The organism is Nonomuraea monospora, assembly GCF_039531895.1.
Taxonomy (GTDB): domain Bacteria; phylum Actinomycetota; class Actinomycetes; order Streptosporangiales; family Streptosporangiaceae; genus Nonomuraea; species Nonomuraea monospora.
This window is the reverse complement of record NZ_BAAAQX010000002.1, coordinates 513,456-568,394: the sequence shown is the minus strand read 5'-3', so window position 1 is coordinate 568,394 and position 54,939 is coordinate 513,456. Positions and strand designations below refer to the sequence as shown.

Annotated in this window: 59 protein-coding genes (2 of these 59 running past the window's edge); 31 read left to right on the top strand and 28 right to left on the bottom strand. The window is 70.2% G+C overall.

Translation table 11 applies throughout. The annotated features are described in order from the left end of the window. The 3 genes from ABD331_RS05915 to ABD331_RS05905 all read right to left on the bottom strand — a co-directional run. Positions 1-1,146, bottom strand: partial view of an FtsX-like permease family protein gene (locus ABD331_RS05915; protein WP_344471287.1) — the start only. 1,908 nt of this gene lie to the left of the window's left edge; only the first 1,146 of its 3,054 coding nucleotides appear in the window; the start codon lies at positions 1,144-1,146; its stop codon lies beyond the left edge, outside the window. A gap of 183 nt (positions 1,147-1,329) precedes the next feature. Then, entirely contained in the window at positions 1,330-1,602 is a 273-nt protein-coding gene (gene rpsT, locus ABD331_RS05910) for a 30S ribosomal protein S20 (protein ID WP_148439269.1), read from the bottom strand. A 108-nt stretch (positions 1,603-1,710) separates the two neighbouring features. Next, positions 1,711-2,697 carry a glycoside hydrolase family 18 protein gene (locus ABD331_RS05905; RefSeq protein WP_344471283.1) on the bottom strand — a complete coding sequence of 329 codons (987 nt, stop codon included), beginning with the start codon at positions 2,695-2,697 and terminating at the stop codon, positions 1,711-1,713. A gap of 14 nt (positions 2,698-2,711) precedes the next feature. Between ABD331_RS05905 and lepA the strand changes: the two genes are divergently transcribed. Both lepA and ABD331_RS05895 read left to right on the top strand, forming a co-directional pair. Beyond that, on the top strand, positions 2,712-4,583 hold the full coding sequence (gene lepA, locus ABD331_RS05900; RefSeq protein WP_425565946.1) for a translation elongation factor 4: 1,872 nt from the start codon (positions 2,712-2,714) through the stop codon (positions 4,581-4,583). Positions 4,584-4,623: 40 nt separating this feature from the next. Next, a complete protein-coding gene (locus ABD331_RS05895) occupies positions 4,624-5,115 on the top strand; it encodes a GNAT family N-acetyltransferase (protein ID WP_344471277.1) in 492 nt (163 codons plus the stop codon). A 6-nt stretch (positions 5,116-5,121) separates the two neighbouring features. On the opposite strand, the gene ABD331_RS05890 is transcribed toward ABD331_RS05895, so the two are convergent. Further along, positions 5,122-6,621 (bottom strand): DUF6297 family protein, encoded by a 1,500-nt coding sequence (locus tag ABD331_RS05890; RefSeq protein WP_344471274.1) that lies wholly within the window; start codon positions 6,619-6,621, stop codon positions 5,122-5,124. 244 nt (positions 6,622-6,865) lie between these two features. Next, a complete protein-coding gene (gene ccmA / locus ABD331_RS05885) occupies positions 6,866-7,489 on the bottom strand; it encodes a heme ABC exporter ATP-binding protein CcmA (protein ID WP_344471271.1) in 624 nt (207 codons plus the stop codon). 144 nt (positions 7,490-7,633) lie between these two features. Here ccmA and ABD331_RS05880 point away from each other — a divergent pair, with 144 nt between their 5' ends. Together ABD331_RS05880 and ABD331_RS05875 are read left to right on the top strand one after the other, a co-directional pair. Further along, positions 7,634-7,951, top strand: a complete 318-nt coding sequence (locus ABD331_RS05880; RefSeq protein ID WP_344471269.1) for a hypothetical protein — start codon at positions 7,634-7,636, stop codon at positions 7,949-7,951. A gap of 463 nt (positions 7,952-8,414) precedes the next feature. Continuing rightward, the gene (locus tag ABD331_RS05875) at positions 8,415-9,038 is read left to right on the top strand and encodes an MOSC domain-containing protein (RefSeq protein ID WP_344471266.1); all 624 of its coding nucleotides are present in this window, start codon (positions 8,415-8,417) and stop codon (positions 9,036-9,038) included. A 248-nt stretch (positions 9,039-9,286) separates the two neighbouring features. On the opposite strand, the gene ABD331_RS05870 is transcribed toward ABD331_RS05875, so the two are convergent. Both ABD331_RS05870 and ABD331_RS05865 read right to left on the bottom strand, forming a co-directional pair. Then, positions 9,287-10,534 (bottom strand): glycoside hydrolase family 18 protein, encoded by a 1,248-nt coding sequence (locus ABD331_RS05870; protein WP_344471263.1) that lies wholly within the window; start codon positions 10,532-10,534, stop codon positions 9,287-9,289. 46 nt (positions 10,535-10,580) lie between these two features. Then, the gene (locus ABD331_RS05865) at positions 10,581-11,813 is read right to left on the bottom strand and encodes a styrene monooxygenase/indole monooxygenase family protein (RefSeq protein WP_344471260.1); all 1,233 of its coding nucleotides are present in this window, start codon (positions 11,811-11,813) and stop codon (positions 10,581-10,583) included. 52 nt (positions 11,814-11,865) lie between these two features. Between ABD331_RS05865 and hemW the strand changes: the two genes are divergently transcribed. Continuing rightward, on the top strand, positions 11,866-13,086 hold the full coding sequence (gene hemW, locus ABD331_RS05860) for a radical SAM family heme chaperone HemW (RefSeq protein ID WP_344471258.1): 1,221 nt from the start codon (positions 11,866-11,868) through the stop codon (positions 13,084-13,086). Here the strand turns inward: hemW and ABD331_RS05855 are convergent. From ABD331_RS05855 to ABD331_RS05845, 3 genes are read right to left on the bottom strand one after another with little or no spacing between them, the layout of a single operon-like run. After that, positions 13,083-13,928 (bottom strand): DUF4870 domain-containing protein, encoded by an 846-nt coding sequence (locus ABD331_RS05855; RefSeq protein ID WP_344471255.1) that lies wholly within the window; start codon positions 13,926-13,928, stop codon positions 13,083-13,085. The two genes, hemW and ABD331_RS05855, sit on opposite strands and share 4 nt — an antisense overlap. Beyond that, on the bottom strand, positions 13,925-14,734 hold the full coding sequence (locus tag ABD331_RS05850) for a DUF3097 domain-containing protein (RefSeq protein WP_344471252.1): 810 nt from the start codon (positions 14,732-14,734) through the stop codon (positions 13,925-13,927). Before ABD331_RS05850 ends, ABD331_RS05855 begins: the two co-directional genes overlap by 4 nt. Positions 14,735-14,751: 17 nt before the next feature. Next, entirely contained in the window at positions 14,752-15,222 is a 471-nt protein-coding gene (locus ABD331_RS05845) for a hypothetical protein (RefSeq protein WP_344471249.1), read from the bottom strand. 447 nt (positions 15,223-15,669) lie between these two features. Between ABD331_RS05845 and hrcA the strand changes: the two genes are divergently transcribed. Genes hrcA through ABD331_RS05830 form a run of 3 tightly spaced genes read left to right on the top strand, consistent with a single transcriptional unit; the run spans position 15,670 to position 18,553 of the window. Continuing rightward, positions 15,670-16,680 carry a heat-inducible transcriptional repressor HrcA gene (gene hrcA, locus ABD331_RS05840; protein WP_344471247.1) on the top strand — a complete coding sequence of 337 codons (1,011 nt, stop codon included), beginning with the start codon at positions 15,670-15,672 and terminating at the stop codon, positions 16,678-16,680. An 11-nt stretch (positions 16,681-16,691) separates the two neighbouring features. After that, entirely contained in the window at positions 16,692-17,831 is a 1,140-nt protein-coding gene (gene dnaJ, locus ABD331_RS05835; protein WP_148439257.1) for a molecular chaperone DnaJ, read from the top strand. Next, positions 17,828-18,553 carry a 16S rRNA (uracil(1498)-N(3))-methyltransferase gene (locus ABD331_RS05830; protein ID WP_344471245.1) on the top strand — a complete coding sequence of 242 codons (726 nt, stop codon included), beginning with the start codon at positions 17,828-17,830 and terminating at the stop codon, positions 18,551-18,553. Before dnaJ ends, ABD331_RS05830 begins: the two co-directional genes overlap by 4 nt. Positions 18,554-18,646: 93 nt before the next feature. Here ABD331_RS05830 and ABD331_RS05825 read toward each other — a convergent pair whose 3' ends face one another. Beyond that, on the bottom strand, positions 18,647-19,297 hold the full coding sequence (locus ABD331_RS05825; RefSeq protein ID WP_344471243.1) for a hypothetical protein: 651 nt from the start codon (positions 19,295-19,297) through the stop codon (positions 18,647-18,649). Further along, positions 19,294-19,806: a SigE family RNA polymerase sigma factor gene (locus ABD331_RS05820; protein ID WP_080047132.1), complete on the bottom strand. Its 513-nt coding sequence runs from the start codon at positions 19,804-19,806 to the stop codon at positions 19,294-19,296. The genes ABD331_RS05825 and ABD331_RS05820 overlap by 4 nt, the downstream gene beginning before the upstream one ends. 277 nt (positions 19,807-20,083) lie before the next feature. On the opposite strand from ABD331_RS05820, the gene ABD331_RS05815 reads away from it, so the two are divergent. From ABD331_RS05815 to ABD331_RS05775, 9 genes are all read left to right on the top strand, one after another. After that, on the top strand, positions 20,084-20,428 hold the full coding sequence (locus ABD331_RS05815; protein WP_344471241.1) for a histidine triad nucleotide-binding protein: 345 nt from the start codon (positions 20,084-20,086) through the stop codon (positions 20,426-20,428). A 106-nt stretch (positions 20,429-20,534) separates the two neighbouring features. Next, complete coding sequence (locus ABD331_RS05810; RefSeq protein ID WP_344471239.1) at positions 20,535-21,581, top strand: PhoH family protein; 1,047 nt, start codon at positions 20,535-20,537, stop codon at positions 21,579-21,581. Further along, the gene (gene ybeY, locus ABD331_RS05805; protein WP_080041940.1) at positions 21,578-22,054 is read left to right on the top strand and encodes an rRNA maturation RNase YbeY; all 477 of its coding nucleotides are present in this window, start codon (positions 21,578-21,580) and stop codon (positions 22,052-22,054) included. Before ABD331_RS05810 ends, ybeY begins: the two co-directional genes overlap by 4 nt. Further along, positions 22,051-23,346 carry a hemolysin family protein gene (locus ABD331_RS05800; RefSeq protein WP_344471233.1) on the top strand — a complete coding sequence of 432 codons (1,296 nt, stop codon included), beginning with the start codon at positions 22,051-22,053 and terminating at the stop codon, positions 23,344-23,346. Before ybeY ends, ABD331_RS05800 begins: the two co-directional genes overlap by 4 nt. Before the next feature lie 327 nt (positions 23,347-23,673). Continuing rightward, positions 23,674-24,306 carry a hypothetical protein gene (locus tag ABD331_RS05795; protein ID WP_344471231.1) on the top strand — a complete coding sequence of 211 codons (633 nt, stop codon included), beginning with the start codon at positions 23,674-23,676 and terminating at the stop codon, positions 24,304-24,306. Between the two features lie 9 nt (positions 24,307-24,315). Then, a complete protein-coding gene (locus tag ABD331_RS05790) occupies positions 24,316-24,627 on the top strand; it encodes a cytidine/deoxycytidylate deaminase family protein (protein ID WP_148439250.1) in 312 nt (103 codons plus the stop codon). 2 nt (positions 24,628-24,629) lie between these two features. After that, a complete protein-coding gene (locus ABD331_RS05785) occupies positions 24,630-25,112 on the top strand; it encodes an NUDIX domain-containing protein (RefSeq protein ID WP_344471228.1) in 483 nt (160 codons plus the stop codon). Positions 25,113-25,129: 17 nt separating this feature from the next. Then, on the top strand, positions 25,130-26,038 hold the full coding sequence (gene era, locus ABD331_RS05780) for a GTPase Era (RefSeq protein WP_262380062.1): 909 nt from the start codon (positions 25,130-25,132) through the stop codon (positions 26,036-26,038). A 75-nt stretch (positions 26,039-26,113) separates the two neighbouring features. After that, positions 26,114-27,775: a protein kinase domain-containing protein gene (locus ABD331_RS05775; protein ID WP_344471224.1), complete on the top strand. Its 1,662-nt coding sequence runs from the start codon at positions 26,114-26,116 to the stop codon at positions 27,773-27,775. 6 nt (positions 27,776-27,781) lie between these two features. Here the strand turns inward: ABD331_RS05775 and ABD331_RS05770 are convergent, their stop codons facing one another. The 7 genes from ABD331_RS05770 to ABD331_RS05740 form a co-directional block, all read right to left on the bottom strand. Further along, complete coding sequence (locus ABD331_RS05770; protein ID WP_344471222.1) at positions 27,782-28,258, bottom strand: hypothetical protein; 477 nt, start codon at positions 28,256-28,258, stop codon at positions 27,782-27,784. Between the two features lie 53 nt (positions 28,259-28,311). Continuing rightward, complete coding sequence (locus tag ABD331_RS05765; RefSeq protein ID WP_344471220.1) at positions 28,312-29,034, bottom strand: urease accessory protein UreD; 723 nt, start codon at positions 29,032-29,034, stop codon at positions 28,312-28,314. A gap of 299 nt (positions 29,035-29,333) precedes the next feature. After that, positions 29,334-30,008, bottom strand: coding sequence for an urease accessory protein UreG (gene ureG, locus ABD331_RS05760; RefSeq protein WP_344471218.1), 675 nt, complete (start codon positions 30,006-30,008; stop codon positions 29,334-29,336). Between the two features lie 20 nt (positions 30,009-30,028). Continuing rightward, positions 30,029-30,823, bottom strand: coding sequence for an urease accessory protein UreF (locus ABD331_RS05755; RefSeq protein WP_344471216.1), 795 nt, complete (start codon positions 30,821-30,823; stop codon positions 30,029-30,031). Next, the gene (locus tag ABD331_RS05750; protein WP_344471214.1) at positions 30,823-32,532 is read right to left on the bottom strand and encodes an urease subunit alpha; all 1,710 of its coding nucleotides are present in this window, start codon (positions 32,530-32,532) and stop codon (positions 30,823-30,825) included. The genes ABD331_RS05755 and ABD331_RS05750 overlap by 1 nt, the downstream gene beginning before the upstream one ends. Beyond that, positions 32,525-32,836, bottom strand: coding sequence for an urease subunit beta (locus ABD331_RS05745; protein WP_344471212.1), 312 nt, complete (start codon positions 32,834-32,836; stop codon positions 32,525-32,527). The genes ABD331_RS05750 and ABD331_RS05745 overlap by 8 nt, the downstream gene beginning before the upstream one ends. After that, entirely contained in the window at positions 32,833-33,135 is a 303-nt protein-coding gene (locus tag ABD331_RS05740) for an urease subunit gamma (RefSeq protein WP_148439241.1), read from the bottom strand. The genes ABD331_RS05745 and ABD331_RS05740 overlap by 4 nt, the downstream gene beginning before the upstream one ends. A 218-nt stretch (positions 33,136-33,353) precedes the next feature. On the opposite strand from ABD331_RS05740, the gene urtA reads away from it, so the two are divergent. Genes urtA through urtE form a run of 5 tightly spaced genes read left to right on the top strand, consistent with a single transcriptional unit; the run spans position 33,354 to position 37,802 of the window. Next, positions 33,354-34,532: an urea ABC transporter substrate-binding protein gene (gene urtA, locus ABD331_RS05735; RefSeq protein WP_425565954.1), complete on the top strand. Its 1,179-nt coding sequence runs from the start codon at positions 33,354-33,356 to the stop codon at positions 34,530-34,532. Further along, the gene (urtB, locus tag ABD331_RS05730) at positions 34,532-35,380 is read left to right on the top strand and encodes an urea ABC transporter permease subunit UrtB (protein WP_344471207.1); all 849 of its coding nucleotides are present in this window, start codon (positions 34,532-34,534) and stop codon (positions 35,378-35,380) included. The genes urtA and urtB overlap by 1 nt, the downstream gene beginning before the upstream one ends. Continuing rightward, on the top strand, positions 35,377-36,399 hold the full coding sequence (gene urtC, locus ABD331_RS05725; RefSeq protein WP_344471206.1) for an urea ABC transporter permease subunit UrtC: 1,023 nt from the start codon (positions 35,377-35,379) through the stop codon (positions 36,397-36,399). Before urtB ends, urtC begins: the two co-directional genes overlap by 4 nt. Then, the gene (gene urtD, locus ABD331_RS05720; protein ID WP_344471204.1) at positions 36,383-37,135 is read left to right on the top strand and encodes an urea ABC transporter ATP-binding protein UrtD; all 753 of its coding nucleotides are present in this window, start codon (positions 36,383-36,385) and stop codon (positions 37,133-37,135) included. Before urtC ends, urtD begins: the two co-directional genes overlap by 17 nt. Continuing rightward, complete coding sequence (gene urtE, locus ABD331_RS05715) at positions 37,113-37,802, top strand: urea ABC transporter ATP-binding subunit UrtE (RefSeq protein ID WP_344471202.1); 690 nt, start codon at positions 37,113-37,115, stop codon at positions 37,800-37,802. Before urtD ends, urtE begins: the two co-directional genes overlap by 23 nt. A 579-nt stretch (positions 37,803-38,381) precedes the next feature. Here the strand turns inward: urtE and ABD331_RS05710 are convergent. Continuing rightward, positions 38,382-38,726 carry an ATP-binding protein gene (locus ABD331_RS05710; protein WP_344471200.1) on the bottom strand — a complete coding sequence of 115 codons (345 nt, stop codon included), beginning with the start codon at positions 38,724-38,726 and terminating at the stop codon, positions 38,382-38,384. Positions 38,727-38,851: 125 nt separating this feature from the next. Here ABD331_RS05710 and ABD331_RS05705 point away from each other — a divergent pair, with 125 nt between their 5' ends. Next, the gene (locus ABD331_RS05705) at positions 38,852-39,631 is read left to right on the top strand and encodes a helix-turn-helix domain-containing protein (RefSeq protein ID WP_344471198.1); all 780 of its coding nucleotides are present in this window, start codon (positions 38,852-38,854) and stop codon (positions 39,629-39,631) included. Further along, positions 39,622-39,888 carry a DUF397 domain-containing protein gene (locus tag ABD331_RS05700; RefSeq protein ID WP_344471196.1) on the top strand — a complete coding sequence of 89 codons (267 nt, stop codon included), beginning with the start codon at positions 39,622-39,624 and terminating at the stop codon, positions 39,886-39,888. Before ABD331_RS05705 ends, ABD331_RS05700 begins: the two co-directional genes overlap by 10 nt. Positions 39,889-40,039: 151 nt before the next feature. Here ABD331_RS05700 and ABD331_RS05695 read toward each other — a convergent pair whose 3' ends face one another. Both ABD331_RS05695 and ABD331_RS05690 read right to left on the bottom strand, forming a co-directional pair. Beyond that, positions 40,040-40,606, bottom strand: a complete 567-nt coding sequence (locus ABD331_RS05695) for a hypothetical protein (protein WP_344471195.1) — start codon at positions 40,604-40,606, stop codon at positions 40,040-40,042. Positions 40,607-40,784: 178 nt separating this feature from the next. Continuing rightward, the gene (locus tag ABD331_RS05690) at positions 40,785-41,510 is read right to left on the bottom strand and encodes a Mut7-C RNAse domain-containing protein (RefSeq protein ID WP_344471194.1); all 726 of its coding nucleotides are present in this window, start codon (positions 41,508-41,510) and stop codon (positions 40,785-40,787) included. A gap of 183 nt (positions 41,511-41,693) precedes the next feature. On the opposite strand from ABD331_RS05690, the gene ABD331_RS05685 reads away from it, so the two are divergent. The 3 genes from ABD331_RS05685 (at position 41,694) to ABD331_RS05675 (ending at position 43,440) form a co-directional block, all read left to right on the top strand. Further along, positions 41,694-42,077: a type II toxin-antitoxin system RelE/ParE family toxin gene (locus ABD331_RS05685; RefSeq protein ID WP_344471192.1), complete on the top strand. Its 384-nt coding sequence runs from the start codon at positions 41,694-41,696 to the stop codon at positions 42,075-42,077. Further along, on the top strand, positions 42,074-42,415 hold the full coding sequence (locus tag ABD331_RS05680) for a helix-turn-helix domain-containing protein (RefSeq protein WP_344471191.1): 342 nt from the start codon (positions 42,074-42,076) through the stop codon (positions 42,413-42,415). The genes ABD331_RS05685 and ABD331_RS05680 overlap by 4 nt, the downstream gene beginning before the upstream one ends. 116 nt (positions 42,416-42,531) lie before the next feature. Further along, complete coding sequence (locus tag ABD331_RS05675; protein WP_344471190.1) at positions 42,532-43,440, top strand: TAXI family TRAP transporter solute-binding subunit; 909 nt, start codon at positions 42,532-42,534, stop codon at positions 43,438-43,440. Between the two features lie 71 nt (positions 43,441-43,511). Here ABD331_RS05675 and ABD331_RS05670 read toward each other — a convergent pair whose 3' ends face one another. The 6 genes from ABD331_RS05670 to ABD331_RS05645 all read right to left on the bottom strand — a co-directional run bounded on the left by ABD331_RS05670 (position 43,512) and on the right by ABD331_RS05645 (position 50,369). Then, positions 43,512-44,834: a sensor histidine kinase gene (locus tag ABD331_RS05670; RefSeq protein WP_344471189.1), complete on the bottom strand. Its 1,323-nt coding sequence runs from the start codon at positions 44,832-44,834 to the stop codon at positions 43,512-43,514. Then, positions 44,831-45,496, bottom strand: a complete 666-nt coding sequence (locus ABD331_RS05665) for a response regulator transcription factor (protein WP_344471188.1) — start codon at positions 45,494-45,496, stop codon at positions 44,831-44,833. Before ABD331_RS05665 ends, ABD331_RS05670 begins: the two co-directional genes overlap by 4 nt. Positions 45,497-45,505: 9 nt before the next feature. Then, complete coding sequence (locus ABD331_RS05660; protein ID WP_344471187.1) at positions 45,506-46,816, bottom strand: MFS transporter; 1,311 nt, start codon at positions 46,814-46,816, stop codon at positions 45,506-45,508. A gap of 164 nt (positions 46,817-46,980) precedes the next feature. Next, positions 46,981-49,053, bottom strand: coding sequence for a glycoside hydrolase family 6 protein (locus ABD331_RS05655; RefSeq protein WP_344471186.1), 2,073 nt, complete (start codon positions 49,051-49,053; stop codon positions 46,981-46,983). Between the two features lie 35 nt (positions 49,054-49,088). Next, entirely contained in the window at positions 49,089-50,081 is a 993-nt protein-coding gene (locus ABD331_RS05650) for a GNAT family N-acetyltransferase (RefSeq protein ID WP_344471185.1), read from the bottom strand. A 42-nt stretch (positions 50,082-50,123) separates the two neighbouring features. Next, positions 50,124-50,369 carry a DUF2630 family protein gene (locus ABD331_RS05645; RefSeq protein ID WP_344471184.1) on the bottom strand — a complete coding sequence of 82 codons (246 nt, stop codon included), beginning with the start codon at positions 50,367-50,369 and terminating at the stop codon, positions 50,124-50,126. A gap of 38 nt (positions 50,370-50,407) precedes the next feature. Here ABD331_RS05645 and ddaH point away from each other — a divergent pair, with 38 nt between their 5' ends. The 4 genes from ddaH to ABD331_RS05625 all read left to right on the top strand — a co-directional run. After that, complete coding sequence (ddaH, locus tag ABD331_RS05640; RefSeq protein ID WP_344471183.1) at positions 50,408-51,154, top strand: dimethylargininase; 747 nt, start codon at positions 50,408-50,410, stop codon at positions 51,152-51,154. A 182-nt stretch (positions 51,155-51,336) separates the two neighbouring features. Then, positions 51,337-53,043, top strand: coding sequence for a 2-isopropylmalate synthase (gene leuA / locus ABD331_RS05635; RefSeq protein WP_425565943.1), 1,707 nt, complete (start codon positions 51,337-51,339; stop codon positions 53,041-53,043). A gap of 137 nt (positions 53,044-53,180) precedes the next feature. Beyond that, complete coding sequence (locus tag ABD331_RS05630) at positions 53,181-54,557, top strand: MFS transporter (RefSeq protein ID WP_344471182.1); 1,377 nt, start codon at positions 53,181-53,183, stop codon at positions 54,555-54,557. Continuing rightward, on the top strand, positions 54,554-54,939 hold the start of the coding sequence (locus ABD331_RS05625) for a PEP/pyruvate-binding domain-containing protein (protein ID WP_344471181.1). Its footprint extends 2,083 nt past the window's final position; 386 of the gene's 2,469 nt are visible here — the first part of the coding sequence; it begins with the start codon at positions 54,554-54,556; its stop codon lies off the right edge, out of view. The genes ABD331_RS05630 and ABD331_RS05625 overlap by 4 nt, the downstream gene beginning before the upstream one ends.

The window sequence follows — 54,939 nt, the reverse complement described above, 5'->3', positions numbered from 1 at the left end:
GTCCGCCACCGGCGCCAGCCGCACCCCCGAGGCCCTGATCCACGGGAGCCGGTTGACCAGCTCGAGCAGCGGCGGCCCGAGGAACGGCGCCACGACCGCGCACGGGAGCGCCACCAGCAGCGCCTCGCCGCCTGCCAGCGCCGCCAGCCGCATCGTGCCCGCGCCGCGCGAGCGCAGCAGCGCCACCTCCATGCGGCGGTGGTCGGCCAGCAGCCGCGCGGTCAGCATCAGCGCGTACGCGGCCAGCAGCAGCAACTGCAGCACCGGGATCAGCATGGTCGAGCGCGCCACCAGGGACGCGGTGTCGAGCTGGGTGAGCATCTCGGGCAGGTGACTGGTGGCCACGCAGCTCGCGCAGCCGTTCGCCTTCAGCCGCTCCTCCACCTGGGCGATCGCGCCGGCCAGCGGGCGGAGCTGCTCGGGGGTGAGCGTGCGCAGGTCGGGGACGGCGGTCCAGGTGGCGTTGACATTCGTGGCGAAGCGGGACAGGAAGGTCTCGCGGGTCACCATGAGCGGCCCGTACGTGGTGAAGTCGCCGCGCTCGACGCCCCTGCTGAGGAGCTGCTCGCCGGCCCAGCGCTCGCCGAACGGGTCGGTGAGCTGGAAGACGCCGGCCACGCGCACCCTGATCGGGCGGGGGTCGAGGCGGCCTCGCGTGGTGAACTCCTGCCCCGCCTCGAAGCCGCTCGCGGACGCCGCCGACAGCGAGATCGCCACCTCGACCGGATCGTCACCGGGTTTCGGCCAGGCCCCTGAGACCAGTTTGGCGTGCCGGTCGAGGCCGTCGTAGCTGCCGAACCTGAGCAGTTCGGGCCGCTGCTGCGCCTCCTGGCCGGGCATGGCGTAGGAGTCGGAGCGGAAGCTGGTGGTGAGGGCGGGCGTGGTGGCGTAGGCGCGGGCCAGCTCGGCGCGTACCGCCTGGTCGAACTTCGGGAACGTCTCGGCCGTCACGGGGGCGCTGATGGTGGCCGCGGTCTGCGCGTACGAGGCCGTCTCCATCGTCCGGCGGACCCCGGCCTCGGCGATGGAGGAGGCGTACATGGTCAGCGCCACCAGCGTGGTGGTCGCCAGCAGGATCGAGCCCAGGGCGGCCAGGAGGAGCAGCGGCTCGCTGAACGCCCTCTTGACGACCAACGGCCCCCGCATGTGTCCCCCTTCACCCGTTTAGTGCACCTTCAGGCAGGTGGACGAGCGGGAGCAAGGGATCTTTGGAACGGTGACGGAGCCGATACGGGCGTGTGATATCGAAACCGTGACAAACCCCGGCAAAAAAACAACGCCGCACCCCATGAGGAGGTGCGGCGTTTCGGAACGCCGAAATAGCCAGGCTTACTTGGCGCCGGCCAGCGCCGCGGCCTGCTTGGCGATCGCGGACTTGCGGTTGGCGGCCTGGTTCTTGTGAATGACGCCCTTGCTGACGGCCTTGTCGAGCTGACGGGCGGCGACACGCTGCAGAGCCGCAGCCTGCTCGACGTCGCCCTGCTCCGCAGCCTCGCGGAACTTGCGGACAGCCGTCTTCAGCGAGGACTTGACGGCCTTGTTGCGCAGACGAGCCTTCTCGTTCTGCTTGTTGCGCTTGATCTGGGACTTGATGTTCGCCACGAAGAAGCCTCGGTGAAGTCTGAAGTGATGGACGGGGCGCGCGGGCTCGAGAGAGGGCGCGCCACACGCAGTTGCCCAGGTTACCAATAACTCAGGCGGCTGCTCAAATCAACGCCACCGCAACATGTACTCGCGCCAATCCTCCTCGGTGGCGGCGAAGTCGACGTAGAGCGCCAGCCCGAACCGCTCGCGGCGGCCGTGGTCCGACAGCGCCAGCCTGGCGCCCTCGGCGGCCATCGCGACACTCTCCGCCTGGTCCAGCCATGGTACGCCGTGATCGTGGTAGGCCGGTGCGCCGATGTACAGGGCCTTGGAGTCCGGGACCAGGTCCAGGGCGAGGCGGGCCTGGCGGGCCACGTAACCGCCGTAGAGGGACTGTGAGGGGGTGAAGGAGTCGTACGTCATGATCGCCACCTGGTCCACACGGTCGACGACCTGGCGGAAGTAGCCCTCGGACCAGTACTTGTCGTGGCCCAGGACGGCCCTGGCGGTCAGGCGCATCCCGAGGAAGGGCTCGATCTGCGGGGTGGAGGTGGACAGCAGCCTGGTGTGCTGCCGCGTCCTGTCCAGGAGGTCGAGGAACTCGGCGTCGTCGTCGCCGATGGGCTCGAAGTTGTAGTGGATGCCGTCGTAGCCCTGCTTCATGATGGCGGCGACGCCGGCCAGGACGTTCGCGCGGGACGCGGCGTCGTCCAGGTCGAGGCCGTTCTTGACGGCCTGGCCGAGCCAGGCGGAGACGCGGATCCCGGGAAGATGTTTACGCATCCATTGGATGAAATTTCCGGCGTTGGGGTATTTGGCGGGATCTAGGCGGCCGTCCCACTCGAAGGGGCCGGAGTGGACGTACACGTCCTTGATGCCTGTGGTGCGCAGCCGTACGGCGAGCTTCCGCACGTCCTGCTCCGTACGGCGGCCGTCCACCCAGGCGTGGCCCAGCCATAAGGCGTCGTTGCCGGTGCTCTTCGCCCAGGCCGCCGGGGCACCGGTAAACTGGATACGGAGCGCCGCGGCGAGGAGGCCGCCCAGCGCGACCACGACGGCCAAGGCAAGCGCGAGCAGGCGCAGGCCGCGGCGGATGACGGTTCGGGCAATCACCCGGGCATGTCACCATGGAAGACTGCTTGTCCTCAACCCTGTCGAAACGGACTTCGGTGCGCACTCAGCCTGGCCAGACCGACCCCGCGTTGATCCGCAACTTCTGCATCATCGCGCACATCGACCATGGCAAGTCGACCCTTGCCGACCGGATGCTGCAGATCACCGGCGTGGTCGACGACCGCTCCATGCGCGCTCAGTACCTCGACAGGATGGACATCGAGCGCGAGCGGGGCATCACGATCAAGTCCCAGGCCGTGCGGCTGCCGTGGGACGGCCACGTGCTCAACATGATCGACACCCCCGGGCACGTCGACTTCACCTACGAGGTGTCCCGGTCGCTGCAGGCGTGTGAGGGCGCGATCCTGCTGGTCGACGCGGCCCAGGGCATCGAGGCGCAGACGCTGGCCAACCTCTACCTGGCCATGAACGCCGACCTGCACATCATCCCCGTGCTCAACAAGATCGACCTGCCGGCGGCGCAGCCGGAGAAGTTCGCCGAGGAGCTGGCGGGCCTGATCGGCTGCGACCCGTCCGACGTGCTCAAGGTGTCGGGCAAGACCGGCGAGGGCGTGCGCGAGCTGCTCGACCACGTCGTGCAGACGATCCCGGCCCCCGTGGGCGACGCCGACGCCGCCGCCCGCGCGCTGATCTTCGACTCCGTCTACGACACCTACCGCGGCGTGGTCACCTACGTCCGGGTGGTGGACGGCCACCTCGGCAAGCGTGAGCGCATCCTCATGATGTCCACCAACGCCACCCACGAGACGCTGGAGATCGGCGTCATCTCGCCCGAGCCCAAGGTCTCCGACCTGGGCCTCGGCGTCGGCGAGGTGGGCTACCTCATCACCGGCGTGAAGGACGTGCGCCAGTCGCGGGTGGGTGACACGGTCACCTCGGCGGTCAAGGGCGCCCAGGAGATGCTGGCCGGCTACGAGCACCCGAAGCCCATGGTGTTCTCCGGGCTCTATCCGATCGACGGCGACGAGTACCCGGAGCTGCGCGAGGCGCTCGACAAGCTGCAGCTCAACGACGCCGCGCTGGTCTACGAGCCGGAGACGTCGGCGGCGCTCGGGTTCGGGTTCCGCGTCGGCTTCCTCGGGCTGCTGCACATGGAGATCGTGCGCGAGCGGCTGGAGCGCGAGTTCGGGCTGTCGCTCATCTCCACCGCGCCCAACGTGGTCTACCGCGTGATCATGGAGGACGGCAAGGAGCTGACCGTCACCAACCCGTCCGAGTTCCCCACCGGCGGCAAGATCGCGCAGGTCTTCGAGCCGGTCACCAAGTCCACGATCCTGGCGCCGTCCGAGTTCATCGGCGCCATCATGGAGATCTGCCAAGGGCGGCGCGGCCAGCTCCTCGGCATGGACTACCTGTCGGAGGACCGCGTCGAGATCCGCTACACGCTGCCGCTCGGCGAGATCATCTTCGACTTCTTCGACCAGCTCAAGTCGCGCACCCGCGGCTACGCCTCGCTCGACTACGAGCCGGCGGGCGAGCAGGAGGCCGACCTGGTCAAGGTCGACATCCTGCTGCAGGGCGAGGCGGTCGACGCCTTCAGCGCCATCGTGCACAAGGACAAGGCCTACGGCTACGGCGTCGACATGGCCAAGAAGCTGCGCGAGCTGATCCCCAGGCAGCAGTTCGAGGTGCCCATCCAGGCTGCCATCGGCGCCAGGGTCATCGCCCGCGAGAACATCCGCGCCATCCGCAAGGACGTCCTGGCCAAGTGCTACGGCGGTGACATCTCCCGTAAGCGGAAGCTGCTGGAGAAGCAGAAGGAAGGCAAGAAGCGGATGAAGATGGTCGGCCGGGTCGAGGTGCCGCAGGAGGCCTTCGTCGCCGCGCTGTCCACCGACTCCAGCACCGACAAGACCAAGAAGTAGCCGCTTTTCCGGGCGGGGGCGCCTGAATACCCTTGAAAGCATGGAAGTGGTACAGACGGCGCGCCTCGTGCTATCTCGCGTGACTTCGGACGACCTGGACGCCGTTCACGAGATCCACTCCGACCCGCGCACCAGCGTCCACCACCCCGGCGGGCCCGTCACCGAGCTGGAGTCCAGCCGCGCCATGCTCGACCTGTGGCTGGCCGACTGGGACGAGCGGGGGCTCGGCTACTGGGCCGCCCGCCTGCCGGGGGATCCGCGCGTCCTCGGCTTCGGCGGGCTGCGGCACGCCGTCGTGGACGGGGCCGAGGTGCTGAACCTGTACTACCGCTTCCGTCCGTCGGCGTGGGGGCACGGCTACGCCGTCGAGCTCGCCCGCGCCGCGCTGCGGGTGGGCAAGGGGCTGGGCACCGTGGTGGCCGTGATCAGGGACGTCAACCTGCCCTCGCATCGGGTGGCGGAGCGAGCGGGCATGCACAAGGACCGGACCATTCCGTACGGTGGGATGCCGAGCGACGTGTACGTGGCCTGACCCCCGTCACTTCCTCACGCTGCTGGTACGCGTCCGCCACACGAACCCCGCCAGCACCACCGCGCTCACCACCCCCTGCGCCACCAGGAACGGAGCCAGGGCCGTCGGCTGGGAGGCCAGCGCGGCGGCGGGAAGACAGCCGAGCAGGGCCAGATCCGGCCCGGTGGCCGCCCAGAAGAGCGGACCGGTCGGAATCGGCCCCTGCGGTGTGTCGATGACCGGCATGGAATGGTCCACGGGCGCGCGCCTGGCCATCCGCAGCGCCGCGGCGGCCAGCGCGGGCGCGGCCAGCGGCCCGAACAACCACCACGCCCCGACACCGAGCCCCGGCCCCAAGGCGAGGCCGGTCAGCGCCAGCGCCGCCCACGCCCCCGCCAGGAACCCGGGCAGCACCGCGCGGGCCGCCAGCGCCCGCCGGTGGCCCACCCCGATCAGCCGGGCCAGAGCCGGATTGTCGGCGTCCCGGCGCGCCCCGGACGTGCTGATCGACGCCACCGCCAGCGCACCCCCGAACACCGCCACCCCGAGAGCCACCGGCGAACCTCCAGCCTGCGCCAGGACCGCGGGCAGCGCGGCAGTCGCCGCCACCCCCACCAGCCGCCCCCGCCTGCGGGCCAGCCGCCGCCAGTCCTGCCAGGCCAGCGCGAACGGCGCGGGCAGCGACGGCCAGCGACGGGAGGCCAGCTTCCTGGCCCGCCAGTGGTTGTCCTCGGCGATCCAGGTGAGCGCGCCGGGGTCCAGCGACACGGCCGCCCCCGCCACGTGCCCGGCCCTGGTGGAGGAGGCCACGAGCGTACGGGTGGGGATGCGTTCGAGCGACACCCACGCCTGCCGTACCAGCAGGCCGGACACCACGGCGGCGCCGGACACGGCGGCGGCCAGAGCGCTCAGCGGGGCAGCCGCCGCGATGGCCAGCACCGTGCGGAGCTGACCGGTCACCGCCACCACCGCCAGCACCAGCAACACGGCGATCGCGCCGCTCAACCACAACCGCCACGACGACGACGCCTGCCCCAGCACGGCCAGCGCCATCCCGCCCACCGCCGCCGCCACACCCACGACCAGCGCGCCCAGCACCCGCCACACCAGTTGGTCAGGCGCGCCCAGCACGGCCAGCAGCCCCACCCCGAGCACCACCCCGGCCACGGCCGCGATGCCGAACAGCAGCCGCGCCGTGCGGCCCAGCACGTGCCGGCGGCTCAGGGGGGAGAGCAGCAGCCAGGAGGCGTCCGCCCCGGACAGCAGCACGGGGCCGGCGTTACGGGCCGCGCCCAGCGCGCCGGCCAGGGCGAGTGCCAGTAACGCCATTCCGGCGCCCATGCGTGCGGGGTCTCCGGGTATGGCCAGGGCTGCTAGGACGTCCGACAGGGGTTTGCCTGCTACGGCGATGAGCAGGAGCAGGGAGAAGACGGAGACGTAGCGGTCCATCAGGGTGGTGGGGGTGCGGGCGCGCGATCGCAGATACGCCCGTACGGCCTGGACACCGGCTCCTGGTGACGCGGTCATGCGGTCACCTCTTCCGGTGACTTGGTCATGCGATCAGCCAGACGCCGATTTACCGGTGACTCGGTCACGCCGGCTTCCGGTGACCTGGGCGCGCGATCACTCAGACGCCGGCTCCCCGGCGGCCCGATCATGTGATCCCCTCCACGCCGGCTCCCCGGAGACCAGGCCGTGCGATTCCTTCCACGCCGACTCCCCGGCGACCCGGTCATGCGATCACTTAGACGCCGGCTTTCTGGCGACCAGATCATGCGATCACCCCGGACGGGGCGACCTGGCGGCCGATGGCGGCCAGGCCCTGGTCGTGGGTGGCCATCACGACGGTGCCGCCCTCGTCCGCGTACTCGTCGAGCAGGTCCGCCAGATCGGCGCGGAAGTCCTTGTCCAGGCCACGCTCCGGCTCGTCGAGCAGGAGCAGCGTGCTCGGCCGCAGCAGCGTGGCGGCCAGGGACAGCCGCTGCCGCTGCCCGGTGGACAGGTTCAGCGGCGGCGCGTCGGCCCGCTCCTCCAGCGCGAACAGCTCCAGCGCCGCGTCCACCGTCATCCGGGCCTGGGCGTGCACGGCGCCCATCAGCTCCAGATGCTCGCGCGCCGTGAGCCCCGGATACCAGGCGGGCTCGTCACCCAGCAACGCGACACGACCCCAGAACCCGGCGTCATCGGCCGGCGGCTGCCCGAACACGCGAACCTCGCCCGAGGTGGCGGGCTGCAACCCAGCCAGACACCGCAACAGAGTGGACTTCCCGGAACCGTTCGGACCCACCACGGCCACGATCTCACCCGGCTCCACGGTCAGGTCCAGGTCACGGAGCACGGGATTGCCACCGAGCTCCACGGTGAGGGCGTCAACGCTGACGATCGAGTCGTACACCGTTCGAGCGTATCCACCACCCCCGCGAACCGCGCACCCCGGCAGATTCCCGCTCTGCGACGCTACAAGCCCTACAGCACAAGGGATTCTGTCGGTGCCACCGTCTACCTTCATAACCGAACACCTGTGCGACTGGAGGGTGACGTGATTGCTTCTGAGCGATTCGAGCGTGCCGCGGTGCTGGGGGTGGCTGTGGCCGAGGAGACTCGGCGGTTGCTGAGCCGCCACTTGGAGGACCGGGAGGAGGACGCCGACGGCACGGTCCTGGTGGACGTGCCGTACCCCGACGCGGCCGTCGTCGCGACGCTGCTCGACGTGGCGGCCGAGTGTTTCGGCGAGCGCGGCAGCTCCGTCGAGGAGACGCGGCAGGCGGCGTTGGAGACGTTGTTACAGCTTGCGGGCTTCGACGAGGAGTCGCAGCTCAACCGGGCTGCGCCCAGCCGTGACGATGGGCGCAGGTGACTGCCTGGGCTCGGTCTTGGAGGTGTGCCCTGGCGATGAGGCTGCTGAGGTGAGGCGCCTGGGCTGGGGCGAGCGCCTAGGTATGGCCTGCGCCGGCACCTGGTCCTGCGCTCGCGCCGCCTGAGCGCGCGTTCTGACGGCCCACGCCCATGCCCGCGCCTTGGGTGTAGGCCTGCCGCTGGAACCCGCTCTGCGCCGCCTGAGCGCGCGTCCCAGCGAGCCATGCCTGCGGCCTGGGGCAGCGCCGAGCTCCGGGTGCGAGCCTGCCCTGCCTGAGCGCGCGTCCCGGCGGCCCGCGCCCGTGGCCGCACCCAGACCGGGGCGGGCGCGTGGTGTGAGCCCGTGCCCGCGCCTGGGGCGGAGGCGGCGTCGAGGGGTCGATCTCGATTCTGGGGAGGAGAGCGCGGGCACTGACGAAATATCGGTTCGCCGAGGACAGGAGGCTTCGATTACCGTCCCCATCATGCGCATTCTCTCCGTGAACGTGGGCATGTCGAGCGACGCCGCATGGGCGGGGAGCCTGGGGCGGACGGCGATCGACAAGCGGGCGGTCCCGCACCGGGTCGCGGTGCTGGAGAACGGGCTGGTGGGAGACGAGCGGGCCGACCAGAAGCACCACGGCTCGCCGGATCAGGCCGTCTACTCCTACGCCAGGGAGGACTACGACTGGTGGGAGCGGGAGCTCGGGAGGGAGTTGCGTGACGGCCGGTTCGGGGAGAACCTGACCACTTCGGGGATCGACGTCAACGGCGCCCTGGTCGGGGAGCGGTGGCGGGTGGGCAGCGCGCTGCTGGAGGTGACGCGGCCGAGGACGCCGTGTGCGGTGTTCCGCAACTGGATGGATGAGCGGGGGTGGCTCAAGCGGTTCACGGAGGCGGGGCGGCCGGGGGCTTACCTGCGGGTGGTCGAGCTGGGGGAGGTCGGGGCGGGGGATGAGGTGGAGATCGTCTCGCGGCCGGATGTGGGGGTGAGTGTGCTGGACTGGTTCCTGGCCCGGCATGGGGACAGGGACGCGTTGCGGCGCATTCTGGACGTGCCTGGGCATGACGCCCGATGGGATGAGATGGCGGAACGGGCCTTTGCCTGAGGGCGTCCTCCCTCAGGAAAGTCCCTGTCCGCGCACCCGCCCGCACCCCACCGTCAGGCAGCTCACTGCCGCACCACCGCCGGCGTCATGTAGCTCACCTGACGCACCAGCACTGTCACACATGCTGTGAGCCCACGTGACGGGGGCATATCGACCTACGCGGCGGGCCACCCGCACACCAACAGAGGCTCCGGATGAGGGGGATGGCCGGGCGGGCGGGTAGGAAGCGCCGCGCCCGGCCAGGTCGGTCAGCGCAGCACCGAGTACAGCGCCGAAGTCAGCGAAGCCTTGGCGTCATCCTGATCGATGGACCACATCATCGACCCGCCAAGCCCCTTGAGCCGGATGTAGGCCGCCTTCTGCACAAGCACGGCCGGATCGTCGTACGACCAGAACTCGTTCCCGTCGTACAACCACATGGCCCCACTACGCAGATCCCGATACCGCTTCCCCGGCTTGGACACCAGATCCTTGTAGTCCTCGTTCCCAGGAGCCCACTTCCCGGGCGCGGGCCCGGTGGCGGGCTTGTAGAGGCCGTCCCCGCCGCCGGTCACACCGGTCCATCCCTGCCCGTAGGCGGGCACGCCGACGACGATCTTGCGGGCGGGCGCGCCGCGGGAGAGGTAGTCGCGTACGGTCTGGTCCACGCTGTAGCGGACCGGGTTGGGGTCGCGGCGGTCGGTGAGGAGGTTGCCGTTGTGCCCGGTCTGCGGCTCCCAGGTGCCGTGCAGGTCGTACCCCTGGACGGTGGCGAAGTCGAGCTGGCGGAAGACGTCCCGTACCTCGAAGCCGGCGTCGATCTTGGCGGCGGCGGCCGGGAGGAAGGCGCTGAGCTGGGCGGAGGCGGAGTAGGCGCGCAACTGGGAGCGGAGCTCGGTCACGAAGAGCGTGAAGTTGCGCTTGTCCTCGGGACGGATGACGTTGCCTTCGGCGCCGGAGGAGCCCGGCCACTCCCAGTCGAGGTCGATGCCGTCGAAGACGCCCGCGCCGGCGCCCGGCTCCAGGCCCGGCAGGTTGCCGCGCAGCCACAGGTCGATGCAGGAACTGGCGAGCGCGGCGCGGGACTCGGGGGTGAGGACGGCGTCGGAGAAGTGCGCGGAGCCGGTCCAGCCGCCGAGCGAGATCATCACCTTCAGCCCCGGGTGCTTGGCCTTGAGCTTGCGGAGCTGGTTGAGGTTGCCGTTGAGGGCCTGTCCCGGCGCGTCGGCGACTCCGTCCACGCTCTGCTCTGCCGGTACGGGCCGCTGCCAGTCGGCCCACGGGTCGGAGGAGTAGCAGCCGCCCTGGGCGTTGACGAACCCGAACGCGTAGTTGAGGTGGGTGAGCTTGGCTGCGGCGCCGGTGACGTCCACGTCCTTGACGTGGTAGTTGCGGCCGTAGACGCCCCACTGGATGAAGTACGCGACCCGCTTGAAGCCGGTACGGGCCTCGGCCGGCACGGAGAACGCGGTGAGGCCGAGTAAGAGCGACAGTGCGATCAGGATCTTCTTCTTCACGAGCGGCTCCCGGGACGCGCACTTATATAGGAAACTTTCCTTTAAGTTAGACGCGATCGTAGAGCGGCCGCCCGTCCCCGTCAACGATCCGCGACACCGCCTCCGGGCTCGACAGCAGCGACCACGCGTACACGGGATCGGCGAACAGCCCCACCATCACGTCGGCGACGTCCTGCCTGGTCCCGGCCGCCAGCATCAGCCGCATGACGTGCTCGGCCGGCGGCTGCAGGAACATGTTCGTCCAGTGCGTGACAGGCCCGCCCACCTCCCACATGCGCGCCGCCGCGGCCCGGCAGAAGGCGGCGTCGTACGGCCCGCCGGCCGCGATCGCGTCGGCCACGATCCAGGCGCACCTGGAGCCCAGGTTCGCGCCCTGGCCGGTGAGCGGGTCGTTGGTGACGTAGGCGTCGCCGATGGCCAGCGCCATCCTCCCGCTCGGCAGCTCCGCCACCGGCCGCCGTACCGTGGGCGTGATCGCGCCCTGCAGCAGGTCGGTCGGCCCCAGCAGCTCGAACGCGTCCGGCTCCACCCGCTCGGCCAGCCGCGGCGTGTGCTCGCGGAACAGCGGGAGCAGCGCGGCCGCCACCTCGTTCCAGGGCAGCCGGGTGATCACCTCGAAGGGGCCCCCGGGAACCGCCTCGATGATGATGCCCGAGACCACCCCCTCGCGCGACACGATCGGCGCGCGGAAGATCTCGCCCACGCCGCCGGCGATGTTGAAGGAGAAGACGTCGCTGGGGCGCATGCCGTGGAAGAGCCCGGCGGCCAGCAGGCGCTGCGGCCGGTCGTACGGGGACAGCTCGGGATCGCGCGGGAACAGCTCGGCCACCGAGCGCCGCCCCGCCGCCACCACCATCAGCTCGTGCCGCCGCGACCAGCGGTCCACCTGCTCGGCGTCCGGGGCGGTGCCGGAGACGACGATCGTGCCGCCGCGTTCGGCGAAGTCGTCCATGAACGCGGGGATCAGCAGCCGGAAGTCGGTCGCGTTGTACGCCTTCCCGAAGGTCCCCGTGAACTCCAGCGGCGGGTCGCCCTTGAGCGAGAGCATGGCGTCGATCATCATCGCGCCCGGGTCGCGGTAGTGCGCGGAGCCCAGCGCCCGCTCCCTGTCCAGGGTGTGACCCGACCGGCCCACCGTGTTGGGCAGCCGCCCCTTGCGTAAGGTTTCCGCGTCGCCCTCGCAGTACAGCGTCGTCTCGACGCCGAGCTGCTGCAGCCGCAGCGCGAGGGTGAGCCCCGAGATCCCCGCTCCGACGATCCCGATCCCGTTACCTGCCATGCGCTTCCCTCCTGGATTGGAGCACTCCTGGGAGGCGGGCAAACTGGAAGGCGTGCCATCCACCCTGCCTGACGGCGATCCCGCGCCCACCTCGGGCGAGCTGCCCGCCGGCGCCCTGCGCGGCCTCGGCGAGCGCCCGTTCGGCTTCTACGTGCACGTGCCGTTCTGCGTGACGCGCTGCGGTTACTGCGACTTCAACACCTACACCGCCGCCGAGCTGGGGCCCGGCGCCTCTCACCGAGATTACGCCGACACGGTCGTCGAGGAGGTGCGCCTCGCGCGCCGCGTTCTGGGCGAGAGCGACCTGCCGGTGGAGACGGTGTTCTTCGGCGGCGGCACGCCCACCCTGCTGCCCCCGGAGGACCTGGCCAGGATCCTGGCGGCGATCGACTCCGAGTTCGGGCTGCGGCCGGGCGCCGAGGTCACCACGGAGGCCAACCCCGAGTCCGTCGACCCCTCCTACCTGGAGAAACTGCGTCACGGCGGGTTCAACAGGGTCAGCTTCGGCATGCAGAGCGCCCGCGAGCACGTGCTGCGGGTGCTCGACCGGCGGCACACGCCGGGCCGGGCCGCCGCGGCGGTCCGCGAGGCCAGGCAGGCGGGGTTCGAGCACGTCAACCTCGACCTGATCTACAGCACGCCGGGCGAGACCGACGACGACTGGCGGGCCTCGCTGGCCGCGGCGATCGAGGCCGGGCCCGACCACGTGTCGGCGTACTCGCTGATCGTCGAGGACGGCACCAGGCTGGCGGCCAGGATCCGGCGCGGCGAGCTGCCCATGCCCGACGACGACGTGGCCGCCGACCGCTACCTGATCGCCGACGAGATGCTGGCGGAGGCCGGTTTCCGCTGGTACGAGGTGTCCAACTGGGCCGTCTCCGACGAGGCGCGCTGCCGCCACAACCTGCTCTACTGGACGGGCGGCGACTGGTGGGCGGCCGGCCCCGGCGCCCACAGCCACGTCGGCGGCACCCGCTGGTGGAACGTCAAGCACCCCGCCGCCTACGCCCAGCGGCTGGCCGCCGGCGCCTCGCCCGCCCACGCCCGCGAGGTGCTCGCCCAGGACGACCGCGACGCCGAGCGGCTGATGCTGGAGCTGCGGCTCGACTCCGGCTACCCGCTGGCCGACGTGGCGCCGGACGCGCGCACCGCCGTCGCCGGCGCCCTGGCCAGGGGGCTGCTGGAGCCGGAGGCGTTCAAGCGGGGGCTGCTCGTGCTGACGCTGCAAGGGCGGTTGCTGGCGGACGCGCTGATCCGCGACCTGCTCGTCTAGGTGATCATCCTGATGGAGAACGGGTACCGGTAGGGCTCGCCCTTCTGCGCGGCCATCGCCGCCTGGATGTGGAAGATCAGCGACAGGATCCAGATGATCGGCAGCAGCGCGATGCCGATGAACACGACCGTCAGGATGCCCGAGATGAGGTAGCCGATGAACATCGTGATCTGGAAGTTGAGCGCCTCCGCCGACTGGTCCCTGACGTAGGGGGACTCGTCCTTCTTCATCAGGTAGATGATCAGCGGGCCGATCCAGGAGACCAGCAGGCCCAGGAGGTGGGACAGCATGGCCATCGTCGTGTCGTCGGTGCCGGGACGGGGGCCGAACCTGCCGGGGATGTACGGCTCGCCGCGGCCTTGGGCGTAACCGTAGCCGGGGGGCTGGTTCGGGGGCGGGGGAGGGTAGCCGCCGGGCGGGGGCGGGGCGTAACCCCCGGGCGGGGCGTAACCCCCGGGAGGCGGCGGCGGGTAGCTCCCGGGCTGGCCGTAGCTCGGCGCGGAGCCGGGCTGCTGCCCGTAGGGGGTCTGAGGGCCATAACCGGGCTGCTGGCCGTAGCCAGGCTGCGGAGTCGGCTGGCCGTAACCCGGCTGTGAGGTGGGCTGCTGACCGTAGCTCGGCTGAGAGCCATAACCCGGCTGAGAGCCGTAGCCCGGTTGAGAGCCAGAGCTCGGCTGGGAGCCGTGGTCAGGCTGGGAGCCGTAACCCGGTTGGGAGCCGGGCTGCTGGCCGTACTCCGGGTACTGCGGGCCGGAGCCCTGAGCCGGCGGGAGGTCCTCCGGGGTGACCCTGCGCGTGGCGTCGTCATCATCGGCCGGCGGCGGGGACGGGTCCTGGCTCATGGTGCCTCCGTAACGAAGTCGATCAGTTCCTCGACCCGGCCGAGCAGCTCCGGCTCCAGGTCGGTAAACGTAGAGACGGCGCCGAGAATCCGCCGCCACGCCTCGGCAGGCTCCATCCGCCAGCCCAGCGCCGCGATGACGCCTTCCTTCCACGGCACCCCCCGAGGCACGTCGGGCCAGGCGGGGATGCGCAGCACGGACGGCTTGACCGCCTGCCAGATGTCGATGAACGGGTGCCCCACCACGAGCACGTCCGGCGAGGTGATCTCGGCGGCGATCCTGCTCTCCTTGGACCCCGGTACCAGGTGGTCGACCAGCACGCCCAGCCGCCGCCCCGGCTCGGGGCCGAACTCCTCGACGATGGCGGGCAGGTCGTCCACGCCTTCCAGGTACTCGACCACGACCCCCTCGACCCGCAGGTCGTGGCCCCAGATCTTCTCCACGAGGGCGGCGTCGTGCACGCCCTCCACGTAGATCCGGCTCTGCCTGGCGACTCTGGCCCGCAGACCGTCCACGGCGATGGAGCCGGACGCGCTGCGCCTGGGCCCTGCCGGGGCCGCCGCCTCGGGGCGTACCAGGGTCACGGGCTTGCCGTCGAGCAGGAAGGCGGCGGGCGCGAGGGGGAACAGGCGGCGCTTGCCGAACCGGTCCTCCAGGGTGACGGCCTCCTTGTCGCAGGCCACCACGGCGCCGCAGAAGCCGCTGTCGGCGTCCTCCACGACGAGGTCCTGCTCGGCGGGCACTTTCGGGATCTTCCCCTTGCCCGGCCGCCGCCAATTTCCCGCCAGTACATCGCCCTCGTACACACGGGGACCGTAGCAAATCACCCGCTGACCGCAAGGCGCTTGCGCGCGGCGCTGCGCCGGACCAGGACGGTGATGGTGCCGCCGATCGCGATGAGCAGCCCCGCTCCGGGGATCAGGAACAGGGCGGCCAGCCCGCCGGTGATCCCGCCGACGGCGGAGAAGGCGTCGCGGCCGACGCCGTACCGTACGGCGGCCTGTTCCTGGTTGGTGCAGGTGAGCTGGTAGTCGCCCTTGGCAGGCGCGTTGATGACGAGGAACTGCTCCCATTCGGCGCCGCCGGCCGTCACCTTCTGGGATCCGGTGGTCTTGGCCAGCTTGGCCTGCCCGCTGATGGAGCAGTTGTAGGTGACCTGAGTGTCACTCGCGATGTACACGCCCGGCTTCTCGGCCGGGTCGACCGATACCGTGACGCTCTCCCCGGACGCGAACGTTCTGGTCGGGGCCAGGTCCGTCACGCTGGTCACCACGCCGCCGGCGAACAGGAGCACCCCGGCGATCCCGCACACCAGGAAAACGCCCCAGACCGCCGCGATCCACCAGAAACTTGGCTTTATATCTTTGGGGTTGATTCGTGGTGGAAGGCCGTATTGTCCGTACTGAGGTGGTGGGCCGAACTGGGTGGCGTCGCCGTACTGTGGTGACGGCGCCTGCCAGGGCGGCGGAGGCGGTGGCTGGGACCCCGGCTGCGGGCCGTACTGGGGAGGTCGCGGCGGACCGGGGTATGGACCCTGCCCGGGCGGCGGGCCGTACGACGGTGGCCGGGAATCGTCGGTCATATCGGCAAGTGTGAGGCCTGTCGCTTCGAAGAAGCTAGAAGCAGGATGAGGGACGCGGTGTTATCGCACCTTGTGGGCGAGAGCCGTACACTTGGCACTCGGGAACACAGAGTGCTAGACCTCGCGTTCCTGATATGGACAGAGGCAGGAGGTGAGCACGTGCTCGACGATAGGAAGCTGGCGGTGCTCCGCGCCATTGTCGAAGACTACGTGTCCACCAACGAACCGGTGGGCTCCAAGGCGCTCGCCGAGCGCCACAACCTGAAGGTCTCCCCGGCGACGGTCAGGAACGACATGGCCGCGCTGGAGGAGGAGGGCTACATCACCCAGCCGCACACCAGCGCGGGCCGCGTCCCGACGGACAAGGGCTACCGCCTGTTCGTCGACCGGCTCTCGCAGGTCAAGCCGCTGTCCGGGGCCGAGCGCAGGGCGATCGAGACGTTCCTGGCCGGCGCGGTCGACCTCGACGACGTGGTGACCCGCACGGTCCGGCTGCTCGCGCAGCTCACCAGGCAGGTGGCGGTCGTGCAGTACCCGGCGCTGACGCGGTCGACCGTCAGGCACGTCGAGCTGGTCCCGCTGAACGACCGGCGGGTCATGTTCGTGCTCATCACCAACACCGGCCGCGTCGAGCAGCGCGTGGTCGACCTGCCCGAGGCGATCGAGGACACGCGGATCGCGCACCTGCGCGCCGTGCTCAACGCCTGCCTCGACGGCTGCGGCCTGGCCAGCGTCCCCGAGCTGGTCGCCGACCTGCCCGAGCGGCTGTCCCCGGAAGACCGGCCCGCCGCGGCGACGATCCTGTCGGTGCTGCTGGAGACGCTGGTCGAGCGGCACGACGAGAAGTTCGTGTTCGCCGGCGCGGCCAACCTCGCCGGCGCCGACTTCACGACCGGCCTGCGCGACGTCCTGGAGGCGCTGGAGGAGCAGGTCGTCCTCATCCGGCTGCTCGGCGAGACTTCCGATACCCCGTCCGCGCTCACCGTGCGCATCGGCGCGGAAAACCCGTACCTGCGGGGGACATCCGTCGTCGCGACCGGATACGGTTCTGGCGACAACCAACTGGCCCGGCTCGGTGTGCTGGGGCCCACCAGGATGGACTATCCCGTGACGATGGGCGCCGTACGCGCGGTGGCACGCTACGTCAGCCAGATCCTGGCTGCATCATAAGAGGTCGATAAGTGGCAAACAGCGACTACTACGCCACCCTCGGGGTGCGCCGTGACGCAAGTCAGGATGAGATCAAGAAGGCTTACCGCCGACTCGCCCGCGAGCTGCACCCTGACGTGAACCCCGATCCTGAGACCCAGGAGCGCTTCAAGGAGATCACGCAGGCCTACGAGGTGCTGTCCGATCCGAACAAGCGCCAGATGTACGACCTGGGTGGCGACCCCTTCGGCGGCGCGGGAGCGGCGGCCGGCGCAGGCGGCTTCGGCGCGGGCTTCCCGTTCAGCGACATCATGGACGCCTTCTTCGGCACCGCGACCGGCACCAGGGGGCCCCGCTCGCGCGCCAGGAGGGGCCGCAACGCCACCATCCGGGTCGAGCTGGACCTGCGCGAGACCGCGTTCGGCACCACCCGCGAGCTGGTCGTCGACACGGCCGTGCTCTGCGAGGTGTGTCACGGGGCAGGCGCCGCGCCGGGCACCCACCCCGACACCTGCGACATGTGCAACGGGCGCGGCGAGATCTCCCAGGTCACCCGCTCGTTCCTGGGCCAGGTCATGACCTCGCGCCCGTGCCCGCAGTGTGGCGGCTTCGGCACGATCATCCGCCACCCCTGCCAGGAGTGCTCCGGCGACGGCCGCGTGCGCACCCGCCGTACCATCAAGGTCCGCATCCCCGCGGGCGTCGAGGACGGCACCCACATCCAGCTCGCCGGCGAGGGCGAGGTCGGCCCCGGCGGCGGCCCGCCCGGAGACCTGTTCCTCGAGATCGTCGAGCGCAACCACGAGATCTTCGAACGGCGCGGCGACGACCTCCACTGCACCGTCCAGATCCCGATGACGGCCGCCGCGCTCGGCACCATCCTCACGGTCGAGACGCTCGACGGCGCGGAAGAGGTGGACGTCCGCCCTGGCACGCAGTCCGGGCAGGTCATCACCATGTACGGCCGTGGCGTGCAGCGGCTCAACGAGTCCGGCAGGGGCGACCTGCTGATCCACGTCAACGTCGAGACCCCGATGCGCCTCGACACCGCGCAGGAGGACCTGCTGCGCGAGCTGGCCAAGCAGCGGGGCGAGGAGCGGCCGCCGGGCAAGTTCGCGCCTGGCCAGCAGGGCTTCTTCTCCCGGCTGCGCGACGCCTTCAACGGCCGGTGACGGTCCCGGTCTTCCTGGCTCAGGGCCTCGACGGCCCTGAGCTGACGCTCGACGGCCCCGAGGGGCGGCACGCGGCCTCCGTGCGCCGCCTGCGGCCAGGCGAGCGGGTCGATCTGACCGACGGCGCCGGCGCGGTGGCCGAGTGCGTCGTGCGCGAGACGCTGAAGGACGCACTCCGCCTGGACGTGCTGCGCCGCTACGACGTCGAGGCGCCCCGCCCCCGGCTCGTCGTCGTCCAGGGGCTGCCCAAGGGCGACAGGGGCGAGCTGGCCGTCGAGATGATGACCGAGGCGGGCGTGGACGTCATCGTCCCCTGGTCCGCCGCGCGCAGCATCACGCAGTGGAAGGGCGACAAGGTCGCCAAGGCGCTGGGGCGCTGGCGCTCCACCGCCCGCGAGGCGGGCAAGCAGGCCCGCCGCTTCCACCTGCCCGAGGTGAGCGACCTGGCCTCCACCAAGCAGGTCGAACGGCTCCTGTCGGAGGCGGCGCTGGGCCTGGTGCTGCACGAGGAGGCGGACGGGCCGCTGTCCGGCGTGCCGCTGCCCGCGGGCGGCGACATCGTGATGGTCGTGGGGCCGGAGGGCGGCGTCTCGGAGGAGGAACTGGCCGCCTTCAGCGCCGCCAAGGCGACGCCGGTGCTGCTCGGGCCGACGGTCCTGCGGACCTCGACGGCGGGGGTCGCGGCGGCGGCGGTGCTGCTCAGTCGTACGGGACGCTGGTAGGTCGCGGCGGCGGCCGTGCTGCTCAGCCGCATGGGGCGCTGGTAGACCGCTGATGGGCGGGGCCCGCTGGGGCGTGGTCCAGGGCAGAGCCCGCTAGGGCGTGGTCTGCGAGGTGTCCAGCAGCGGGCTGGCCAGCTCGGTGGGCGTCTCCGTCGCCTCGTCGGGCGCGGGACACTCCTCAGGCGGACATGCCGAGGGCTGCCCCGTCGTCGTCTCCTCCGTGGTGGGCGTGGGGGAGGGCGAGGCCTCGGGGCAGTCGGCGGGCGGCTCGGCCTGCTCGGCGAGCGGCGAGGGACACTCGGTGGGCGTCGGGCTGGGAGAGGGCGAGGGCCTGCTGGTCGACTCGGCCTTGCGGGTGGGCTTGGGCGTCGGCGGCACCGACGTCTCGGGCACCACGATGACCGGCTGAGACTGCTGCGGAGCCGGCTCCTTGGCAGGCGGCTGGTGGGAGCGCGTGGTGGAGGAGTTGGACGGGACCTCGGAAGACTGCACACCCGCGGGGGCGACGGTCTGCTCGATGATCTGAGAGCGCAGGTTGGGGATCGCCATCACGATCGCGCCGGCGACCAGGACCGCGCCGACGCCGGCGGCGCCCGCGCGCCACCAGAACAGATTACGTACGCCGCGCCGCTCGATGCGGGCACGGATGATCTCCAGTCCTTCCGGCGAGGGCACGACCGCGTCCGCCTCCGCGCGGAGCGCACGGCGCAGGAGGTCGCCGTACTCGTCGGGGGGCCGGGTCATGACATCTTCTCCAGGACCGATCGCAGGGCGGCCATGCCACGTGCGGTGTGGCTCTTGACCGCGCCCTTGCTGATGCCCATGGCGTGGGCGATCTCAGCTTCGGACAAGTCACCGTAGTAGCGTAGAACCAGTGCTTCTCTCTGTCGGGTCGGCAGGGCGCGTAACGCCTCGATCACGGCGGAGCGTTCCAGCTCGCCGATCGCGCCGTTCTCGGCGCTCGGGGCGTCAGGCAAGCCCTTGGGGGCGTACTTCTCGACGACCGCGCGGTGACGCAGCACGGACCTGGACCTGTTGACGACAGATTGACGCAGGTAGGCAAGTGCTTTGTCGGGGTCACGCAGCCTGCGCCAGGCGCCATGGATGGCGACGAACGCATCCTGCACGACTTCCTCGGCTGTTGCAATGTCGCGCACCAGCAACACAGCGAGACGCACCAATGACCGAAAGTGCGCGCTGTACAGCGCGGTAACGGCCATGTCGGCATCCCACCCGACCGGCACCGCCCCCATCGACCTGTCGGCCAGAAGGGTTTCGGTGGTCACATCAGTGGGACGCGCGGCCTTCCCAGAGGGTTTACGCTCTTCCGGTTCTTGAGGTTGCCCCGGTTCGTTAGGGTGCATTACCCAGTCGTGTCCTCGCCAGGTGGCGCTCGCCCGACCCTGAATCGTCTTTTCAGCTGAAGTGTCGCACACTCACCCTAACTGTGTGGATCTTCCCGTGCACGACACAGCTGATTACCGATTCGCAACGGACTTGCTAACAGCAGGGGGTCTGTAGGGTGATCGGGTGAGCGATTGTCTCTTCTGCAAAATCGTCGCCAACAAGTTTCCCGCCGAGATCGTTTACGAAACCGGCCGGACCCTGGCGTTCCGCGACATCAAGCCGCAGGCGCCCACCCACGTGCTCGTCATCCCGAAGGAACACCACGCCGACGCTGCCGCCCTGGCCGCCGCCGACGACGGGCTGGCCGACGAGGTGCTCAAGTCGGCCCACGAGGTGGCCGTCATCGACGGCGTGTCCGAGGACGGCTACCGCATCGTCTTCAACACCGGACCGGCCGCCGGGCAGACCGTCTTCCACGTGCACGCGCACGTGCTCGGCGGGCGCGACCTCACCTGGCCACCCGGCTGACCGGACGCGGGTGATATTGGCGAGAGCAATCGGCCTGCTCCCGGATACGATGGGCACAGAACAACTGGCGAAAGAGACCGGGAGGCATCAGGCCGCTGGCCTGCCCATGTCCGAACTACACGAATCCCGACGCACAGCACCTCCCTCGCGGACTCAAGCGAAGGTGCTGATACCGGACGAATACCCGATGGTCAGCCTCCTGGGCTCCCGCGACGAGCTGCTGCGTGTCATCGAGGGCGCCTTCAAGGCCGACATCCACGTGCGCGGCAACGAGATCACCGTCACCGGCAGCCCCGACGAGAGCGGCACCGTCGTGCGCCTCTTCGAGGAGCTCGTCGAGGTCCTGCGCAGCGGCGGCGAGCTCACTCCCGACGCGGTCGAGCGCAGCATCGCCATGCTCCGCATGACCTCCGACCGCCCCGCCGAGGTGCTGTCGCTCGACATCCTCTCCTCGCGCGGCCGGACCATCCGGCCCAAGACCGTCAACCAGAAGCGCTACGTCGACGCGATCGACCAGCACACGGTCGTGTTCGGCATCGGCCCCGCCGGCACCGGCAAGACCTACCTCGCGATGGCCAAGGCCGTGCGGGCGCTGCAGGAGAAGCGGGTCAACCGCATCATCCTGACCCGGCCTGCGGTCGAGGCGGGCGAGCGGCTCGGCTTCCTGCCCGGCACCCTGTACGAGAAGATCGACCCCTACCTGCGGCCCCTGTACGACGCGTTGCATGACATGGTCGACCCCGACTCGATCCCGAAGCTCATGGCGGCGGGGACGATCGAGGTGGCGCCGCTCGCGTACATGCGTGGCCGTACCTTGAATGACGCCTTCATCATCCTCGACGAGGCCCAGAACTCCTCGGCCGAGCAGATGAAGATGTTCCTGACCAGGCTCGGCTTCAACTCCAAGATCGTGGTGACCGGCGACGTCACGCAGGTCGACCTGCCGTCCGGCACGGTGAGCGGGCTGAGGGTGGTGCAGGAGATCCTCGACGGCATCCCCGACATCCACTTCTCCCGGCTGACCAGCTCCGACGTGGTGCGCCACAAGCTGGTCAGCGAGATCGTGGACGCCTACGGCCGTTACGACGCCACCCGGCAGGCGTCGCAGGAGCCGAAGGCCATTCAGCAGCAGCGGGGGAAGCGGCGGCCATGAGCATCGAGATCAACAACGAGTCCGGTGTAGGGGTCGACGAGGAGAGCATCGTCGCCCTGGCCGCTCACGTGCTCGGCGAGATGGGCATCAACCCGCTCGCCGAGCTGTCCATCGTGGTGGTCGACGAGGACGCCATGGCGGAGCTGCACGAGAAGTGGATGGGCGAGCCGGGCCCGACGGACGTGCTGGCGTTCCCGATGGACGAGCTGCGTCCGGGCGGCGGCGCCCGCGGCGAGTCCGAGGGGCCCGCCGACCCGGCGCTGCTGGGTGACGTCGTGCTCTGTCCGCAGGTCGCGGCCAGGCAGGCGGAGGAGGCCGGGCACAGCACGGCCGACGAGCTGGAGCTGCTGTGCACGCACGGCATCCTGCACCTGCTCGGTTACGATCACGCCGAGCCGGAGGAGCACAAGGAGATGTTCGGCTTGCAGTCCCGGCTCCTCGAGTCGTGGCAGGAGGTGCGCAACCCGCGGTGAACGCCTGGTTGCCGTTGGCCATCGCCCTTGTCGTCGTCGGTGGCCTGATCGCCAGTGCGGAAACGGCACTGACGCGCATCTCCAGGGTGCGTGCGGAGGAGTACGCGCGCGACGGCCGGCGCGGGTCCGCGCGGCTGCTGGCGATCGTGAACGATCCGCCGCGCTACCTCAATCTGCTGCTGTTGTTGCGGCTGAGCTGCGAGCTGGTGGCCACGGTCATCGCGACGCTGCTGTTCATCGACCTGCTGCACGATCAGGGCTGGGCCTATGTGTGGGCCGCCGTGGTGATGATCCTGATCAGTTACGTGGTGGTCGGGGTGATGCCGCGTACGCTGGGCCGGCAGCACGCGGAGCCGGTGGCGCTGGCCAGCGCTCCCATCGTGTACGGCCTGACGCGCATCTTCGGCCCGCTGCCCAAGCTGCTCATCCTGCTCGGCAACGCGCTGACGCCCGGCAAGGGCTTCCGCGACGGGCCGTTCACCTCGGAGGCCGAGCTGCGTGACCTGGTCGACCTGGCCGAGGAGCGCCGGGTGATCGAGCCGGACGAGCGCGAGATGATCCACTCGGTGTTCGAGCTGGGTGACACGCTGGTGCGCGAGGTGATGGTGCCGCGTACGGACATGGTCTACATCGAGCGCGGCAAGTCGATCAGTCAGGCGCTGTCGCTCGCGTTGCGCAGCGGGTTCTCGCGCATCCCCGTCGTGGGGGAGAACGAGGACGACGTCATCGGCATCGCCTACCTCAAGGACATCGCCCGCAAGATTCACGAGTCGGGTGAGGGCGGGGGCAAGGAGTCGGTCGAGACGATCATGCGGTCGGCCGCGTACGTGCCGGAGAGCAAGCCGATCGACCAGCTCATGCGGGAGATGCAGGCGCGGCAGATCCACATCGCGATCGTGATCGACGAGTACGGCGGCACCGCCGGGCTGGTCACGATCGAGGACGTCCTGGAGGAGATCGTCGGCGAGATCACCGACGAGTACGACCAGGAGGCGCCGCGCGTCGAGCCGGTGCCGGGCGGCGGGCTGCGGGTGACGGCCCGGATGCCGGTGGACGAGCTGGGCGAGCTGTTCGACACCGAGATCGAGGTGGACGACGTCGAGACGGTGGGCGGGCTGCTGGCGCACGCGCTGGGCCGGGTGCCGATCGCCGGGTCGCAGGCGGAGGTGGCCGGGCTGTCGCTGACGGCGGAGACGCTGGCGGGGCGGCGCAACCGGATCAGCACGGTGGTGGTGCGGCGGGTGACGCCTCCCGAGGACGAGGTCGTCCCGGCCGCCGCGGAACGCGACTGACCTCCCACGCGGACGATTGTGGACGCAAGCCGCAAGCGTTCTACAAGTAGTCTGCAAGCCCCGTCCGGCACTCTCTAATCACGACATCCAGTGCGGTGGGTGTCACAAGGGGAAGGCATCCGAAGGCCGGGTGGGGTTCGCGGCCTGAGGATGACGTTCCTGGGGGGACGACGGCGTTTCGGCCTGCTAGCCGGTCGTGACGCTGGTCGGCGTAAAGGGTGTTCTCGTCCGGAAAACCGGATGGGGGCACCCTTTTTGCGCGTTGGTGGTCACTCTGGTGGATTGCCGCATTCGTCTCTTGGGGAGGCTGCGATTCAAGGGGGGATCATGAAACGAAGACCATGGATCATCGCTTCCGTGCTGGTCACGGGCCTCCTGGGGGGATGCGGCGGCGGGGGAGCCGAGAGCTTCCTCGACGCGCAGGCGATGGCGCAGTTGCGTGCGGTGCTCAGCAAGGAGCCACCCCTGCCCGACGGTTTCACGGTGCGGCCGGAGCAGGCGTGGCGGATGCCGTTCGGACAGGCGGACAGGAACTGCAGGGCCGTGCTGGAGCCGGCCGGCGGGCGGGCGCCCGGGCAGGCGCTCACCGCGCAGGCCGCGGTCAGCTATCACGGCGACGGGCTCGGCGAGCAGGCCGGGGTCGGCCTGGCCAAGTACGCGGGCGAGGAGGCGGAGGGGCACCTCGACGCCCTGGCGGAGGCCATCGGAGCGTGCCGCGCCGTGCACACCTCAAGCGGAACGGACCTGCGGCTGCAGGAGCTGCCCGTGCGGGGAGCCGGGGACGAGGCCGTGGGCGCGAGGCTGAGCGGCCGGCTGAACGGCTACCCCTACGCGATGGACGTCGTGCTGTCCCGCGTCGGGGACACCCTGGTCTCCGTGGTGCACACGGGCATGAACGAGGTGGATCACGCCCGTACCAGGAAGGTGGTCGAGGCGGCGATCTCCATGGTCAGCGCCTAACCTGGTTGGGTGAACCCTGAAGACAGCAAGATCATCACCCTGGCCCGCGCCGCCAGGGCGCGCAACGGCTCCGCCGAGGGAGCGGCCGTGCGCGACGAGACCGGCCGCACCTACTCCGCGACGAACGTGGGCCTGTCCGCGCTGACCCTGTCGGCGGTGCAGGTGGCCGTGGCCATGGCGATCTCCAGCGGCGCGCGGTCCCTGGAGGCCGTGGCGCTGGTGAGCGAGGGCGACCCGAGCCCCGCCGACGAGGCGGTGGCGGCCGAGCTGGGCGCCGGCAAGCTGCTCCTGGCCGGTCCCGACGGCACCCTGCGAGGCTGATCATGCCGATGTCGCCGTTCCTGGCGAGAATTCGGGAGAAGGTCGGCAACGATCTGCTCATGCTGCCTTCGGTGTCGGGGTTCGTGTTCGACGACGCGGGCCGGCTGCTGATGGCCAGGCACGGCGACGTGGGCCTGTGGGCGGCCCCCGGCGGCGGCGTGGACCCCGACGAGCGGCCTGAAGACGCCGTGGTCAGGGAGCTGAAGGAGGAGCTCGGCATCGACGTCGAGGTGCGCGGCCTGATCGGCGCGTACGGCGGGCCCGAGTTCCGCACCCGCTACCCCAACGGCCACGAGGTCGCCTACGTCATCAACGCCTACGCCTGCGCCCTGGCCCCCGGCTCCGGCGTGCCCGAGCCCGACGGGGTGGAGATCAACGACTTCCGCTGGGTGTCCGAGCAGGAGCTGCCCGGCCTGAGCACGACCGCCTGGACGCCCGGCGTGGCGCCCCTGGCGTTCGCGTGGTGGCGTGAACACGCTCGATGATGGGACACAATGCACATGTGACTTCGCCAGACAACCATCGCGCCGGATTCGCCTGCTTCGTGGGGAGGCCGAACGTCGGCAAGTCCACGCTGATGAACGCCCTGGTCGGCACGAAGGTGGCGATCACCTCGTCCAAACCGCAGACGACCAGGCGCGTCATCAGGGGCATCGTGCACCGCCCCGACGCCCAGCTCATCATCGTCGACACCCCCGGCCTGCACCGCCCGCGCACGCTGCTCGGCGAGCGGCTCGACAGCCTCGTGCTGTCCACGCTGACCGAGGTCGACGCGATCGGCTTCTGCGTGCCCGCCAACGAGCCCATCGGCAAGGGTGACCGGTTCATCGCCGACAAGCTGTCGGCCGTGAAGAAGACACCGGTCATCGCCGTGGTGACCAAGTGCGACCTGGCGAGCAAGGAGCAGGTCGCCGAGCAGTTGCTGGCGGTGTCGCAGGTGGCGGAGTTCGCCGCGATCGTGCCGGTGTCGGCGCAGTCGGGCGAGCGGCTCGACGTGGTGGCCGACGTGCTGATCGAGCACCTGCCCGAGTCGCCCCCGCTGTACGAGGGCGGCCAGCTCACCGACGAGCCCGAGCAGGTGCTGGTGGGCGAGCTGATCAGGGAGGCGGCGCTGGAGGGCGTACGCGACGAGCTGCCGCACTCCATCGCCGTGGTCGTCGACGAGATGCTGCCCCGCGAGGGGCGCGACGACCTGCTCGACATCTACGCGCACATGTTCGTGGAGCGGCCGTCGCAGAAGGCGATCGTCATCGGGCACAAGGGCGAGCGGCTGCGCGACGTCGGCACCAGGGCCCGCAAGCAGATCGAGGCGCTGATGGGCACGCGGGTCTACCTCGACCTGCGGATCAGCGTGGCCAAGGACTGGCAGCGCGACCCCAAGCAGTTGCGGCGGCTCGGCTTCTACGACTGATCTTTTCGAGATCTGATCTCTTTTTTGAGATCATCGACACCGACCGGCGAAGACCCCCCAGGCGGAAGCGGTGCCATGGCCAACCCCCTGCGCGACGGCGACCTCACCCAGCTCGGCCCCTACCGGCTGCACGCCCGGCTGGGCGAGGGCGGCATGGGCCAGGTGTACCTGGGCCGCTCACCGGGCGGGCGCCTGGTCGCGGTGAAGGTGGTGCGCCCCCAGCTCGCCGACGACGCGCACTTCAGGCGCCGCTTCGCTGCCGAGGTGGACGCCGCGCGCAAGGTCGGCGGATTCTACACCGCGCAGGTCGTGGACGCCGACACCGACGCCAGCCCGCCATGGCTGGCCAGCGCCTACATCCCCGGCCCCTCCCTGCACCAGGCCGTCCAGGAGCACGGGCCGCTGCCGCCGGAGTCGGTCGCGGTGCTGGGGGCGGGGCTGGCCGAGGGGCTGGCCGCCGTGCACGCCTGCGAGGTCGTGCACCGCGACCTCAAGCCCGCCAACGTCATCCTCGCCGAGGACGGCCCCCGCCTGATCGACTTCGGCATCGCCCGCGCCCTGGACGCCACCAGCCACACCCAGACCTCCGCCGTGCTCGGCACCGCCGCGTACATGTCGCCGGAACAGGCCGCGGGGCAGCGGGTCGGCCCGGCCTCGGACGTGTTCTCGCTCGGCTGCGTGCTGGCCTACGCCGCGACCGGCCGCAGCCCCTTCGGCGAGGGGCCCGTGCACGCGGTCGTCTTCCGCGTCGTGCACACCGAGCCCGACCTGAGCGGGCTGCCCGCCCCGCTGGCCGGGCTGGTGGCCGCCTGCCTGGCCAAGGACCCGGCCGCGCGGCCCGGGCTGGACCAGGTGCTGGCCCACCTCACCGCGCTCGCCTCGCCCGGCGGCCCCGGCCAGGGGTCGTGGCTGCCCGAGGCGTTCACCCAGGTCATCGCCCAGCGCCGCACCCTGGCGCTGACCGCACTGGAGCAACCCGCGGTAGGGGCGAACGGCGCTCCGCGGACGACGATGCCGTCAGGGCCTCGCGCGCCGCAGCCCCTGCTGGCCGACGAACGCCGCCGCATGCGCGGCTCGCTGCGCCCGGCCGCCGCCTACCGGATCGCCGTCTACGTGATGCTCGCCCTCTTCGGGCTGATCTCCCTGAGCATCGTCGTCCACCAGCTCAACATCTTCGAGGACGTGGGGAGGATGCTGCCGGAGGACGACTACTGGGACGCCGACGACGCCGCCGAGGAGCTGAGCATCATCATGCTGGCGGCCCAGGTCGTCTCCGGCTTGGGGCTGATCTTGTGCTGGCTGCTCTGGTTCCACCGGGTGCGGGTCGTCGCCGAACAGCTCGCACCGGGACGGCTGCGCTACCGCCCCGCCATGGCCGTGCTCGGCTGGTTCATCCCGCTCGGCAACCTCTGGCTGCCCAAGCAGATCGCCGACGACGTCTGGCACGCCTCCAGCCCGCCCGGACGCGGCGGCGCGATGGCCCCGGCCGGTCTGCTGCACGCGTGGTGGGCGCTGTGGCTGGCCACCCTCCTGAGCTGGCCGCTCTTCTGGCTCGACTGGACGGAGTTCCTCAGCTCGACCAGCGAGGAGATCGACGAGGAGACGTACCGGGCGTTCGCGTTCGAACCCGAGGTCTGGGCCATCCTGGCCGCGCACGTCCTGGCCGTGCCGGCGGTGATCGTCACCGCCTGGTACGTGCGGCGGCTGAGCGCCATGCAGGCGGCCAAATTCACCTGATCCCCGTCACGGCCTGCGCAGCAACGCCAGCACCGACAGCAGGACCACCGCCAGCGCGCAGCCCAGCGCGGCGAACCAGCCGAACCGGATCACCGGCTCGATCGACAGCAGGCCGCCGAGGTCGAAGGACACCCGGTCGCGCAGGTCACCGGCGCCGCCGATGACGAACTTCAGCAGCACCACCACCGCCACGCCGCCCGGCACGACCGCCAGCGCGGCCAGCCTGGGGCGCGACGACAGCAGGCCCACCAGGCCGCAGCCCAGCGCGACCAGCCCCGCCATCAGCGTGTAGACGCCGAACGGGTCGTCGATGCCGCGCACGTCGCTGGCCACCCCGCCGGCGATGAGGCTGCTCGTCGCCTGGATGCCGGCCCACGGCAGGACCGCGCAGAACACGAGGAGGGCACCGGCGGCGGCGACGGCCAGCGGGTAGCCACGGCGGACTCTCGGGCGGGCGGGCGTGGGCATCAGGTCGTCGGCCACACGATCACTGTATGTCGGGTACGCCCGGCTCACCACCGTACGCAATGGAGTCGTCACCAAGGTGCGGCAAGGAGTGGCGCGGCCGTCCGCTCACCCCACTCCAGGCGCGCGCGGAGCTGGACGGCGTCGGCGGCCAGCGCCGACACCAGCGTGCCCGGAGCGGCCAGCGGGAGCACCGCGACCCCCTCCGCCACCGCCGCCTCCTTGACCTGCGCCGTCACGAACGTGGTGCCCACGCAGCGAGCCGCGCCGTACACCGCGCTGGAGGCGTCCAGCTCCGGGTCGCCCACCGTGAACTCCTGCCGCAGCAGCGGAACGCCGTCGCGGGTGGCGTCGAAGCGGGCGTGGCAGCGGCCGGAGGGCTCGCCGTGGCGGCCGAAGACGATCTCCTCGCGCCACAGCACGGCCGCGTCGCCCTCCAGCGTGAGGCGTACCAGGAGGCGGTGGTCGCAGCCGGCGGCCAGCACCGTGGGCTCCGGCGCGAACCGCAGCGTGGCGCCCGCGCCGACGCGGGCGGTGACCAGCAGCTCCGACGTGCCCTCGCCGGGCAGCACCAGCGTGGCCGCCACCGAGCCCAGGTTCAGCGTGGTGCGGGGGGCGACGTCCAGGTCGAGAGCCAGGCGGTCGCCGCCCAGCGGGCCCGCCGCGGTGGAGATGAGGTGGACGGTGTGCGGGCCCGTCTGGCGCAGCGTCAGCGGGGGTGCTGAGGCGAGGCGGCTGAGCGTGGTGCGGCCATCGGGGGCGAGCGCGGTCGCCACGGCGGCACTGGCCCGCATCGCCCGCCGGCCCCTGGCGGCCAACGCGTCGCCCCGCGCCCGCGCCGCGTCTGCGTGCGCCGCGTCTGCGTGGGCGGCGTCTGCGTGGGCGGCGTCTGCGTGCGCTGCGCCTGCGTGCGCTGCGCCTGCCCGCGCCGCGTTTGCCCGCGCTGCATCTGCGTGCGGCGCGTCTGCCCGCGCTGTGTCTGCCCGCGCTGTGTCTGCCCGCGCTGCGTCTGCCCGCGCTGCGTCTGCCCGCGCTGCGTCTGCGTGCGGCGCGTCTGGCCGCAGCGTGTCTGGGACGGTTGCTTCGCCCGGCGTCACGAGATGGGGGCCGCGTGGGTGTGTGACCAGGCGTGCACCTGCGAGTGGACCCAGGCGGCAACGGTGGCGGCCGTTGGGTCCTGGCGGATCGAGGTGAACAGGACGGGACGCTCGCCGCGCACGGCCGCCGAGTCGCGGTCCATCACGTCGAGGTCGGCGCCCACCATCGGCGCCAGGTCCGTCTTGTTGATGACCAGCAGATCGGCGGTCGTGACGCCGGGGCCGCCCTTGCGGGGCACCTTGTCGCCGCCCGACACGTCCAGCACGAAGATCTGCCGGTCGGCCAGGCCCCGGCTGAACGTCGCCGTCAGGTTGTCGCCGCCGCTCTCCACGATCACCAGGTCGAGCGGCCCGAAGCGGTACTCCAGGGTCTCCACGGCGTCGAGGTTCGCGGCGATGTCGTCGCGGATCGCGGTGTGCGGGCAGCAGCCCGTCTCGACGGCCAGGATGCGCTCCTGGTCCAGGACGCCCGCGCGGCGCAGGAAGTCGGCGTCCTCGGTGGTGTAGATGTCGTTCGTCACCACGCCCAGGGACAACGACGGGCCCAGCGTCCGGCACAGGGCGGCCACCAGGGCCGTCTTGCCGCTGCCCACCGGGCCGCCCACGCCCAGGCGCAGCGCCCGGCCGCGGCCGTCGGGGGCGTGGTGGTGGTCGTCGTGGTTGGCTCCCATGTCGGGGGTCCTTTCCTGATTCATGAGATGAACAGCCGGACCTCGGCCTGTGCGTGCTGTTCGGCCAGGAGGTCCAGGGCTGGTGACGAGTAGGCGGGCAGGGTTTCCCAGTCGGTGGTCAGGCAGGCTTGTGCGGCTACGGCGGTGAGGTCGGGGGCCAGGTCGGCGAGCAGGGCGTGGACGGCGACCGGGTCGAGGCCGAGCAGTCTTACGGCTGCTGTCGCCGGGCCGGTGATGGCGTGGTACGCCGCTGCCAGCGCCGCGTCCTCGGGGGTGGCGCCGGCCGTGTGTGCTGCCGTACCCAGGGCGATGGGGTGGTGAGGGCTGGGGATGGTGGCGGCTAGGTCGTCCAGGATGGGGGCCGGCCAGATGCGGCGGGCCACGCGGAGGAGCAGGCGGCCCTGGGTGCGGGAGGCGTCGCGCTGGGCGGGGGAGGCGGTTCTGGCGTCCACCTCGGCGTCCAGGACCAGCCACGGGTTCGGGGTGTCGGTCGGCTGGGCGCCGTCCACGTCTCGCCGACGCGGCGCGGGGTGAGGGGCGCTGCCGTGTTGGGGCGAAGGTGCGGCGTTGGGCTGGAGCGAAGGGGCGGTGCCGGGCGGTGGTGAGGGTGCGAGGCGGGCCGCTTCGGTGCAGGCCGCGGCGGTGAGGGCGGCTGCGAGGGTGCCGGCCGTGTGGAGGCGGCCGCGCAGGAAGGACGCCAGGGACGGCACGTCGTGCACCGCCCCCGACGCGACCGCGCGCTCGGTGCCGCCCGAGTGGGCGTGACCCCCGGCAGGGAGCCGGGAGTCGGTGAGCAGCAGCAGGGCCGGATGCATCAGAACAGGAAGTAACGCTGGGCGAGGGGAAGGACGGTGGCAGGGGCGGGCTCGACCAGGTCGCCGTCGATGCGCACCTCGAAGGTGTCGGGCGCCACCTCGATCCGCGGCAGCGCGTCGTTGAGCGGCATGGATGTCTTGCCGCGCCGCCGTACGTCGGCCACGGGCGCGAGGCGGCGCCGTACGGACAGCCGGTCGGCCAGCCCCGACTCCAGCGCGAGCGGCGCGACGAAGTGCAGCGAGGTGGCCGCGGCCGTGACGGGCGAGGCGCCGAACATGGGGCGGGGCAGCACCGGTTGCGGGGTGGGGATGGAGGCGTTGGCGTCGCCCATCTGGGCCCAGGCGACCACGCCGCCCTTGAGCACCAGGTCGGGTTTGACGCCGAAGAAGGCCGGGTCCCACAGGACGAGGTCGGCGAGTTTGCCGCGTTCGACGGAGCCGACCTCGTCGTCCAGGCCGTGGGCGATGGCGGGACATATCGTATATTTCGCGATGTAGCGGCGGGCGCGGAGGTTGTCGGCGGGGCCGGAGCCCAGTTCGCCGCGGCGTCCCTTCATGACGTGCGCCGTCTGCCAGGTACGGATGATCGTCTCGCCGATCCGCCCCATGGCCTGCGAGTCGGAGCCGATCATCGAGATCGCGCCCATGTCGTGCAGCACGTCCTCGGCCGCCATGGTGGACGGCCTGATGCGCGACTCGGCGAAGGCCAGGTCCTCCGGGATGGACGGGTTGAGGTGGTGGCAGACCATCAGCATGTCGAGGTGCTCGTCGAGCGTGTTGACGGTGTGCGGCCTGGTGGGGTTGGTGGAGGAGGGCAGCACGTTGGGGTAGGCGGCCACGCGGATGATGTCGGGCGCGTGCCCGCCGCCCGCCCCCTCCGTGTGGTACGCGTGGATCATCCGGTCGCCGATGGCCTTGAGCGTCGACTCGACGAATCCGGCCTCGTTCAGCGTGTCGGTGTGGATCGTGACCTGCACGCCCGAGGCGTCGGCCACGCTGAGGCAGGCGTCGATGGCGGCGGGGGTGGTGCCCCAGTCCTCGTGCAGCTTGAAGCCGGACGCGCCGGCTCTGAGCTGCTCCAGGAGGCCGTCGGAGCTGACCGTGTTGCCCTTGCCGAGCAGGGCGAAGTTCAGCGGGTACGCGTCGAGCGACTCCAGCATCCGGCCCAGGTACCAGGTGCCGGTGACGGTGGTGGCCTTGGTGCCCTCGACGGGCCCCGTGCCGCCGCCGACGACGGTGGTGACGCCGGAGCCGATGGCCTCGTCGAGGAGTTGCGGGCAGATGAGGTGCACGTGCGAGTCGACGGCTCCGGCGGTGAGGATCTTGCCGTTGCCGGAGAGGACTTCGGTGGACGGGCCGATGACGATGTCCACGCCGTCCATGGTGTCGGGGTTGCCCGCCTTGCCGATGGCGGCGATGCGGCCGTCGCGGACGGCGACGTCGGCCTTGACCACGCCCCAGTGGTCGAGGATCACGGCGCCGGTGATGACCAGGTCGGCGGCGCCTTCGGCGCGGGTGGTCCTGGCCTGGCCCATGGACTCGCGGATGACCTTGCCGCCGCCGAAGACGGCCTCGTCGCCGGCCCCCGCCGGGCCCATGGACAGGTCCTCGGTCACCTCGATGAACAGGTCGGTGTCGGCCAGGCGGATCCGGTCGCCGGTCGTGGGCCCGTACAGTGCGGCATATCGGGCGCGCGAGATGTCAGCCATCGAGCGGCCCCGCCCACTCCGGCCGCAGGCCGGGCACCACGCGCAGGCCGGCCAGCGGCACCAGCGTCACGTCACGTTCGACGCCGGGCTCGAACCTGATCGCGGTTCCCGCCGGTACGTCCAGCCGCATGCCCCAGACCGCCTTTCTGTCGAACTCCAGCCCCGGGTTGGCGGCGGCGAAGTGGTAGTGCGAGCCCACCTGGATCGGCCGGTCGGCCGTGTTCACCACGCGCACGGTGACCCGCTCGCGGCCGGGGTTGAGCTCGATCGTGCCCTCGGGGTGCGTGTACTCGCCGGGGATCACGGGATCGGCCTGTGCACGGTGACGAGCTTCGTGCCGTCGGGGAAGGTCGCCTCGATCTGCACGCTCTCCAGCATCTCCGGCACGCCCTCCATGACGTCGGTGCGCCCGAGCACCGATCGCCCCGCCTCCATCAGGTCGGCCACGCTGCGTCCGTCCCTGGCACCCTCCATGAGGAACGAGGCGATGATGGCGGTAGCCTCGGGGTGGTTCAGCCGCAGGCCTCTGGCCTGCCGCTCGCGTGCCACACCCGCGGCGACGTGGATGAGCAGCCGCTCCTGCTCGTGTGAGGTAAGCCGCATGGCCGGACCATAGGAACCGGCCGTTTCCGCGCTGTTGCGGGCGCATGTCGTGTTGGTTTCGCGCTGCTCGGATGAATTTCCCGTGTCTCTGTGAACGTTCGGCAATCGCCAATTAACAGTCGGGATCTTCGAGTGAAATGTCGCGGAGTCACCTTTCTCGCAGAACCGGTCGGCTGGAAGGAACTCCCGTGCGCGTCTCCCGCCCGCTCGTTTCCGCGATGCTCGTCCTGGCCCTCGCGGCCTGCGGATCCGACTCCCAACCCGCCGCCTCCTCGAACGAGATCAAGGTCGGCCTCCTGCACTCCCTCAGCGGCACGATGGCCATCAGCGAGGTCACCGTCCGCGACGCGGAGCTGCTCGCCATCGAAGAGATCAACAAAGCCGGGGGTGTGCTGGGCAAGAAGCTCGTGCCGGTCGTGGAGGACGGGGCCTCCGACTGGCCCACGTTCGCCGAGAAGGCCACGAAGCTGATCAGGCAGGACAAGGTCGCCACCGTCTTCGGCGGCTGGACCTCCGCCAGCAGGAAGGCGATGCTGCCGGTCTTCGAGCGGTACAAGGCGCTGCTGTGGTATCCGGTGCAGTACGAGGGGCTGGAGAGCTCGCCGTACATCTTCTACACCGGCGCCACCACCAACCAGCAGATCATCCCCGGGCTCGACTACCTGAAGGAGCAGGGCAAGAAGAAGCTGTTCCTGGTGGGCAGCGACTACGTCTTCCCGCGTACCGCGAACAAGATCATCAAGGCGTACGCGGCGGCGAACGGCATGGAGATCCTCGGCGAGGAGTACACGCCGCTCGGACACACCGAGTACTCCACGCTGGTCAACAAGGTCGTCCAGGCCAAGCCCGACGCCGTGTTCAACACGCTCAACGGCGACTCGAACGTGGCCTTCTTCAAGCAGCTCAAGAGCGCCGGAGCCACCGCCGAGGCGATGCCCGTGCTGTCGGTGAGCGTCGCCGAGGAGGAGGTCACCGGCATCGGCGTGGACAACATCGTAGGTCACCCCGTCGCCTGGAACTACTACCAGACCACCGAGACGCCCGCCAACGAGGCGTTCGTGCAGGCGTACAAGGCCAAGTACGGCCAGAACAAGGTCACCTCCGACCCCATGGAGGCCGGCTACAACGCCGTCTACCTGTGGGCCGAGGCCGTCAAGAAGGCGGGCACGACCGAGGTCGAGGCGGTCAAGAAGGCCGCGCCCGGCATCGCGCTCGAACGTCCGGAAGGACTGGTCACCATCGACGGCGAGAACCAGCACATGTACAAGACCGCCCGCATCGGCATCATCCAGCCGGACGGCCTGATCAAGCAGGTGTGGGACTCGGGCAAGCCGATCAAGCCGGACCCGTACCTCAAGGGGTACCCGTGGGCCGCCGGCCTGGCGGCGGGACAGTGATGTCGGCCTTCGTCAACCAGCTTCCCATCGGCCTGTCGATCGGGGCGGTGCTGCTGCTGATCGCGCTCGGGCTGACGTTCACGTTCGGGCAGATGGGCGTGATCAACATGGCGCACGGAGAGTTCATCATGGCCGGGGCCTACACCGCGTTCCTGCTGCAGGACCTGGTGCTGGCGCTGCCCGTGGCGTTCCTGGTCGCCGGGGTCATGGGGCTCATCCTGGAGCGCGGCGCGATCCGGCACTTCTACGGCAGGCCGCTGGACACGCTGCTGCTCACCTGGGGCGTCAGCCTGGTGCTGCAGCAGCTCGCCCGCGACCTGTTCGGCGCGCCGAACGTGCAGGTGCCCGCGCCGTCCTGGCTGTCGGGCGGCGTGGGCATCCTGCCCTACAACCGGCTGTTCATCATGGGGCTCGCGGTGGCGGGCGTGATCGCCGTCTGGGTGTATCTCACGCGGACGGGGCTGGGACGCAGGACGCAGGCCGTCGTGCAGAACCGGCAGCTCGCCGCCACCAGCGGGATCGACACCGGCCGGGTGGACATGCTGACGTTCTTCATCGGCTCGGGGCTGGCCGGCATCGCCGGGGTGGCGCTGACCCTCATCGGGCCCGTGGGGCCGGCGCTCGGCACGTACTACATCGTGGACGCCTTCCTCGTCGTCGTGGCGGGCGGGCTCGGCCAGTTGCGCGGCGCGGTGCTCGCCGCCATCGGGCTGGGGCTGCTCAACTCCTACGCCGAGTTCTGGTCGGACGCCTCGCTGGCCAAGGTGATCGTCTTCGCCGTGATCATCGCGTTCCTGCAGATCAGGCCGCAGGGCATGTTCGTGCTGAGGTCGAGGGTGCTGACGTGATCAAACGGAACCTGCCCTTCGCCACCGTGGCGGTGATCGCGCTGATCGCCGCGCCGCTGCTGCTGGAGCCGTTCCGCCTGGGACTGCTCGCCAAGTACCTCTGCTACGCGATCGTCGCGCTCGGCATCGGGCTGGCCTGGGGCAAGGGCGGCATGCTCACCCTCGGCCAGGGCGTCTTCTTCGGGCTCGGCGGCTACGCCATGGCCATGTACCTCAAGCTCCAGGAGGCCGGGCCCGGCGGGCTGCCCGACTTCATGGTGTGGAGCGGGGTGGAGAACCTGCCCGCGCTGTGGCTGCCGTTCGCCAACCCCGTCTTCGCCCTCGCCATGGCCGTGCTCGGGCCCGTGCTGCTCGCCGTGATCCTCGGCACGCTGGTGTTCCGGCAGCGGGTGCGCGGGGCGTACTTCGCGATCCTCACCCAGGCGCTGGCCGCCGCCATGGTCATCCTGCTGGTCGGGCAGCAGGGGCTGACCGGCGGCACCAACGGCATGACGAACTTCTTTGAGCTGTTCGGCCAGGACCTCGCCGAGGACTCCACCCAGCGCGGCCTCTACCTGGTGGTCGCGTCCGTGCTCGGCGTCCTGTATCTGGCCACCAGGCAGCTCGTCGACAGCCGGTACGGCCGCCTGCTCGTCGCCGTCCGCGACGGCGAGGACCGGGTGCGCTTCCTCGGCTACGACCCGGCCCTCGTCAAGACCGTCACCTTCGCCATCTCGGCGGGCATGGCGGGGCTCGCGGGCGCGCTGTTCGTGCCCGTCGTCGGCATCATCTCGCCCGCCCTGCTCGGCGTCGTGCCCTCACTGGAGCTGGTGGTCGCCGTCGCCGTCGGCGGCCGGCACGCGCTGGCCGGCGCCGTGCTCGGCGCCGTCGTCATGGGGTACGCCAAGACGGCGTTCAGCGAGCAGTTCGCCGACGGCTGGCTCTACCTGCAAGGGGCCCTGTTCATCCTGGTCATGACGCTGGCCCCGAAGGGGATCGTCGGGATCGTGGGGAGGTTGCGCCGTGCTCGAACTGCGTGACGTACAGGTGGTGTTCGACGGCTTCCGCGCGCTCGACGGCGTGGACCTCACCGTGCCCGAGGGCGAGCTGCGCTTCCTCATCGGGCCCAACGGCGCGGGCAAGACCACGCTCATCGACGTCATCACCGGCCTGACCCGCCCGGCCGCCGGGACCGTCCGCTTCGGCGGCCTGGATCTCGTCGGCAGGAAGGAGCACCAGATCGTCCGGCTGGGCGTGGGGCGCACGTTCCAGACGTCGGTGGTCTTCGAGGAACTCACCGTCCTCGAGAACCTCGACCTGGCCGCCAGCTTCCGCATGCCGCTGTGGTCGCTGGCCCGCCGCCGGCGCGGTGTCTCGGAGGCAGTCTCGGAGGCCCTGGAGAGGACGGGGCTCGAAGAGCTCGCCGAGCGTTCAGCGGGCGTTCTCTCGCACGGCCAGCGCCAGTGGCTGGAGATCGGCATGCTGCTGGCGCAGCGGCCCCAGCTGCTGCTCCTGGACGAGCCGGTGGCGGGCATGTCCAAGGACGAACGCGAGCGCACGGGCGAGCTGCTCACCCAGATCGCCGACGACCACACGGTGATCGTGGTCGAGCACGACATGGAATTCCTGCGGCGGCACGCCTCGACCGTCACCGTCCTGCACGAGGGCAAGGTCCTCGTGGAGGGCTCGGTCGACCAGGTCAGCGCCGACCCGCGGGTGCAAGAGGTCTACCTGGGGAGGAGGAAGGCCGAGGATGCTGTCGGTAACCGGCCTTGAGTCAGGGTACGGGCGGGCGCGCGTACTGTTCGGGGTCTCGCTGGAGGTCGAACCCGGGCAGCTCGTGTGCGTCATGGGACGTAACGGGGTCGGCAAGACCACGCTGCTCAACACCATCATGGGGGTGCTGCCCGCCACCGCGGGCAGCGTCTCGTTCGACGGGCGGGACGTCACGCGGCTGAAGTCGCACGAGCGGGTGCGGCTCGGCATGGGGTACGTGCCGCAGGGCCACCAGTGCTTCCCGCAACTGTCGGTCCTGGGGAACCTGCTGGTGACCGTGGAGGCCGCCAAGCAGCCCCGGAGTGCTGTGGACGAGGCCCTGGACGTCTTTCCGGCTTTGAAACCGCTGCTCAAGCGTAGCGCGGGGCATTTGTCAGGAGGGCAGCAGCAGCAGCTCGCCATGGCGCGGGCCCTGGTGACGCGGCCCGGGATGCTCATCCTCGACGAGCCGACCGAGGGCATCCAGCCGTCGATCATCCTGGAGATCGAGGCGGCCATTGAGCAGCTGCACGGTTCGGGGATGGCGGTGTTGCTGGTGGAGCAGTACTTGGACATCGCGTTGCGGCTGGCCGACACGTTCGTGATTTTGGACGCGGGGCAGGTCGTGCGGACCGGGGTTGCCGAGGATCTTCAGCAGGAGGAGGTGCGGCGACTGCTGGCCGTTTAGGTTTCAGAGTTCGTGGCTCCTCCCAGCGGAGGGCGCTGTCGCCGGATGAGACGTTGCCGTGCGCTGGAACCATACGACGGTGAGGGCTTGAGCGGTACAACACCGGGTCGTGGTCGGGGGCTACCGGTGTTGAGCGGAAGGCGCCGATGCAGGCTACGGCAGGCAGCACCTCGACCGGGCCGAACGCGCCCGCGGACTGGTCGGGGTGCTGGAGGGCGGGCGGGATGAGGTGGACCGGGGTGGTGCTCTCGGCGGTTCGCAGGAGAGCCGCGATCTGCATGTCGTTGACCGGCTTGCACGGGTAGCCCTCCAGCAGGCCGCCGTAGGTGGAGGACAGCCGTAGTTCGGAGAGTTCGATCGTGCGGCCGGATGACAGGACTATGCGGGTCAACGCCATGCCGACACCCTACGGGCGTGCACAGTCTCGGAGCGGGCCGAACTTCTTGGAGATCAGCCCGAGAGGGCCCCTGACCTGGCCGTTCAGTAGCTCGATAATGGGCTGACAGGAATTCGGGTGCGTTTCTCCGGTGTCCATCCACACGTTGTTTTCCCGATCCAGCCAGACGGGAATGACGGCTTTCATGCGAGCAGCCGGAACCACACGGCCTTTCCGGTGGGGGTCGGTCTCCAGCCCCAGGCTTGGGAGAGATTCTGCACAATCGCGAGACCTCTTCCGGCGGTGGCCGATGGGTCGGCTGGTGCGATTTTTGGAATGGCATCACTTGTGTCGTGCACTTCCACGGTGAGGAAGGAGTCCTCCCTGGTCGCGGTGATGCGGATGGCCGGGGTGGAGGTGTGGAGGAGTGCGTTGGTGGTGAGTTCGGAGACGAGGAGTTCGGCGATTTCTGAGGTGGTCAGGTCGCGGATGAAACGGCGGATGGATGACACGCATTTGTGGTCGCGGGGCATCCAGCGCTCTTCCATGAGAGTTTTGCAATGCACGTATCTATCTTGTCGGCTCTCCGCTACGTTGAGTAGAAGGATCGTCGCTAATCGTGATGCTTGAAGTTTTGCGAGGCGGCGCTGAACTCCGGGCGAGGGAGGGCAAGATGGTCAACCTCTATGCACCCCAGGCGATCTGGGGCAGAGAGCTACGGCATTACCGCAAGCTCGCTGTTCTGACCCAAGGGCAACTAGCGGAAAAGATCCACTTCAGCGAGAGCCTGATCAGCGGTGTCGAGACCGGTCAGCTCCCGGCCAGCTCTGAATTCGCCAGAGCCGCTGACGAAGCGTTGGGGACAGGTGGTGCGCTCCAGCGCCTGCTCGACTGGCGCAAAGGGCAAGCCTTCCCGTCGTGGTTCGGGCCGTGGCACGAAATCGAGCGGGTGGCCACCGCGCTGCGGACGTATGAGCCGCTGGTGATCCCCGGCCTCCTCCAGACCGAGCGATATGCCAGCGCGATGCTGCGCGGGAACGAGGCTGCCGTCGCCGCACGCATGGAGCGCCAAGCGATTCTCACCCGCGATTGCCCGCCCGCGCCCACGCTGCGGTGCATCATCGACGAGGCGGTCCTGTACCGGCCGATCGGCACGGCAGAGGTGATGAAAGAACAGCTCCAGAGGTTGGTGGAAGCGGTCAATCCGCGGCTGAGCATCCAACTGGTCCCGCATGGCATGCATCCGGGCCTGCTGGCTGGGTTTGTGATCGCGACATTGGAGGATGGGAGCGATGTCCTCTATGCGGAAACCGCTGTGCGGGGCATCACCACCGACGAGTGCGAGGATGTATCGGAGGGTATATGGCATTTCGAGGCCATTCGGATCGAGGCGTTGCCCCTCGGCATGTCTCTCGATCTAATCAAGAAGGCCCTGGAGGAGAGATGGACCTGAGCCAGGCGTGCTGGCGGAAGTCGAGCTTCTCTGGCCCCAACGGTGGTAACTGCGTTGAGATCGCCGAACTCTGGCAGAAGTCGAGCTTCTCTGGTGACAACGGTGGCGACTGCGTCGAGGTCGCCCACAAGGAGGCCGACAGACTGATCGCCGTCCGCGACTCCAAAGACCCCGACGGCCCCAAACTCTTCTTCACCCCCGCCGAATGGACCGCCTTCCTCAAGGGCGCCAAAGCCAACGAGTTCGACCTGACCTGACGTCTTCACGCTGCCGAGCTGTGCTCACAAGACTCCGCTGCGTAACAAGTTGGGTATAAGAAGTCTTATACCTAGTGGTGGATTATTGTTATCCCGACGGCCGTTTGCCCGGGTGGCGGGTATCGTCACTGACCGGGCAAACAGCGTCCGTTCAGCAGGAGCCGTGGCCCGGCCCTCGCTGGACATCAATGGAAGGTGTCGAGCCTTCGTGTGGTGGCATCGCGGACGCGACTGTCAGAGGACCGTCCGCGATGCTGTCCGCTTTCTCCAGGAATTCGACCCAGGCCGCTTCCACCAAAAGGGTGGAAATGGTGTACCACAGCCCCGCTGCGTCGGGATCCTCCGCGTCCAGCGAGACGGTGACGGCCCACGGGCCCTGGGTGGCGGGCGTGTCGACGCTGTAGAACCGCGTCGTACGCAGGCGGGGTGACACCCCGGCTCTCCGCACCGCCACGACCAGAGCCATCCCGTCGGCCGGCGTCGCGGTACCCCTGACGACGGAGCAGGGCGTCGCGATGGCGCCCGGCCCGGTCGGCGGTGCGGTTATCGCGATTCTGGGTGAATCGTCGATGACGACGGGGAGGATGGTCAGCACGGCCGCGGTCGTGCCGATCAGCCCCGCGGACGCCTTGAGGGCGAGGCGAACTTTCCGCCTGTTTGCCCCACTCGCGGGGGTGGTCCCGTCGTCACCTCCGGGATCCTGTTGCTTGTCTTGCATTTCCGATTTGTCCTCCTTGCAAGAGGGAATGGCACCGCGCGACTATCGGGCGGCGCAGCCAAAATATCGGAAATGCCGGGCGTACGGGCGTGCGCGTGGATATATGGCTGCATATCCGAATTGCGAGGAGGGGGTTGCGCTAGAATGCGATTTTATTTCTCAAGAGATCCGGCGGATGTTAGCGATAAATGGCGCTGTTGGCCCATTCTTGCGCCGACTGTACGATTTCCTCAAGATGGCCGCTGTGCGCGCCATGCCAGTACACCTGGCCACAGGACGCGCACCGGCCATAGGCGTCGTAGCTCCGCCGAGTGCCCGCCTCCAGCAGCGCCTCCACCTCGTCCTTGCCGACCGGCACCAGCACCCCGTTGCAGGCGGTGCAGCGTGTCCACGGCCGCAGCGGCGGTGCGAAACGTTCGAGCAGGTCGCGGAGCTGGTCGGTCGGGGCGGAGCCGCGGACGTACGCGCCGAGCCACAGCGCGCGGCGGCGCAGCAGGCCGCGGTCCTGGGTGAGGAGCACCCGCCGCTCCGCGTTGGCCTGCACCACCAGCGCCGGATCGTCCATGTCGTTGTGGTAGGCGGTGTCGATGCCGAGCAGGCGCAGCCGCCGCGCCAGCGTGCCGAGGTGCACGTCCAGGAGGAAGCGGGGCTCCTCGGGGAGTTGCTGGGGACGGGGGATCGGGTGGACGTGCACCACGTCACCCGGCACCAGGAGGTGCGAGGGCGGCACGCCGCGGCCGTCGAGCAGCATGGGCCCGACCTCAGTGAGCGGGACGCCGACGGACTCGACGTGATGGCCGAGCGTGGAGGTGTGGTCGGCGGTCACCTCCTGCCACTCGTGGCGGCGGCTCGCGGGCAGGAACATCCTCAGCTCTGGGGAGATGCGCAGGCGTGCGGTCGTCACATCGTCCATTCTGTTCCACCGGCTAACGTGAATTCATGTCCATATCTCGCCGTACCCTGCTGGGGCCGAGACCGAGGGGGTCGAGCTGCGGCTGGCGACGGGCGGGCCGGAGGATGGCCTCCCGCTGCTGCCCAGTCTGGGCATCGTGTTGAATATGTCGTCAGCGACATATAGCGTGGTGGGATGGATGCGCTCTTCGCCATCGAGATCGAGCCCGAGGTGCGGGACTGGTTGGAGGCGTTGCCGGCCAAGCACTTCCTCAAGATCGACGAGTATGTCGGGCTGCTCGCGGAACACGCTGCCGCGCTCGGCGAGCCTTATGCCCGCTACTTGGGCGACGGAGTTCGGGAGCTGCGGCCCACACTCGACGGTGCTGCCATGCGCATCACGTACTGGCTCACGCCGACCCGCACCGCGGTCCTGCTGACCGTCTTCCGTAAGACGAGAATGCGGGAAGACACCGAAGTCATGCGCGCCAAGCTGACACGGAAGATCTGCGAGGCCGAACACGGTCCAGCACACGAGGAATTCATCCGCACCGTGGAGGAAGGAGAGGTGGAGCAATGAGCCACAGCCGCTGGAAGACCTTGCGTGAACGCAAGCTCGCCGAGGGTTTCACCGAGCCGGAGGACGTGGCCGAGGCTCGTCGTGAGATCCGGTTGTCCATGGCCCTGGCGAAGGCGGTGTACGACCGGCGCGCCGAACTCGGGCTCACTCAGGCTGAATTGGCCGACCGCGCGGGCCTCACCCAGGCGAAGGTGTCCCGGATCGAAGGCTCTGACACCGTTCCCACGCTGCCACTTCTTGCCAAGCTGGCCGAGGCCCTTGACGCTACCCTCAACATCGCTCTCGACAGCGAGGACACCCAGGTGAGCTTCACCGGACACCGCATTAACGCGGCCTGAGTCGTCCATGCACTCTGTGCTGTGCTGGGGCGGTGTGATGGGCTGTACGTGGGAAACCGCTGCTATGGAAAGGAAGAGGGGATACGCGCTCGCATGAGCGCCGCCCCGGACTACACATGCTCGTATCCCGTCGCACCCTGCTGGGGCTCGCAGTGCTCGCGGCGGCCGGGTGCTCGGGGTCTGAGGACGAGGCGTTCGAGCTGCGGCTGGCGACAGGGCTGTACGGCGGGCCGTACCGGCCGCTCGGGGATCGGCTCGCGCAGGAGCTGCGCGGCGGCGGGATGCGGGTGAAGGTGATGGCGACCGCCGCGAGCGTCGAGAACCTCACCATGATGACCGACGGGCGGGCCGACGCGGGGTTCGCGCTGGCCGACAGCGCCGACGACGCAGTGCGCGTGCGGCATCAGCCCGTCGCCGCGCTGGCCAGGATGTACATGAACTACGCGCATCTGGTCGTGCTGAAGGACTCGGCGATCAGTACGGTGCAGCAGCTCGCGGGCAAGGTCGTGTCCATCGGCGTGGAGGGGTCGGGGACCGCGGTGACCGCCGTCCGGGTGCTGGCCGCGGCCGGGCTGGCCGAGCCGCCGGAGACGGTCAGGCTTGATCTGGACGCCTCCATCGAGGCGCTGGTCGGTGGGCGGGTCGAGGCGTTCTTCTGGTCGGGTGGGGTGCCGACGCCCGCGCTGACCACGCGCGACGATGTGCGGCTGGTGTCGTTGGAGTCGCTGGTGCCGGTGTTGCGGCGGGAGTTCGGGCCCGTGTACGAAGAGGCGTCCGTGCCCGCGGGGACCTATGGGGGCACCAGGTCGATCCGGACTGTGGGGACGCCGAGTTATCTGATGTGCCGTAGCTCGCTGTCCGATGATCTGGCGTTCACGATCACCGGGACGTTGTTCAGCGCCCGCGACCGCCTCCAGGCCCCTTCGGCGCCCGGCGGGCGGCTGGACGAGCGGTACGCGATCGGTACTGGTGTGGTGCCGCTGCATCCCGGTGCCGCCCGCTACTACCGGTCCGTGTACGGCTGACGGAAGGCGGGGTGCGTGAGGCCGGGTGAGGTCAGCTTCTAACGGCCGGTCGTGATCCCAGGAGGAGGCGTTCAGGGCGGGAGCTGGAGCTCCACCACCAGGCCGTGTGGTTCGGCAGGCAGTAGGCGTAGCGTGGCACCGCACGCCCTCGCCAGTTCGGCGGCGATGGCCAGGCCGAGGCCGCTGCCCGGTACGTTCGCATGCGCGCCCGACCGCCAGAAGCGGCCCAGCGCCTCCGAGCGTTCCTCCTCGCTGAGTCCAGGCCCGTCGTCGGCCACCCGCAGCACGCCGTCCTCCAGACACACGGTGACCGTGCCGCTGCGCGGGACGAACTTCTGGGCGTTGTCGAGGGCGATGTCCGCGATCCTGGCCGCCGCCTCGGGAACGACCGACATTTCGGAAATGTCGGTAACAAGGCGCACGCCGGCCGCCGCGTACACCTCCCGCCAGACTGCCAGGCGGGGCGCGAGCGGGACGTCCTTGCCCTCGATGCCCGCGCCCGCCTCCACCTTCGCCAGCGCCAGCAGGTCCTCCACCAGCAGGGCCAGCCGGTCCAGCTCCGCCATGGCCTCTTCGAACTCGGCGGTGCCCTCACCGCGCAGGTGCGGCTCCAGGTTCTCCAGCCGCAGCCCGAGCACCGTGAGCGGGGTGCGCAGCTCGTGTGAGGCGTCGGCCACGAAGGCGCGTTGCCGTTCCATCGCCCCCGCGACCGCGTCGGCCATCGCGTTGAAGCGCTCCTCCAGCCGCCGCAGCTCCGACGGGCCGACGCCGGGATGGGCCCGCGCGTCCAGCCGGCCCTGCGCGATGGCCTGCGTGGTGCGGTCGAGCTCCGTGACCGGGCGCAGGATCCAGCGGGCCAGCCGCCTGGCCGCCAGCATCGAGTACGCCAGCGCGACCAGCGCACCCAGCGCCAGCGCGCCCCACACCAGCGTCACGTCAAGGCGGGCCTGGTCGGTGGGGGTCTGGAGCAGGACCACTCCGGTGATCTGCGCGTCGCGGCCCGCCGGTTCGGCCAGCAGCACGGTGGCCGGGCCGAAGGGGCTGATCGTGGGCAGGTCCTCGGTGGTGCGGCCGGACAGGGCCAGGCGCAGCGCCTCGCGGTCGTCGGACTCGAAGCTGCCGGCCGACAGGCGGAGCGAGCCGTCACGGTCGCGTACGCGGACGGCGGCGCCGTACAGGTCGGCGTAGCGGTTGATCTCGGCGATCAGCCCCGTGTGGTCGTCGTCGCGGGCCGCCTGGTCGGCGAGTTCCGCGAAGCGGGTGGCGTCGGCGCGCCGGTCGAGGAGCAGGCGGTTGGTGCGGTGGGAGGCGTAGGCGAGGCCGAGCGGCACCGCCAGCGCCGCCACCAGGAACACGATCAGCGTCGTGAACGTGACCACCAGCCGGGAGTTCACGCGGTCGAGCCCAGCCGGTAGCCGGTGCCGCGCAGCGTCTCCACCAGCCCAGGCCGGCCGGTCTTGGAGCGCAGGTTGGCCACGTGCACGTCGAGGGAGCGCGAGGCCGACAGCAGCGGGTCGCCCCAGACCTCGTCGAGGATCTCCTCCCTGCCGCGCACCACGCCCGGCTCGCGAGCCAGCATCGCCAGCAGGTCGAACTCGCGCCGCGTCAGCGTCACCGGCTCCCCGGCCACCGTGACCTGCCGCGACTCCAGATCGATGCGCACGTCGCCGACGTTGACCACGTCGTCGCGCTGCGGGCGCGGGCGCGTGCCGCGCCGCACCACCGCCTCCATCCGGGCCATCAGCTCGACCGTGCGGAACGGCTTGACCAGGTAGTCGTCCGCGCCGGAACGCAGGCCGCGCAGCACCTCCCGCTCCTCGGTACGCGCGGTGACCACGATCAGCGGCACCGTCGACACCCGGCGCAGGCGGCGCAGCGCGTCGAGCCCGTCCATGTCGGGCAGACCCAGGTCGAGCAGGACGAAGTCGACGCCCCCCGCCAGGCGGAGGGCGTCCACGGCCAGCCCCGTCCGGATGACCTGATGGCCGTGCCGGTCCAGGGCCGTGCTGAGGGCGGCGGCGAGCCGATCGTCGTCCTCGACCAGCAGAACTCGCATGACGCCAGGTTAGACGCGCGTGGGGAGCGCTTCCCGCGTGGCCTGCTCGGTACGCGACAGCGCGACGTCCCTGGTCTCCCGCATGGTCAGGTAGACGATGAGGGAAACGGCCGCGCAACCCGAGACGTACCAGAAGAAACCGGACTCGATGCCGCTGTCCTTGAACCACAGCGCCACGTACTCCGCGGTGCCGCCGAACAGGGCGTTCGCGATGGCGTACGGGAGCGCCACACCGAGGGCGCGCACGTTCGTCGGGAACAGCTCGGCCTTCACCACCGCGTTGATCGAGGTGTAACCGGTGACGATGATCAGGCCGATCAGCGACAGCACCAGCGCGCCGCCGAAGCCCTGCACCCCGCCGAGCGCCGTCATCAGCGGCACCGTGCCCAGCATCGAACCGATGCCGAACGTGATCAGCAGCGGCCTGCGCCCGATCCGGTCCGACAGGCCGCCGGCCAGCGGCTGCAGGCACATGAAGATGAACAGCGCGCAGAAGCTCACCAGCGTGGCCGTCTCCTTGGGCAGGCCCGCGCTGTTCGACAGGTACTTGGTGAGGTATGTCGTGTAGGTGTAGTACGCGACCGTGCCGCCCATCGTCAGCGCGATGACCAGCAGGGCTTCCTTCTTGTGGCCCAGCAGCGCCTTGATCGTGCCGCGGCCCTTGTCGCTCTCGCGCTCCTCCTCGTCGTACGCCTCCGTCTCCAGGAGGTTGCGGCGCAGGTAGAACACCACCGCCGCGGCGGCGGCGCCGACGATGAACGGGATGCGCCAGCCGTAGGAGTTCAGGGCCTCGGTGGACATCGTGTTCTGTAGGATGATCTGCAGGCCCAGGCCGACGAGCTGGCCGGCGGTCATGGAGACGTACTGGAAGCTGGAGGCGAAACCGCGGCGCCCGCGCGGGGTGGCCTCGGTGAGGTACGTGGCGCTCGCCGCGTACTCGCCGCCCACCGACAGGCCCTGCAGCAGGCGCGCCACCACCAGCACCAGGGCGCCGAAGTAGCCGACCGCCTCGTACGTCGGAGCGACGGCGATCAGCAGCGCGCTGGCCGACATGAGGGTGACCGTGAGCGTGAGCGCCGCCTTGCGGCCCTTCCTGTCGGCGTAACGGCCGAGCAGCCAGCCGCCGAGCGGGCGCATGAAGAAGCCGACGGCGAAGATGGCCGCGGTGTTGAGCAGCTTGGCCGTGTCGTTGCCCTCAGGGAAGAAGGAAGCGGCGAAATAGACGGCGAAACTGCTGTAAACGAACCAGTCGTACCACTCGACCATATTGCCGATGGACCCGCCGATGACGGCCTTCCACGGCACGCGTGCCTTGCTCACGAAGAACCTCCTGGGGGGCTGTAGATGCTGGTCAGAGCCTCATGCCAGAAGGTTGCTCGGGCAAGGGAGCAGGGGGGATATCTAACGTCCGCTTAACATGGCTTCTTACGCGGCATTAACGCCCGCGCAACAACGGGGTGCTTGTTTCGGCGCGGGACGGTGGCTCAGCGCAGTGGCGGGTTGGCGTTTTTCGCGCGTTCCAGTGCCAGGTCCGCCCACCACTCGCCGCTCGGCGGCGACACGACGCCGCGCTCCGGGTCCTTCTCGCCGTCCGTGCCGCGCCTGCACCGGCCGTTCGACGTGCCCGCGCGGGAGATCCACAGGTACGCGTCCACCAGCTCCTCGCCCGTCTCCGTCGTGGGACGGTCGCCGACGCCTCTGCCGGGCGGGTTGCACCACGTCTGCGGGTCCTCGTAGTGCTTCGGGGGCGACCAGGAGCCCTGGCCGTTCCTGCTGGTGTCCACGACGAAGTGCGGCATGGTGGCCGGGTCCACCTCGGTGTTCTGCGGGCAGGTCGTGCCGCCTGTCTTGAGGCGTACGGCGATGCAGGCCGACAGGGTCTTGCCGTACTCGACGCTCTTGGCGGTGCGCTGGAAGCCGCCCGTGTTGACGAAGAAGCCGTCGGCCTTGTCGATGCCGGCGGCGATCAGGCGTTCGGCCATCGTCTCCGTGCCTGGCCAGTAGTCCTGGCTGCCGTCCAGGTAGACGGCGGTGGCGGGGTTGCTCTTGAGGATCTGTACGGCCTGGCGCAGGTCCTGGTAGCGCTGGTCGGGTGAGCCTTGCTGGGTCGGGCACTGCTCGGTGCCGGGCACTCTGACCAGGCTGCCGGGCTCCAGGATGATCACGGCCTTCGCTGGGCCCACCTGGCGGGCGATGCCGGTCAGCCACTCCTGGTAGGCGGGCATGGCGGAGGTGGTCGTGGGGTGGCATTCGTTGCCCGGCAGGTAGCTGATCAGGAAGACGGGGATGCCGCCTGTCTGGTCGGCGGCGGTGATTGTGGCGTCCACCTTGGATCTGACCTCGGGCTGGTTGAGGCGGATGGCGTGGGGGATCTGGGCCAGTTTGCGCATGAGGGAGGCGTCTGAGGGGCGGTCCTCCTGCCAGAGGGTTGCCTGGCGGGCGGCGGCTGGTTCTTCGGGGGCGTAGAAGGTGATCGGCTGGGTGGATCTCAGCGGGTTCTGGGAGGTGGGGGACGGTGGTGGGGTGCTTGTGGTGCTGGTGGGGGTGCCTCGCAAGGTCAGGGCTGCTGACGCGCCGCCCACCGCGATCGCCAGGGCGGCTGCGGCGATCAGGGCCCTGCGCCGGTTGACCGCCGCTCGCGTTGCGCCGGACTCCGCCGTCCCACCCCTCGCCGCACCGGCGCCAGGAGGGGCACTGGGGGAAGGCACATCCGCCTCGCCCACGCCCGCGCTCGTGCTTGCGAGGCTCGTGCTGCTCGTGTTGCCCGTGCTCAGCTGGTCCAGGAGGGCGTCGGCTGTGGGGCGGTGCGCGGGGTCCTTGGACAGGGCGGACGCGACCAGGTCACGCAGCGGCCCCGTGAGCCCGTCCAGAGAGGGCGGGTCGTTGACGATGCGGAGCAGGAGCGTCGGGATGGAGCCCGAGCCGAACGGCGGCGCGCCGCCGGCGGCGAAGGCGACCGTGCAGCCCCAGGAGAAGATGTCGGACGGCGGCCCGACCTCCGCCCCGGACACCTGCTCGGGCGACATGTAAGCAGGCGTCCCCAGGACGGTGCTGCTGGCGTCGGAGTCGGCCAGCCAGGCGATGCCGAAGTCGATGACCTTGGGCCCCACCTGGGACAGCAGCACGTTGGACGGTTTCAGGTCGCGATGGACGACCCCCGCCCCGTGGATGGCCCGCAGCGCCATCGCCATCGAGGCGGCCAGACCGTCGAGGGCGGAGCCGCGCAGCGGGCCGGAGGTGGCGACGGCCTCCTTGAGGCTGGGGCCCTCGACGTACTCCGTGACCAGGTACGCGAGCCGTCCATCGAGGGAGGCGTCGAGGACCGGCGCGGTGCAGAAGCGGGCGACGCGCTGCGCGGCGGCCACCTCGCGGGCGAAGCGGCGGCGGAAGTCGGGGTGCGCGTCCATCCTGGCGTGCAGGAGCTTGACGGCGACGCGCGTGCCGGAGGGGTCGCGGGCGAGGTAGACGACGCCCATGCCGCCCTCGCCCAGCCGGCCGAGGAGGGTGTACGGCCCCACCCGCGCGGGATCGCCGTCCCTCAGCACCTCCAGGGTCATAGACGCTCAGGTTAGCCCGCGATGATCCATTCGCTCTACAGGGAGAGCTGCCACTGGTTCCACTCGTCGAACAGCTCGAACCCCATGGCCTCGTTGATGGCGAGCATGTGGCCGTTGGACGTGGCGTTCCAGGTGATGACGCGTTCGAGGTGCGGCTCCTGCTCGCGCAGCCAGAGCAGGTTGGCGAGCTTGAGCAGCAGGCCGAGCCGGTGGCCGCGATGCCCGCGCAGGACGGCCGTGTCGGCCTGCTCGCCCCAGCGGGCGGAGGGATCGGCGTCGAGGAAGACGCGGGTGTAGCCGGCGGGGGCGCCGTCGGAGTCGCGGCGGGCGATCGTGGTGTAGCAGGTGCGGCCGACCTCGGGCAGGCTCTCCTCGCGGGCGCGCACGCCGTCGACGCTGAAGGTCATGTCCTCCAGGTCGCCCTGGCGCGGGGCGTCGTTCATGCCGTTGAGGAGGGTGACGAGGTCGGGCAGCAGCTCGGGGGTGGTGGGGCCGATCCAGCGTTCCAGGGTGTAGCCCTTGACCTCGGGGATCATCCGCTCCAGGGCGTCCCAGTCGGCCTTGCGCAGGTCGAGGGTGCGGCGCGCCTCCGCCAGCCCCACGCTCATGCCGTGCGCCTTGGCGAAGCGGGCGCCGGCGCCGGTGACGAGGGTCTCGGTGAGCAGGAGCTTGCGGCCCTGCGCCCGCATGCGGTCGACGGCGTGCTCGAACAGCGCGGAGCCGAGACCGCGCCCGCGGTGCGCGGGGTCCACGACCAGGGGGAAGACGAAGCCCATGTGGCGGTTGTCGAGCTGGGGGAAGCGCAGCGCGTAGCCGCCGATGACCCGGTCGTCGTCGAGCAGGACCCACGCCTCCATGCGCTGGGCCGGCGAGTGCGAGCAGATGTCGCGGCGGAACCGGATGAGCGGGAGCACGGGGCCGGCGTCCTCGTGAAAGCCGGCCACGTACGCGGCGTGCAGGCTCGTGACGAGGTCGTCGTCGGAGGGGTCGCCCGGCCGGTCGGGGATCATGATGGGCTGGATGCGCATGCCTCCAGCCAACCGCACCGCGACACGGCCGGGCCAGCGGTTTTACTGCCGGTAGTTCTCCACCTCGCCGGCCGGGCGGGCGGCGGCGCTGTTGGGGTCGTCGCCCGCGGTGCGCCTGGCCCTGCGCTGCCTGAGCAGATCCCAGCACTGGTCGAGGGCGGTCTCCAGCTCCTTGATGCGCGCGTGCTCCTGGTCGGAGGTCACCTGCCCGGCGGTGAGCCTGTCGCGCAGCTCGTGCTCCTCGGTGACCAGCGCGCTGATCCTGGTCAGAATCTCGTCGTCCCGCATGCCCAAGACTCTAATCACCGCGTGATAGAACACGCCCTATGGCTGGTATGGCGCTGGTAAGGAAGCCCGGCCCGAGGATCTCCGAGGGCATCGTCACACACATCGAGCGGGAGCCGGTGGATCACGAGAGGGCGGCCGTCCAGCACGACGCCTACGTGGCCGCGCTGGCCGGGGCGGGCTGGCGGCCGGTGCACGTGCCACGCGCCGACGACCTCCCCGACGCCCCTTTCGTGGAGGACACGATGGTGGTGTCGGGCCGGCTGGCCGTGCTGACCAGGCCGGGCGCGCCGGAGCGGCGGCCGGAGGTGGAGTCGGTGGCGCGGGCCGTGCACGAGCTGGGGCTGAGCTCGGTCAGGATCGTGCCGCCCGGCACGCTGGACGGCGGTGACGTGCTCCAGGTCGGCCGTACGGTGTACGTGGGCAGGTCGGCCAGGACGAACGACGAGGGCATCGGGCAGTTGACCGCCCTGCTGCCGGAGCGGCAGGTGGTGCCCGTGGAGCTGCGCGGCGTGCTGCACCTGAAGTCGGCGGTGACCGCGTTGCCCGACGGGACGCTCATCGGCGATCCCGCCTGCGTGGACCTGCCCGGGGTGCTGGCGCCGGAGGAGGAGGCGGGCGCGCATGTGGTGGTGCTGGGGGAGGACCGCGTCCTGCTGTCCGCGTCGGCCCCGCAGACCGCCGCAATGCTCGAAAAGCGCGGATTTTTCGTGACGAAGGTGGATATTTCGGAGTACGAGAAGCTTGAAGGTTGTGTGACCTGCTTGAGCGTTCTCGTGGCTGATTGACCGTTCTCAGAATCTGAGATCCCGGGCGGTGCATCGCGAGACGTCTGGTAGCGTTCATGTCATGCTGCGCGGGCTCCTTCTTAGCTGCCGCGGCGGGGGCCTCTAAGGCCGGCTCCCTCGCCGCGGAGCGAGTCATGCGCGTCGGCCGCTTTCTTCCTGAGACCGACGAGGAGCATCCGATCATGACCGCTCAGCAGCCCAGCCGCATGCCCGTCCATCGTTACCAGCCGTTCGAACCCATCCGGCTGACCGACCGCACCTGGCCCGACAAGGTGATCACCGAGGCGCCCCGATGGTGCGCCGTGGACCTGCGCGACGGCAACCAGGCCCTGATCGACCCGATGGACTCGCACCGCAAGCTCCAGATGTTCGAGCTGCTGGTACGCATGGGGTACAAGGAGATCGAGGTAGGCTTCCCCGCCGCCTCGCAGACCGACTTCGACTTCATCCGGCAGATCATCGAAGAGGGCCGCGTCCCCGACGACGTGGTCATCCAGGTGCTGACGCAGGCCAGGCCCGAGCTGATCGAGCGCACCTTCGAGTCGATCGAGGGCGCCAAGCAGGCCATCGTGCACCTGTACAACTCGACCTCCACCCTGCAGCGCCGCGTCGTCTTCGGCCAGGACAAGGACGGCATCACCGCCATCGCGGTCGAGGGCGCCAAGCTGGTCAAGAAGCTCGCCGACGCCAGCGACGTGGACGTCTACTTCCAGTACTCCCCCGAGTCGTTCACCGGCACCGAGCTGGAGTACGCCGTCGAGGTGTGCGACGCCGTCAACGAGGTGTGGCAGCCCACGCCCGAGCGCAAGGTGATCATCAACCTGCCCGCCACGGTCGAGATGGCCACCCCCAACATCTACGCCGACCAGATCGAGTGGATGCACCGCAACCTCAAGCACCGCGACTCGATCGTCCTGTCGCTGCACCCGCACAACGACCGCGGCAGCGCCGTCGCCGCCGCCGAGCTGGGCTACATGGCCGGCGCCGACCGCATCGAGGGCTGCCTGTTCGGCAACGGCGAGCGCACCGGCAACGTCTGCCTGGTCACCCTGGGCATGAACCTGTTCTCCCAGGGCGTCGACCCCGAGATCGACTTCAGTGACATCGACGAGATCCGCCGCGTCACCGAATACTGCAACCAGCTGCCCGTGCACCCGCGCCACCCGTGGGGCGGCGAGCTGGTCTACACCGCCTTCTCCGGCTCCCACCAGGACGCCATCAAGAAGGGCTTCGAGCACCTGGAGCGCGACGCGGCCGTGGCCGGGGTGCCGGTCGACGAGTTCACCTGGGCGGTGCCGTACCTGCCGATCGACCCGAAGGACATCGGCCGCAGCTACGAGGCCGTCATCCGGGTCAACAGCCAGTCCGGCAAGGGCGGCGTCGCGTACATCATGAAGGCCGACCACCAGCTCGACCTGCCGCGCAGGCTGCAGATCGAGTTCTCCAAGGTGGTGCAGGCGCGCACCGACAGCGAGGGCGGCGAGATCAGCCCCGCCGCGATGTTCGAGATCTTCCGGGACGAGTACCTGCCCAACCCCGCCAAGCGGTGGGGCCGCCTGAGCCTCATGGCGCACCGCCACGAGTCCACGGTCGACGACAAGGACCTCATCAGCGCCGACGTGCGCCTCGACGGTGAGATCCGCGAGATCCAGGGCAAGGGCAACGGCCCGATCTCGGCGTTCATCGACGCCATCACGCGCGTCGGTATCCAGGTGCGCGTCCTCGACTACGTGGAGCACGCGATGAGCGCGGGCAGCGACGCCAAGGCGGCCTCCTACCTGGAGTGCGAGGTCAACGGGAAGGTGCTGTGGGGTGTCGGCGTCGACGCCAACACCACGACGGCCTCGCTGAAGGCCATCATCTCCGCGGTGAACCGCGCCGCGCGCTGACGCATCGGTTCGGAACAGGGGCATGGCGAGTCGCTCGCCGTGCCCCCTTTTTTTGCGTGACTTAGTGAACGTTGCGTTTCTAAGTGCTGAATCATATGCTTCTTAGAGAACGATCCGTTTACTAAGGAGGTGGTGTCGTGGGGCTGGTGCTGGCCGGGTTGATGCTGGCGATGCTGCTCGGCGCCCTGGACCAGACGATCATGGCGCCCGCGCTGCCCGCCGTCGCCGGCGCGCTGGGCGGGCTCGACCGGATGCCCGCCGTCGTCACCGCCTACCTCGTCGCCGCCACCGTCGTCATGCCCGTCTACGGCAAGCTCGGCGACCGGTACGGCCGCAAGCCCACCATGCAGGCAGCCGTCGTGATCTTCGTGGCCGGGGCCGTGCTGTGCGGGCTGGCCACGTCGATGCCGCAGTTCATCGCCTTCCGGGCGATCCAGGGGCTGGGCGGCGGCGGGCTGGTCATCGGGGCCCAGGCGATCATCGGCGAGCTGGTGAGCCCCCGCGAGCGAGGGCGCTACCTCGGGCTGTTCGGCGCCGCGTACATCGTGGCCGCCGTCGGCGGGCCGCTGGTCGGCGGGTTCTTCGTGGACGGGCCGGGGTGGCGGTGGATCTTCGCCCTCTACCCGCCGCTGGGGCTGCTGGCGCTCGTGCTGCTCAGCGTCGCGCTGAAGCTGCCGCGGCCCCGCACGCGCGCGCCGCTCGACGTGGCGGGGGCCGCCACGCTGGGCACCGCCGTGGTCGGGATCGTCATGGTGGGGGAGAGCGGGAACCCCGCCTACCTCGCCCTGGCCGCCGCCGGTGTGGTGGCGTGGCTGGTCAGCGCGCGGTTCGCGCGGGATCCGATCCTGCCGCTGCGGCTGTTCGGCGACCGGGCGTTCGCGGTGCCCGTGGCGATCAGCCTGCTCATCGGGTTCGCGCTGTTCGGGACGATCACGTACCTGCCGGCGTACGCGCAGATCGCCCTGCACACCAGCGCCACGCAGGCCGGGCTGCTGGTGACCGCGCTCATGGGCGGCGTGCTGGTCGCCGCCGTCGCCTCCGGCCGGCTCATCACCAGGACGGGGACGTACAAGCCGTACCCCATCGCGGGCACGGCCCTGGCGGCGGCGGGGCTCGCCCTGCTGGGGCTGGCCGGGGCAGGACCGGTCGTGCTCGTGTTCGCGCTGCTGCTGACCGGGCTCGGGGTCGGGCTGGTCATGCAGGTCATGGTGCTGGCCGCGCAGAACGCCGTCGAGTACGCCGACCTCGGCACCGCCACGTCGTCGGTGACGTTCGTCCGCCAGGTCGGGGCGTCGGCCGGGGTGGCGCTGGTGGGGGCGCTGATCACGCTCAGGTCGGGCATCTCCAGCACCTCGGCGGCGAGCCTGCCGGAAGCCGTGCGCGGCCAGTTCGCCGCCGCCGTGCCGCCCGTCTTCGCGGCCATGGCGCCGCTGCTGGTCGTGGCGTTCCTCCTGGCGCTCGCGCTGCCGGCGCGCCCGCTCCGTACCACTGCTCACGTTGAGGAGAACCGGTGAAACTCGTCGCACCGTTGCGTGCCTTCGGCCGCGCCGACCTGGCTCTGGCCGGGGGGAAGGGCGCCAACCTGGGGGAGCTGGTCAGGGCCGGTTTTCCGGTGCCTGACGGCTTCGTCGTCACCACGTACGCGGGCGAGCTGTCCGATGAGGTGTCTGAAGCCATCACCGACGCCTACGCCCGGCTCGGCGGCGGGCCCGTGGCCGTGCGGTCGAGTGCCACGGCCGAGGATCTGCCGGGGGCCGCGTTCGCCGGGCAGCAGGACACCTACCTCAACGTCGTCGGCATCGCGGACCTGCTCGACGCCGTGCGGCGGTGCTGGGGGTCGCTGTGGACCGACCGCGCCGTCGCCTACCGGGCCAGGCTGGGCATCGGTGACGTCGG

What these genes read in the sequence shown, in the direction of transcription:
- ABD331_RS05650 (WP_344471185.1), bottom strand. Translation starts at nt 50,081, where the DNA reads ATGCGCATCCAGCCCATCATGATCCCCGACCGGCCGGGCGACCCCTCC.
- ABD331_RS05675 (WP_344471190.1), top strand. Translation starts at nt 42,532, where the DNA reads ATGCTCGTATCCCGTCGCACCCTGCTGGGGCTCGCAGTGCTCGCGGCG.
- urtB (WP_344471207.1), top strand. Translation starts at nt 34,532, where the DNA reads ATGTCGGCCTTCGTCAACCAGCTTCCCATCGGCCTGTCGATCGGGGCG.
- ABD331_RS05685 (WP_344471192.1), top strand. Translation starts at nt 41,694, where the DNA reads ATGGATGCGCTCTTCGCCATCGAGATCGAGCCCGAGGTGCGGGACTGG.
- ABD331_RS05775 (WP_344471224.1), top strand. Translation starts at nt 26,114, where the DNA reads ATGGCCAACCCCCTGCGCGACGGCGACCTCACCCAGCTCGGCCCCTAC.
- ABD331_RS05710 (WP_344471200.1), bottom strand. Translation starts at nt 38,726, where the DNA reads ATGGAAGAGCGCTGGATGCCCCGCGACCACAAATGCGTGTCATCCATC.
- ABD331_RS05665 (WP_344471188.1), bottom strand. Translation starts at nt 45,496, where the DNA reads ATGCGAGTTCTGCTGGTCGAGGACGACGATCGGCTCGCCGCCGCCCTC.
- ABD331_RS05755 (WP_344471216.1), bottom strand. Translation starts at nt 30,823, where the DNA reads ATGCATCCGGCCCTGCTGCTGCTCACCGACTCCCGGCTCCCTGCCGGG.
- ABD331_RS05695 (WP_344471195.1), bottom strand. Translation starts at nt 40,606, where the DNA reads ATGCAAGACAAGCAACAGGATCCCGGAGGTGACGACGGGACCACCCCC.
- ABD331_RS05680 (WP_344471191.1), top strand. Translation starts at nt 42,074, where the DNA reads ATGAGCCACAGCCGCTGGAAGACCTTGCGTGAACGCAAGCTCGCCGAG.
- lepA (WP_425565946.1), top strand. Translation starts at nt 2,712, where the DNA reads ATGGAAGACTGCTTGTCCTCAACCCTGTCGAAACGGACTTCGGTGCGC.
- ABD331_RS05785 (WP_344471228.1), top strand. Translation starts at nt 24,630, where the DNA reads ATGCCGATGTCGCCGTTCCTGGCGAGAATTCGGGAGAAGGTCGGCAAC.
- ABD331_RS05705 (WP_344471198.1), top strand. Translation starts at nt 38,852, where the DNA reads ATGGTCAACCTCTATGCACCCCAGGCGATCTGGGGCAGAGAGCTACGG.
- ABD331_RS05895 (WP_344471277.1), top strand. Translation starts at nt 4,624, where the DNA reads ATGGAAGTGGTACAGACGGCGCGCCTCGTGCTATCTCGCGTGACTTCG.
- ABD331_RS05820 (WP_080047132.1), bottom strand. Translation starts at nt 19,806, where the DNA reads ATGGGGGCGGTGCCGGTCGGGTGGGATGCCGACATGGCCGTTACCGCG.
- ABD331_RS05825 (WP_344471243.1), bottom strand. Translation starts at nt 19,297, where the DNA reads ATGACCCGGCCCCCCGACGAGTACGGCGACCTCCTGCGCCGTGCGCTC.
- ABD331_RS05700 (WP_344471196.1), top strand. Translation starts at nt 39,622, where the DNA reads ATGGACCTGAGCCAGGCGTGCTGGCGGAAGTCGAGCTTCTCTGGCCCC.
- ABD331_RS05655 (WP_344471186.1), bottom strand. Translation starts at nt 49,053, where the DNA reads ATGACCCTGGAGGTGCTGAGGGACGGCGATCCCGCGCGGGTGGGGCCG.
- ABD331_RS05750 (WP_344471214.1), bottom strand. Translation starts at nt 32,532, where the DNA reads ATGGCTGACATCTCGCGCGCCCGATATGCCGCACTGTACGGGCCCACG.
- ABD331_RS05645 (WP_344471184.1), bottom strand. Translation starts at nt 50,369, where the DNA reads ATGCGGGACGACGAGATTCTGACCAGGATCAGCGCGCTGGTCACCGAG.
- ABD331_RS05765 (WP_344471220.1), bottom strand. Translation starts at nt 29,034, where the DNA reads ATGCGGGCCAGTGCCGCCGTGGCGACCGCGCTCGCCCCCGATGGCCGC.
- ureG (WP_344471218.1), bottom strand. Translation starts at nt 30,008, where the DNA reads ATGGGAGCCAACCACGACGACCACCACCACGCCCCCGACGGCCGCGGC.
- leuA (WP_425565943.1), top strand. Translation starts at nt 51,337, where the DNA reads ATGACCGCTCAGCAGCCCAGCCGCATGCCCGTCCATCGTTACCAGCCG.
- urtA (WP_425565954.1), top strand. Translation starts at nt 33,354, where the DNA reads ATGCTCGTCCTGGCCCTCGCGGCCTGCGGATCCGACTCCCAACCCGCC.
- urtE (WP_344471202.1), top strand. Translation starts at nt 37,113, where the DNA reads ATGCTGTCGGTAACCGGCCTTGAGTCAGGGTACGGGCGGGCGCGCGTA.
- ABD331_RS05875 (WP_344471266.1), top strand. Translation starts at nt 8,415, where the DNA reads ATGCGCATTCTCTCCGTGAACGTGGGCATGTCGAGCGACGCCGCATGG.
- ddaH (WP_344471183.1), top strand. Translation starts at nt 50,408, where the DNA reads ATGGCTGGTATGGCGCTGGTAAGGAAGCCCGGCCCGAGGATCTCCGAG.
- ybeY (WP_080041940.1), top strand. Translation starts at nt 21,578, where the DNA reads ATGAGCATCGAGATCAACAACGAGTCCGGTGTAGGGGTCGACGAGGAG.
- ABD331_RS05890 (WP_344471274.1), bottom strand. Translation starts at nt 6,621, where the DNA reads ATGACCGCGTCACCAGGAGCCGGTGTCCAGGCCGTACGGGCGTATCTG.
- ABD331_RS05865 (WP_344471260.1), bottom strand. Translation starts at nt 11,813, where the DNA reads ATGGCAGGTAACGGGATCGGGATCGTCGGAGCGGGGATCTCGGGGCTC.
- ABD331_RS05855 (WP_344471255.1), bottom strand. Translation starts at nt 13,928, where the DNA reads ATGAGCCAGGACCCGTCCCCGCCGCCGGCCGATGATGACGACGCCACG.
- ABD331_RS05810 (WP_344471239.1), top strand. Translation starts at nt 20,535, where the DNA reads ATGTCCGAACTACACGAATCCCGACGCACAGCACCTCCCTCGCGGACT.
- ABD331_RS05740 (WP_148439241.1), bottom strand. Translation starts at nt 33,135, where the DNA reads ATGCGGCTTACCTCACACGAGCAGGAGCGGCTGCTCATCCACGTCGCC.
- ABD331_RS05795 (WP_344471231.1), top strand. Translation starts at nt 23,674, where the DNA reads ATGAAACGAAGACCATGGATCATCGCTTCCGTGCTGGTCACGGGCCTC.